Annotated in this window: 57 protein-coding genes and 3 pseudogenes (1 of these 60 cut by a window edge); 24 read left to right on the forward strand and 36 right to left on the reverse strand. The window is 65.7% G+C overall.

Features of this window, described 5'->3' with window-relative positions; translation table 11 throughout:
- Positions 1-502, reverse strand: partial view of an SWIM zinc finger family protein gene (locus tag DPQ64_RS04355; protein WP_115863138.1) — the 5' portion only. It extends 188 nt beyond the left edge of the window; 502 of the gene's 690 nt are visible here — the first part of the coding sequence; its start codon is at positions 500-502; the stop codon falls past the left edge of the window.
- Positions 503-1,122: 620 nt separating this feature from the next.
- Between DPQ64_RS04355 and DPQ64_RS04360 the strand changes: the two genes are divergently transcribed.
- The 3 genes from DPQ64_RS04360 (at position 1,123) to DPQ64_RS04370 (ending at position 2,842) form a co-directional block, all read left to right on the forward strand.
- Positions 1,123-1,326 carry a DUF7472 family protein gene (locus DPQ64_RS04360; protein ID WP_115863139.1) on the forward strand — a complete coding sequence of 68 codons (204 nt, stop codon included), beginning with the start codon at positions 1,123-1,125 and terminating at the stop codon, positions 1,324-1,326.
- A 201-nt stretch (positions 1,327-1,527) separates the two neighbouring features.
- Entirely contained in the window at positions 1,528-2,553 is a 1,026-nt protein-coding gene (locus DPQ64_RS04365; RefSeq protein ID WP_115863140.1) for a YhjD/YihY/BrkB family envelope integrity protein, read from the forward strand.
- An 82-nt stretch (positions 2,554-2,635) separates the two neighbouring features.
- The gene (locus tag DPQ64_RS04370; protein ID WP_115863141.1) at positions 2,636-2,842 is read left to right on the forward strand and encodes an HVO_0649 family zinc finger protein; all 207 of its coding nucleotides are present in this window, start codon (positions 2,636-2,638) and stop codon (positions 2,840-2,842) included.
- Between the two features lie 116 nt (positions 2,843-2,958).
- On the opposite strand, the gene alaS is transcribed toward DPQ64_RS04370, so the two are convergent.
- From alaS to DPQ64_RS04380, 3 genes are all read right to left on the reverse strand, one after another.
- A complete protein-coding gene (gene alaS / locus DPQ64_RS04375; protein ID WP_115863142.1) occupies positions 2,959-5,775 on the reverse strand; it encodes an alanine--tRNA ligase in 2,817 nt (938 codons plus the stop codon).
- Positions 5,776-5,900: 125 nt separating this feature from the next.
- Positions 5,901-6,077, reverse strand: a complete 177-nt coding sequence (locus tag DPQ64_RS19115; RefSeq protein WP_198662002.1) for a hypothetical protein — start codon at positions 6,075-6,077, stop codon at positions 5,901-5,903.
- Between the two features lie 207 nt (positions 6,078-6,284).
- The gene (locus tag DPQ64_RS04380) at positions 6,285-7,307 is read right to left on the reverse strand and encodes a replication factor C small subunit (protein ID WP_115863143.1); all 1,023 of its coding nucleotides are present in this window, start codon (positions 7,305-7,307) and stop codon (positions 6,285-6,287) included.
- Positions 7,308-7,466: 159 nt separating this feature from the next.
- Here DPQ64_RS04380 and DPQ64_RS04385 point away from each other — a divergent pair, with 159 nt between their 5' ends.
- Positions 7,467-8,534, forward strand: coding sequence for a bactofilin family protein (locus tag DPQ64_RS04385; protein ID WP_115863144.1), 1,068 nt, complete (start codon positions 7,467-7,469; stop codon positions 8,532-8,534).
- Between the two features lie 211 nt (positions 8,535-8,745).
- Here the strand turns inward: DPQ64_RS04385 and DPQ64_RS04390 are convergent, their stop codons facing one another.
- Positions 8,746-9,054 carry an ArsR/SmtB family transcription factor gene (locus tag DPQ64_RS04390; protein WP_115863145.1) on the reverse strand — a complete coding sequence of 103 codons (309 nt, stop codon included), beginning with the start codon at positions 9,052-9,054 and terminating at the stop codon, positions 8,746-8,748.
- Between the two features lie 151 nt (positions 9,055-9,205).
- Between DPQ64_RS04390 and DPQ64_RS04395 the strand changes: the two genes are divergently transcribed.
- Positions 9,206-9,508 carry an amphi-Trp domain-containing protein gene (locus DPQ64_RS04395; RefSeq protein ID WP_115863146.1) on the forward strand — a complete coding sequence of 101 codons (303 nt, stop codon included), beginning with the start codon at positions 9,206-9,208 and terminating at the stop codon, positions 9,506-9,508.
- Between the two features lie 57 nt (positions 9,509-9,565).
- On the opposite strand, the gene DPQ64_RS04400 is transcribed toward DPQ64_RS04395, so the two are convergent.
- From DPQ64_RS04400 to DPQ64_RS04415, 4 genes are all read right to left on the reverse strand, one after another.
- Positions 9,566-9,973, reverse strand: a complete 408-nt coding sequence (locus DPQ64_RS04400) for an HVO_A0114 family putative DNA-binding protein (RefSeq protein WP_115863147.1) — start codon at positions 9,971-9,973, stop codon at positions 9,566-9,568.
- A 42-nt stretch (positions 9,974-10,015) separates the two neighbouring features.
- Positions 10,016-10,306, reverse strand: coding sequence for a toxin-antitoxin system TumE family protein (locus DPQ64_RS04405; RefSeq protein WP_198662004.1), 291 nt, complete (start codon positions 10,304-10,306; stop codon positions 10,016-10,018).
- 159 nt (positions 10,307-10,465) lie between these two features.
- Positions 10,466-11,713, reverse strand: coding sequence for an ABC transporter permease (locus DPQ64_RS04410; protein WP_115863148.1), 1,248 nt, complete (start codon positions 11,711-11,713; stop codon positions 10,466-10,468).
- Positions 11,713-12,546, reverse strand: coding sequence for an ABC transporter ATP-binding protein (locus tag DPQ64_RS04415; protein WP_115863149.1), 834 nt, complete (start codon positions 12,544-12,546; stop codon positions 11,713-11,715). Before DPQ64_RS04415 ends, DPQ64_RS04410 begins: the two co-directional genes overlap by 1 nt.
- A gap of 131 nt (positions 12,547-12,677) precedes the next feature.
- Here DPQ64_RS04415 and rpiA point away from each other — a divergent pair, with 131 nt between their 5' ends.
- Positions 12,678-13,364, forward strand: coding sequence for a ribose-5-phosphate isomerase RpiA (gene rpiA, locus DPQ64_RS04420; RefSeq protein WP_115863150.1), 687 nt, complete (start codon positions 12,678-12,680; stop codon positions 13,362-13,364).
- Positions 13,365-13,695: 331 nt separating this feature from the next.
- On the opposite strand, the gene DPQ64_RS04425 is transcribed toward rpiA, so the two are convergent.
- Complete coding sequence (locus DPQ64_RS04425) at positions 13,696-13,863, reverse strand: DUF1931 family protein (protein ID WP_115863151.1); 168 nt, start codon at positions 13,861-13,863, stop codon at positions 13,696-13,698.
- A 378-nt stretch (positions 13,864-14,241) separates the two neighbouring features.
- Here DPQ64_RS04425 and DPQ64_RS20005 point away from each other — a divergent pair, with 378 nt between their 5' ends.
- Complete coding sequence (locus DPQ64_RS20005; RefSeq protein WP_449272259.1) at positions 14,242-14,397, forward strand: DUF7563 family protein; 156 nt, start codon at positions 14,242-14,244, stop codon at positions 14,395-14,397.
- A 56-nt stretch (positions 14,398-14,453) separates the two neighbouring features.
- Positions 14,454-14,708, forward strand: a complete 255-nt coding sequence (locus DPQ64_RS04430) for a GIY-YIG nuclease family protein (protein WP_115863152.1) — start codon at positions 14,454-14,456, stop codon at positions 14,706-14,708.
- Positions 14,709-14,748: 40 nt separating this feature from the next.
- On the opposite strand, the gene DPQ64_RS04435 is transcribed toward DPQ64_RS04430, so the two are convergent.
- The 5 genes from DPQ64_RS04435 to DPQ64_RS04455 all read right to left on the reverse strand — a co-directional run bounded on the left by DPQ64_RS04435 (position 14,749) and on the right by DPQ64_RS04455 (position 21,347).
- Positions 14,749-15,981: a Fic family protein gene (locus DPQ64_RS04435; RefSeq protein WP_115863153.1), complete on the reverse strand. Its 1,233-nt coding sequence runs from the start codon at positions 15,979-15,981 to the stop codon at positions 14,749-14,751.
- Positions 15,982-16,169: 188 nt separating this feature from the next.
- Positions 16,170-17,144, reverse strand: a complete 975-nt coding sequence (locus tag DPQ64_RS04440; RefSeq protein WP_115863154.1) for an SDR family NAD(P)-dependent oxidoreductase — start codon at positions 17,142-17,144, stop codon at positions 16,170-16,172.
- Between the two features lie 3 nt (positions 17,145-17,147).
- Complete coding sequence (locus DPQ64_RS04445) at positions 17,148-17,744, reverse strand: NADPH-dependent FMN reductase (protein WP_115863155.1); 597 nt, start codon at positions 17,742-17,744, stop codon at positions 17,148-17,150.
- A gap of 365 nt (positions 17,745-18,109) precedes the next feature.
- Positions 18,110-20,518 (reverse strand): heavy metal translocating P-type ATPase, encoded by a 2,409-nt coding sequence (locus DPQ64_RS04450; RefSeq protein ID WP_115863156.1) that lies wholly within the window; start codon positions 20,516-20,518, stop codon positions 18,110-18,112.
- Between the two features lies 1 nt (position 20,519).
- Entirely contained in the window at positions 20,520-21,347 is an 828-nt protein-coding gene (locus DPQ64_RS04455) for a sulfite exporter TauE/SafE family protein (RefSeq protein WP_394338828.1), read from the reverse strand.
- Between the two features lie 279 nt (positions 21,348-21,626).
- Between DPQ64_RS04455 and DPQ64_RS04460 the strand changes: the two genes are divergently transcribed.
- Positions 21,627-23,084, forward strand: coding sequence for a phosphoglucomutase/phosphomannomutase family protein (locus DPQ64_RS04460; RefSeq protein WP_115863158.1), 1,458 nt, complete (start codon positions 21,627-21,629; stop codon positions 23,082-23,084).
- 296 nt (positions 23,085-23,380) lie between these two features.
- Here the strand turns inward: DPQ64_RS04460 and DPQ64_RS04465 are convergent, their stop codons facing one another.
- The 6 genes and pseudogenes from DPQ64_RS04465 to DPQ64_RS18565 all read right to left on the reverse strand — a co-directional run bounded on the left by DPQ64_RS04465 (position 23,381) and on the right by DPQ64_RS18565 (position 25,930).
- The gene (locus tag DPQ64_RS04465; RefSeq protein WP_115863159.1) at positions 23,381-23,995 is read right to left on the reverse strand and encodes a hypothetical protein; all 615 of its coding nucleotides are present in this window, start codon (positions 23,993-23,995) and stop codon (positions 23,381-23,383) included.
- Between the two features lie 65 nt (positions 23,996-24,060).
- A complete protein-coding gene (locus tag DPQ64_RS04470; protein ID WP_115863160.1) occupies positions 24,061-24,261 on the reverse strand; it encodes a hypothetical protein in 201 nt (66 codons plus the stop codon).
- Positions 24,262-24,335: 74 nt separating this feature from the next.
- Positions 24,336-24,866 (reverse strand): GNAT family N-acetyltransferase, encoded by a 531-nt coding sequence (locus DPQ64_RS19860; protein ID WP_368275982.1) that lies wholly within the window; start codon positions 24,864-24,866, stop codon positions 24,336-24,338.
- Complete coding sequence (locus DPQ64_RS04480; RefSeq protein WP_115863196.1) at positions 24,863-25,498, reverse strand: peroxiredoxin family protein; 636 nt, start codon at positions 25,496-25,498, stop codon at positions 24,863-24,865. The genes DPQ64_RS19860 and DPQ64_RS04480 overlap by 4 nt, the downstream gene beginning before the upstream one ends.
- Before the next feature lie 21 nt (positions 25,499-25,519).
- Positions 25,520-25,714 (reverse strand): annotated as a pseudogene (gene samp2, locus DPQ64_RS04485) (ubiquitin-like small modifier protein SAMP2); the annotation flags it as partial.
- A 42-nt stretch (positions 25,715-25,756) separates the two neighbouring features.
- On the reverse strand, positions 25,757-25,930 hold the full coding sequence (locus tag DPQ64_RS18565) for a hypothetical protein (RefSeq protein WP_157971581.1): 174 nt from the start codon (positions 25,928-25,930) through the stop codon (positions 25,757-25,759).
- A gap of 170 nt (positions 25,931-26,100) precedes the next feature.
- Between DPQ64_RS18565 and DPQ64_RS04490 the strand changes: the two genes are divergently transcribed.
- A complete protein-coding gene (locus DPQ64_RS04490; RefSeq protein WP_115863161.1) occupies positions 26,101-27,072 on the forward strand; it encodes a hypothetical protein in 972 nt (323 codons plus the stop codon).
- A 41-nt stretch (positions 27,073-27,113) separates the two neighbouring features.
- Here the strand turns inward: DPQ64_RS04490 and DPQ64_RS04495 are convergent, their stop codons facing one another.
- The 5 genes from DPQ64_RS04495 to tatC form a co-directional block, all read right to left on the reverse strand.
- Entirely contained in the window at positions 27,114-28,247 is a 1,134-nt protein-coding gene (locus DPQ64_RS04495; RefSeq protein ID WP_115863162.1) for an ORC1-type DNA replication protein, read from the reverse strand.
- Positions 28,248-28,719: 472 nt separating this feature from the next.
- Entirely contained in the window at positions 28,720-30,759 is a 2,040-nt protein-coding gene (locus DPQ64_RS04500) for a P-loop NTPase family protein (RefSeq protein WP_115863163.1), read from the reverse strand.
- Between the two features lie 85 nt (positions 30,760-30,844).
- Positions 30,845-31,045 carry a hypothetical protein gene (locus tag DPQ64_RS04505; protein ID WP_157971582.1) on the reverse strand — a complete coding sequence of 67 codons (201 nt, stop codon included), beginning with the start codon at positions 31,043-31,045 and terminating at the stop codon, positions 30,845-30,847.
- A 184-nt stretch (positions 31,046-31,229) separates the two neighbouring features.
- On the reverse strand, positions 31,230-31,736 hold the full coding sequence (locus DPQ64_RS04510; RefSeq protein WP_232820483.1) for an NUDIX hydrolase: 507 nt from the start codon (positions 31,734-31,736) through the stop codon (positions 31,230-31,232).
- Between the two features lie 271 nt (positions 31,737-32,007).
- Positions 32,008-32,862, reverse strand: a complete 855-nt coding sequence (gene tatC / locus DPQ64_RS04515; protein ID WP_115863165.1) for a twin-arginine translocase subunit TatC — start codon at positions 32,860-32,862, stop codon at positions 32,008-32,010.
- 93 nt (positions 32,863-32,955) lie between these two features.
- Here tatC and DPQ64_RS04520 point away from each other — a divergent pair, with 93 nt between their 5' ends.
- From DPQ64_RS04520 to DPQ64_RS04540, 5 genes are all read left to right on the forward strand, one after another.
- The gene (locus DPQ64_RS04520) at positions 32,956-35,271 is read left to right on the forward strand and encodes a twin-arginine translocase subunit TatC (RefSeq protein WP_115863166.1); all 2,316 of its coding nucleotides are present in this window, start codon (positions 32,956-32,958) and stop codon (positions 35,269-35,271) included.
- A 320-nt stretch (positions 35,272-35,591) separates the two neighbouring features.
- Positions 35,592-35,765, forward strand: a complete 174-nt coding sequence (locus tag DPQ64_RS04525; protein WP_115863167.1) for a ribbon-helix-helix domain-containing protein — start codon at positions 35,592-35,594, stop codon at positions 35,763-35,765.
- Positions 35,758-36,498 (forward strand): queuosine precursor transporter, encoded by a 741-nt coding sequence (locus DPQ64_RS04530; protein WP_115863168.1) that lies wholly within the window; start codon positions 35,758-35,760, stop codon positions 36,496-36,498. Before DPQ64_RS04525 ends, DPQ64_RS04530 begins: the two co-directional genes overlap by 8 nt.
- Positions 36,499-36,599: 101 nt before the next feature.
- Entirely contained in the window at positions 36,600-37,355 is a 756-nt protein-coding gene (locus tag DPQ64_RS04535; protein ID WP_115863169.1) for a DUF7537 family lipoprotein, read from the forward strand.
- A gap of 149 nt (positions 37,356-37,504) precedes the next feature.
- On the forward strand, positions 37,505-37,933 hold the full coding sequence (locus tag DPQ64_RS04540) for a hypothetical protein (RefSeq protein WP_115863170.1): 429 nt from the start codon (positions 37,505-37,507) through the stop codon (positions 37,931-37,933).
- Positions 37,934-37,961: 28 nt separating this feature from the next.
- Here DPQ64_RS04540 and DPQ64_RS04545 read toward each other — a convergent pair whose 3' ends face one another.
- Complete coding sequence (locus DPQ64_RS04545; protein ID WP_115863171.1) at positions 37,962-38,720, reverse strand: 23S rRNA (uridine(2552)-2'-O)-methyltransferase; 759 nt, start codon at positions 38,718-38,720, stop codon at positions 37,962-37,964.
- A gap of 125 nt (positions 38,721-38,845) precedes the next feature.
- Between DPQ64_RS04545 and DPQ64_RS04550 the strand changes: the two genes are divergently transcribed.
- A complete protein-coding gene (locus DPQ64_RS04550; protein ID WP_115863172.1) occupies positions 38,846-39,460 on the forward strand; it encodes a hypothetical protein in 615 nt (204 codons plus the stop codon).
- Here the strand turns inward: DPQ64_RS04550 and DPQ64_RS18570 are convergent.
- Positions 39,457-39,621, reverse strand: coding sequence for a hypothetical protein (locus tag DPQ64_RS18570; protein WP_157971583.1), 165 nt, complete (start codon positions 39,619-39,621; stop codon positions 39,457-39,459). The genes DPQ64_RS04550 and DPQ64_RS18570 overlap by 4 nt on opposite strands.
- A 187-nt stretch (positions 39,622-39,808) precedes the next feature.
- On the opposite strand from DPQ64_RS18570, the gene DPQ64_RS19480 reads away from it, so the two are divergent.
- Positions 39,809-40,552, forward strand: a complete 744-nt coding sequence (locus tag DPQ64_RS19480; protein WP_115863173.1) for a DNA polymerase sliding clamp — start codon at positions 39,809-39,811, stop codon at positions 40,550-40,552.
- Between the two features lie 338 nt (positions 40,553-40,890).
- Here the strand turns inward: DPQ64_RS19480 and DPQ64_RS19485 are convergent.
- Positions 40,891-43,500: pseudogene (locus tag DPQ64_RS19485) on the reverse strand (efflux RND transporter permease subunit); the annotation flags it as partial.
- A gap of 123 nt (positions 43,501-43,623) precedes the next feature.
- Positions 43,624-44,214, reverse strand: coding sequence for a DUF7474 family protein (locus DPQ64_RS04565; RefSeq protein WP_115863174.1), 591 nt, complete (start codon positions 44,212-44,214; stop codon positions 43,624-43,626).
- A 154-nt stretch (positions 44,215-44,368) separates the two neighbouring features.
- Here DPQ64_RS04565 and DPQ64_RS04570 point away from each other — a divergent pair, with 154 nt between their 5' ends.
- On the forward strand, positions 44,369-44,842 hold the full coding sequence (locus DPQ64_RS04570) for a hypothetical protein (RefSeq protein ID WP_115863175.1): 474 nt from the start codon (positions 44,369-44,371) through the stop codon (positions 44,840-44,842).
- Positions 44,843-44,876: 34 nt separating this feature from the next.
- Here DPQ64_RS04570 and DPQ64_RS04575 read toward each other — a convergent pair whose 3' ends face one another.
- Positions 44,877-45,677 (reverse strand): aldo/keto reductase, encoded by an 801-nt coding sequence (locus DPQ64_RS04575; RefSeq protein WP_115863176.1) that lies wholly within the window; start codon positions 45,675-45,677, stop codon positions 44,877-44,879.
- Positions 45,678-45,826: 149 nt separating this feature from the next.
- Between DPQ64_RS04575 and DPQ64_RS04580 the strand changes: the two genes are divergently transcribed.
- Positions 45,827-46,084, forward strand: a complete 258-nt coding sequence (locus DPQ64_RS04580; RefSeq protein WP_198662006.1) for a hypothetical protein — start codon at positions 45,827-45,829, stop codon at positions 46,082-46,084.
- On the opposite strand, the pseudogene DPQ64_RS04585 reads toward DPQ64_RS04580, so the two are convergent.
- Positions 46,081-46,544, reverse strand: a pseudogene (locus DPQ64_RS04585) (cupin domain-containing protein). The gene DPQ64_RS04580 and the pseudogene DPQ64_RS04585 sit on opposite strands and share 4 nt — an antisense overlap.
- A 273-nt stretch (positions 46,545-46,817) precedes the next feature.
- Between DPQ64_RS04585 and DPQ64_RS04590 the strand changes: the two are divergent.
- Both DPQ64_RS04590 and DPQ64_RS04595 read left to right on the forward strand, forming a co-directional pair.
- The gene (locus DPQ64_RS04590; RefSeq protein ID WP_115863177.1) at positions 46,818-47,138 is read left to right on the forward strand and encodes a 4Fe-4S dicluster domain-containing protein; all 321 of its coding nucleotides are present in this window, start codon (positions 46,818-46,820) and stop codon (positions 47,136-47,138) included.
- A gap of 39 nt (positions 47,139-47,177) precedes the next feature.
- Positions 47,178-48,254 carry a hypothetical protein gene (locus tag DPQ64_RS04595; RefSeq protein WP_115863178.1) on the forward strand — a complete coding sequence of 359 codons (1,077 nt, stop codon included), beginning with the start codon at positions 47,178-47,180 and terminating at the stop codon, positions 48,252-48,254.
- On the opposite strand, the gene DPQ64_RS19120 is transcribed toward DPQ64_RS04595, so the two are convergent.
- Positions 48,251-48,415: a DUF6757 family protein gene (locus DPQ64_RS19120; protein WP_198662007.1), complete on the reverse strand. Its 165-nt coding sequence runs from the start codon at positions 48,413-48,415 to the stop codon at positions 48,251-48,253. The genes DPQ64_RS04595 and DPQ64_RS19120 overlap by 4 nt on opposite strands.
- 522 nt (positions 48,416-48,937) lie before the next feature.
- Entirely contained in the window at positions 48,938-49,774 is an 837-nt protein-coding gene (locus DPQ64_RS04600) for a PHP domain-containing protein (RefSeq protein WP_115863179.1), read from the reverse strand.
- Between the two features lie 120 nt (positions 49,775-49,894).
- Between DPQ64_RS04600 and DPQ64_RS04605 the strand changes: the two genes are divergently transcribed.
- Both DPQ64_RS04605 and DPQ64_RS04610 read left to right on the forward strand, forming a co-directional pair.
- Positions 49,895-50,179 (forward strand): DUF5789 family protein, encoded by a 285-nt coding sequence (locus DPQ64_RS04605; protein ID WP_115863180.1) that lies wholly within the window; start codon positions 49,895-49,897, stop codon positions 50,177-50,179.
- A 175-nt stretch (positions 50,180-50,354) separates the two neighbouring features.
- Positions 50,355-50,840, forward strand: a complete 486-nt coding sequence (locus DPQ64_RS04610) for a hypothetical protein (protein ID WP_115863181.1) — start codon at positions 50,355-50,357, stop codon at positions 50,838-50,840.
- A 24-nt stretch (positions 50,841-50,864) separates the two neighbouring features.
- Here the strand turns inward: DPQ64_RS04610 and DPQ64_RS04615 are convergent, their stop codons facing one another.
- Positions 50,865-51,899 carry a DUF5784 family protein gene (locus DPQ64_RS04615; protein WP_115863182.1) on the reverse strand — a complete coding sequence of 345 codons (1,035 nt, stop codon included), beginning with the start codon at positions 51,897-51,899 and terminating at the stop codon, positions 50,865-50,867.
- Between the two features lie 197 nt (positions 51,900-52,096).
- Here DPQ64_RS04615 and DPQ64_RS18575 point away from each other — a divergent pair, with 197 nt between their 5' ends.
- Complete coding sequence (locus DPQ64_RS18575) at positions 52,097-52,273, forward strand: DUF5786 family protein (RefSeq protein ID WP_232820485.1); 177 nt, start codon at positions 52,097-52,099, stop codon at positions 52,271-52,273.
- A gap of 113 nt (positions 52,274-52,386) precedes the next feature.
- Here DPQ64_RS18575 and DPQ64_RS04620 read toward each other — a convergent pair whose 3' ends face one another.
- Positions 52,387-53,292 (reverse strand): YkgJ family cysteine cluster protein, encoded by a 906-nt coding sequence (locus DPQ64_RS04620; protein ID WP_115863183.1) that lies wholly within the window; start codon positions 53,290-53,292, stop codon positions 52,387-52,389.
- Positions 53,293-53,507: the final 215 nt, after the last annotated feature.

Below are 53,507 nucleotides of genomic sequence, written 5' to 3' on the forward strand. Positions count from 1 at the left end.
CCTCGTTGGTCGAGTACGCCGCGACAGTGCAGTCGCGGTCGGTGATCGTCACCTCGTCCGCGCGCCGGTCGGTCGTCCGCACGACGACCAGCAGGTCGCCGGTCTCGCGGTCCACGACCGCCTCGCCGGGGTCGAGATTGCACGCCTCGCAGAGGTGCGGGCCGGTCGCTCGCTCGTCCACGAACGTCTCCTCGCCGCAGTTGGTACACGCCACGGCCCGCTGGCCGGGCGGCGGGACCAGTCCCTCGGTCACCTCGATGGCGACCCGCCGGAGGTGCTTGCACCGGACCCCGCGGAAGTTGTGGTCCGGGCAGGTACAGCGCCTGCCGGGCAGGTCCACGGAGTAGGTGTTCCCGCTCTGGCTCTCGACCTCGTAGACGCCACCGCCGAGCGGCGTGACCGCCATGCGCTCCATGCGAGCGCGCTGGGACCGGATGTCCCGCACGCTCTCGACCGGAGGGAGCGATGCTCGCGTTCGTTCGGAAGCTGTTGTGTTTGCCATAGGCTTCCCACCTGTGAGTGCGGTCGACCGACTTCCCCAGATCGTCTCTACCCCCAATCGTCGCGCTGTCGGCCGATTCCGCGTATAGTGAGGTAGGTGCTGGACCACCCTAAGTCTTGCACCTGTCAGACCTCCCGAACGCCTGGAAACGGTGGCTTGACCCGCGCTAGCGCCACGATTCGACTTCGAGAATCACGATTCGATTTCGGAAACTGTCGGCGAGCAAGGGCGCGGCGCTGAACAGCGCTGCGCCCGAGCGGACGAACGCGAAAACGACGGCGTACCGGCTATTTAGCCGATCTTCGCGTCTCGCGCCGATCCCGACGTACCACGACTGCCAAGCGAGGGGCGAACGAACCCCTGCAGGGAGCCAACGGTTCCCCCACGAGCAGCAACAGCAGCAGTCGCTCGCCAGCGTCCGCGCGAACGTAGCGAGCGCGGTTCCCCGCGAGCGAACGCACGTGAGCGAGCGGCCTTTTTTGGTCCAGACTTTTCGAGGAGTGGTGGTCACCGGCGCGCCGAAGTTTTCGGCGCGCCGGTGACCACCCGACGAAGAAAAAAGGTGGTCGTCAAAAGGTCGTGTCGTAACCCTTTTGCACGTACTCTGGGAAGCCCACAGCATGGCAATCGACCAGGATACCCTCCGCGAGATAGTCGTCGGGGTGGGTTCCGTCGGTCTGTTCGTCGGTCTCCTCTACTGGGTCGGCACGACGTACGGGAACGGCGGCCTCTCCGAGACCGGTGCGCTGGCCGTCGTCGGCATGATCGTCGCGTTCGTGCTCCTGATGACCGGCGTCGGCTTCTGGATGTCCCGGCAGTACTGATAGCTCCGTTTTCGCGTTCGTCGTGGAGTTCGCTCGTATCGGCGAGTCCGCTTACATCGTCCAGTCCGCTTACATCGTCGACTCTGTTCGCATCGTCCAGTCCAAACGAATCGCCGAGAAACGTCCGCGTGGGCTCTTTTCGGCCCGAAATCCGGCTGAACCGGGCGCAGGCGTTTAGGTTCGCGGTCCCGTGGAATCGGCATGGGGGTTTCAAGCGAAGCCAGACGAGTTCTTCGGGAGTCGTGGCAGGAGGTCCGCGACGAGAACGTCACGTTCATGGCGGGCAGCATCGCCTACTACGCGTTCGTCTCGATACTGCCGCTGCTGGTGTTCGCGCTGATCGTCCTCTCGGCGGTCGACAACGCGGCGTTCACCGCGGGGCTGTCCGACCTCACCGAGTCGTTCCTCACGCCCTACGCACGGGAACTCATCGCGGGTTCGCTCGACGCCACCGCCGCCAGAACCGGCGTGTCGGTCGTCGGCGCGATCACGCTCCTGTGGGGGATGTCGCGCATCTTCCGCGGGCTCGACGTGGCGTTCTCGGAGATCTACGACAGCAGCGCCGACAAGTCCCTGCTGGCGACGATCGAGAACGGCCTCGTGGTGTTCGTCGCGCTCGGCATCGCGGTGACGGCCTTCGTCGCGGCAGGGTCGGTCGCCGCGCTCGCGCCCGACCTGCCGTATCCCGCCGTGGTGAACCCACTCTTGCTCGTTTTCGGGCTCGCCGTCGCGTTCGTCCCGGTCTACTACGTGTTCCCCGACGTGGACCTAACCGTTCGGGAAATACTCCCCGGCGTCCTGTTCGCCGCCATCAGCTGGACCGCGCTGGGTGCGCTGTTTCAGGGCTACGTGCAGTTCGCCACGCGCTACGAGGCGATCTACGGCACCCTCGGGAGCGCGTTCCTCTTGCTCGTCTGGCTCTACTTCTCGGGACTCCTCCTGCTGGTCGGGGGCGTCCTCAACGCCGTGCTTGCCGGCCGGACCAACGACGAACACGCGCTCCACGTGACCGAGGAAGTCAGCGCCGCCTCCGGGGACGACCGCGATGGCAGGAGTGCAGACGATCGCCGGCATTCGGACGATACCCAGCGACTCCGCGACCGCGTGGCGGAGTTGGAGGCCGAGAACGACCGCCTGCGGCGCGCGAACGAGCATCTGAGCCAGCGACTCGCCCGCCGGTCGGTCTGGGCACGAGCAAAGCAGTGGATCGGCAGCGAGTGGGGCTGAAGAGCGGGAAATCGAAATTATTCGTGGCGCGGCTCCCACAAGCGAAGCAACACTTATAGCGCCCGCAGTGTTAGTTGTCAACATGTACCGCGAAAGTCGGCCAGGTGCCAGCCCCCTCGACCGCCTCGGGTCGCACTTCGACGCGGACCTCGTCTGTCCCGACTGCGGGTTCGACGACGCCGACGGCCACTGGATGAGCGACACGAGCGGCGACCGGGTGCGCTATCGCCACGTCTGCCCGAGCTGTGGCTCCATCCGCAAGCGGACGCTCGACCTCGGCCGCAGGTAGCGAGTCGACCGCCGACAGCGAATCGACCGCTGATAGCGAATTCACTGCGGATAGCGATTGACTGGTGACAGCGAATCGACCGTGGATAGAGAAGGAGCTTCGCGTCCGGCCGTCAGTCAGGCGTTCCGAACCTGGCGAAGCACCTCGGGCGCATCTTCGAGGGCGTCGTCCAGCTTCGCGCCGTCGGGGCCGCCGCCCTGCGCGAAGTCCGGCGGGCCGCCGCCGCCACCGCCGACCTTCCGGGCGAGTTCGCCGACGACCTCGCCGGCGTTGACTCCCACGCCCTCCGGCACCGCGACCACGAACTGCGCGCCGTCAGCACCACTGCCGATGACCGCGATCTTGCCCTCCTCGACCAGCGCGTTGGCGGTCGCCCGGAGTTCGTCCATGTCGGCGTCGAGTCGCTGGACGACCGCGGTGGCGTCGCCGACCTCGACCTCCTCGCCGGCGGCCCCGCCCGAGGCGCGGGCTTCGGCCAACTGCTCCTTGAGGTCCTCGATCTGCTTGCCGCGGGCCTTCCACTCCTCGAAGAACCGCTCGGCGGTCTCGGGCACCTCTGCGGGCACGACGTCGAGGATCTCGGCGGCGTCGGCGAGCGCGGCCTCGGTGCGCTGGGTGGCCTCGACCGCGGCCTCGCCAGCGGCGAAGGTGATGCGCTCGACTCCGTCCTGGACGCGCTCGGTGTTCAGAATCTTGATAGTGCCGACATCGCCCGTGCGTCGGACGTGGGTGCCCCCGCAGGCCTGCACGTCCTCGGCGACGTGGATGAGCCGGATGTTCTTCCCGGCCGGGATACCGCCCTGATACAGGTCGAAGCCGTACTCCTCCTCGGCCTCGTGGCGGTTGGGCCACTCCTGCTGGACCGACGTGTTCTCCATCACGATCTCGTTGGCGACTCGCTCGATCTCGTCTCTGGTCTCGCGGTCGATGCGCTCGTAGTGGCGAACGTCGATGCGCGAGCTGTCGATGCCCTTCTGCGCGCCCGCCTGCCGGACGTGCTCGCCCAGCACCTCGCGGGCGGCGTGGATCACGATGTGGGTCGCGGTGTGGTGACGCATCAGCCGGCGGCGGCGCTCGACGTCGATGTTCCCGCGGACGATGTCGCCCTTGCCGACCGGCTCGTCGGTCCGGTGAAGGATGACCCCGTCGCGGATCTGGACGTCCTCGACCTGCACGGTGGTGTCGTCGGTGGTCAAGGCACCCCTGTCGGCGGGCTGGCCGCCGCCCTCCGGGTAGAACATCGTCTGGTCGAGCACCACGTCGTAGACGGGTTCGCCCTCGCTCGCATCGCCATCACCGGCTCCCTCTCCCTCGCGCTCGAACACGTCGAGGACGACGGCCTCGAAGTCGGTGCCGAACTGGTCCTCGTAGTAGTGGCGGTCGGTCGCCGGGAGGTCGTCGAACCGGTCCTCGTCTTCGGTCTCCTCCTCGAACGGCTGCCCGGAGTCGTGCCGGGACGCGACGAGGCTGTAGAAGTCGTCGGGCACGTCGACACCGGTGCCGAAGTCGGCCGCGATCTCCTCGACCATGTCGGGCTGGATGCCGTGGGAGTCGTACAGTTCGACCAGTTCCTCGGTCGGGATCGGCTCGCCCTCCTCGGCGTAGCGCTTGGCGAGCCGTTCGACCCGGCGACCACCCTGTTCGAGCGTCTCGCGGTACTTCTCGATCTCGGTCCGGACGATGTCCCGGACCGTGTCGCGGTTCTCGTAGCCGAGCCGCTCGGCCTGCATGTCGACGAGTTCGTCGAGCGGGGCGTCGACGCCCACGTTGTCGCAGAGTCGCTTGGTCCGGCGCAGGACCATCCGGGCGAGGTAGCCCGTGCCGACGTTGCTCGGGACGATGCCGTCGCCGAGCATGTACGCCAGCGTCCGGCAGTGGTCCGCGATGGCGTAGATGTCCTCGAGCGGTTCGAGCAGCGCTTCGAGGTCGGCCGTCGAGACGTCGAGTTCGCGGGCGATGTTGTCGCGGGCGGCCTCCATGTCCTCGGCCTCGTCGATGTCCATGTGACCCGCGAGCTTCGAGGAGCGATGCACGAGTTGGGCCTCCTCCTCGGTGTGCTCGACGCCCGCGTTGTCCTTCAGGAAGGCTATCATTTCGGGGTAGACCGCCTCGTAGACGGTCGGGGTCCCCTGACTCACCCACGTCCAGCGTTCGAGGCCGTAGCCGGTGTCGACGACGTAGGTGTCCATCTTCGAGTAGCGGTTGCCGTCCTTCATCTCGTACTCGCCGTCGGGGTCCTGTTCCATCGACATGAAGACGAGGGTGGCGAGTTCCGCGCCGCGGTAGATGACCTCGATGGCGGGTCCGGCGTTCCCCCCGCCGACCCACGGGTCCTCGATGTAGGTGATCTCTTCCGGGTCCGCGCCCATCGACTCGAAGAACTTGTCGCAGTACTCGACGGTCTCGTCCTTCCAGTAGACTTCCCCTTGGTAGGCGTACTGGTCGGGGTCCTCCAGATCCTCGCGGGCGTTGAACGCGTGGTGGGCCATCATCTCGAACGCCATGGTGTGGCGACCCGTCTTGCCCACGTTGTCGATGTCTTGCATCCGGATGCAGGGCTGACTGATGGTCAGCGGGTTGGCCGGCGGCGGGGTCTGCCCGGAGGTCACCAGCGGCTGGAAGTCGTAGATCGACGCCTGTGTGAGCAGCACGTCGTCCCGCCAGCGGTTCGCTGCGACCGGGTACGGGTCGATGCGCTCGTGGTCCTGGTCCTCGAAAAAGGAGAGGAACGCCTCGCGCATCTCCTCCAGACTGTACTCGCCGTCGAAGCCCGCGTTGTCGATGAACTGGTAGTCCTCGCATGGCGGCTCGCCGCAAGTCCTCCGGTCCTCGTCGCGCGTCCAGAAGAAGTCACCGCACTCCGTACACTCCTTTCTCACGAAGTCTTCTTCCTCGAAATAATCGAGGCGGTACTCCTCTTCGAGTTCGCTCATATTGTGCGTAAGTGGCTAGGGAACGCGTAAAACAGTTCCGCAACGAGCGTCGGTCCGTCGCTCGAATCGGGTGTGAGCGTCGCGTTGGTGGCCACTGGCTTCCGTCCGTCGTCGGCAGGCGGAGGTTAGTCGTCGGCCGTGGGCGCGGGGTCGTCGCGCGCCGACGCGGTCGATCGCGCGCTGACCGGCTCCGACCCGCAGTCGACGCACGCGTACGCCCCGTCGACCGTCTGCACGACGGGTGCGTTGCAGTCGATGCATTTCAGACGCGCGTCCCGTACCTGTCTCGGATAGCGTCCCATGGATGTACTCCTCGCTCGCTACGCCGGTCCGGAGTAAAAGGGGGAGCGGCCGTTCGGGACCGTTTCCGCGATTATCGGCGGGTTTCGCGGGGCTGGCGGGCGTTTCCGCGCCGCGGCAGGACGCCGCGGCGCGGAAAGGCCCGCTTGCCATCGGCTAGTTCAGGGCTACTCGACAGTCGCCGACTACCCGACCCTGCCGGGCCGCCGTCACTCGTCGTTCAGCGACAGCGACGCCAGCAGGGCCTCCAGCTGGACCTGCTCGTTCGCGCCCTCGGTGATGCGGTAGTCGACCTCGCCCACGCGGTCCATCAGGCGAACGGTGGCGGCGTCGTCGAGCTCGAACTCCCACACCGACCGGTGGAGCTGGTCGATGATGTCGCCACCGGCCATCCCCTTGTTCGTGAGCAGGTCGTCGAGGATCGAACGCGCCTTGCTGAAGTCACCCTCGATAGCGTTGGTCACCATCTCCTCGATCTCCTCCGGGCGGGCAGTGCTCGTGATGGTAAACACCGCCTCCTCGTCGACCACTTCGCCCATCACCGCGGCGGCCTGCAGCGCGTTGATGGCCTTGCGCATGTCGCCGTCGGCGGCGTAGACCAGCGCGTCCACGCCCTCTTCGGTGGTCTCGATGCCCTCCACGTCGGCGATCTTCCGAACCTGCCCGGCCACCGCCTCGTCGTTCAGCGGGCCGAAGCGGAAGGTTGCGCATCGGGACTGGATGGGGTCGATGATCTTCGAGGAGTAGTTACACGAGAGGATGAATCGGGTGTTCGCGGAGAACTGCTCCATCGTTCGGCGGAGTGCAGACTGGGCGTCGGACGTGAGGGAGTCGGCCTCGTCGAGGAAGATGATGCGGTAGTTGTGACCGCCGAACGAGGACCGCGCGAAGTTCTTGATGCGGTCCCGGACCACGTCGATGCCGCGCTGGTCGGAGGCGTTGAGTTCGAGGAAGTGCTGCTGCCAGTCGTCGCCGTACAGCTGCTTGGCGATGGCGACCGCGCTGGTCGTCTTCCCGACACCCGCCGGCCCCGAGAACAGGAGGTTCGGCAGGTCGTCGCGCTCGACGTACCGCTTCAGCCGCGCGGTGATGTCCTCGTGGCCCGCCACCTCGTCGAGGGTCTGGGGTCGGTACTTCTCGATCCAGATCTCGTCCCGGCCCGCGTCCGGGACCGACTCCGGTTCGGACGCCTCGTCGGCCCCACTCTCGGCCTCGCTCTCGACCTCGCTCATGTGGGAGTCGAAGTGCTTGCCGGTCTTAAAGTCCCCGAGGTCGCACTGAGCGTTCCGAGACCTCATGGAGTAGTCCACAGTGGGTGAGTCCCACGTGAACTGTTTACGCCACTATTACCAGCGAAACTACTATTTCGGATACGGTCGAACCGCCGAGACATGAACAGGCAGTTCGCAGTCGTACTCGCGGTCGTGGTCGCGCTGGCGCTGATTCCGGCCCCGGTCGCGGCCGAGGAGACCCGGACCGGCGGCACCGTCGTCGTGGATGAGAGCGAGACGGTCGACGACGACCTCACCGCGTTCGGCGGAACGGTCGTCGTCCGCGGCACCGTGAACGGCGACCTGACCGCGTTCGCGGGCAACGTCATCGTCGAAGGCGAGGTGAACGGCGACCTCGAAGCGTTCGCGGGCAACGTCCGCATCAACGGCACCGTCACCGGCGACGCCACCGCCGCGGGCGGGAACGTCTACCTCGCGCGGGGCGGAACAGTCGGCGGCCAGCTCGAAGCCGGTGCGGGCAACGTCGTCATCGCGGGCGAAGTCGGCGAGGACGCGCAGGTCGGTGCCGACACCATCACGGTCGAGTCGAGCGCGAGCGTCGGCGGCGATCTCGCGTACGACGGCGACCTCGACCTCGCCGACGGTGCCAGCGTGGCCGGCGAGGTCCGACAGGAGGACGACATCGGACCCAACGTCGGACCGGTCGGCCCGCAACTGCCCAACTGGGTCGGCTGGGCGTACGGCTTCCTCGCGAACCTCGCGCTCGGCGCGGTCGCCCTGCTGGCGTTCCCGCGGTTCTCGGCCGGCGTGGCCGACCGCGTGGACGGCGACCCCCTGCGCTCGGCGGGCGTCGGCCTGCTGCTGTTCGTCGGGATTCCGATCCTACTCGTGGTGCTGTTCATCTCGCTGGTCGGCATCCCGCTCGGGCTCGTCGGCATGCTCGTCTACGGCCTGCTGCTGTGGCTCGGCTACGTGTACGGCGCGTTCGCGCTCGGTTCGATCCTCCTCGAAATCGCCGACGCCGGCGGTCGCTGGCTGGCGCTGCTCGTCGGCCTCCTCGTCGTCTCGATGGTCGGCCTCGTGCCGATTCTGGGCGGGCTGGTCCAGTTCGTCGTCCTGCTGGTCGGGCTGGGCGCACTCGCGCTCGGCGGCCGGCGTCGCTACGGCGGACGCAAGAGAAGCCAGGCCGCCGACTCGGACGTCAGCGGCTCTGACACTGGCCTGTAACCTGAGAGTGAGAACGGTCGCGGTCGGCGGTTGCGGTGCTGGGCGGTCGGGGTCCGGTTTGCGGTGCTGAGCGGTCGCGGAGCGGTTGCGGGCGGTCGCGGAGCGGTTGCGGGCGGTCGCGATGCGGTTGTAGAGCGGTCGCGGCCTCCGATGCTCAAGCAGCAGCGAGCTTCTCGGAGGATTCTCCGTTGGGTAGAACGGAGCCGAAATTCTAATCGTCGGTCGCGGACTCGGCCGCGGTCGGGTCGTCGCGGCGCTCGCCGGTCTGGAGAACGAACGTGCGCTCGGGCGGCGGGGCGGCCCGGAGTTCGACGGTCTTGGCGAGGTAGTAGTACTTCCGGTTGCCCCGTCGGTAGTGGGCGACCAGGCCGGCCTCCTCCAGCTTCGAGAGGTGGTGGACCGCGGTCTTGCCGTCCATGCCGACCGTCTCGGCGAGCTCGGAGACGTACCGCGGCTCGCGCGAGAGTTCCCGAATGATCTCGATCCGCGCTTTGCTCCCCAGCAGGTCGATGAGCGACACGGTGACAGAGGTACGACGCCGGGCGCAAAAAGCGAACCGGCGATTCGGCAAATCGGCGGGCCGGCAGCTAATCGGTTCGGTCGCCCGGACAGTCACTGCTCCGGTCCCGACCACCGGACGATTCTTGGCGCGTCGCAGCGTACGGGGCGACATGGGGGATCGGGTGAACTTGCCGGACGACAGGGAGCGCAACAGGACGACGGTGACCGACGGCTTCTTCGAGCGTGAGATCCACCTCTCGCGGTCGGCGACGGCGTCGTTCCTCCGAGATCTGGCCGATCAGGTCGAGAACGACACGAGCCTCACGCTCTCCTCCCAGGAGTGGGAGATCCCGTTCGAGTACCGGGAACCGGTCGAGGTCGAGGTGGAGTTCGCGGGCGGGCGCGAGGCCGAACTCGAAGTGGAGTTCGAGTTCACGGAGCCGCGCGGGGGCGACGAACTGAGCGTGGAGTGAGCCAAATCGATCCTACGCGGCGGCGACGAACTGAGCGTGGAGTGAGCCAAATCGATCCTACGCGGCGGCGTCGGCCGGTTCGGGGTCCGTAAGGGACACGTCGATTTCGAGTTCGTCGAACCGGACGATAGGGCGCTTGGACCGACCGGTGGTCTCGAACTCGACCACGCCGAGCGTCTCCAGTTCGCTCAAATTTCGGTGGACCTCCTTGTAGTCGCGGTCCACCAACTCGGCCGTTTCACTGATGCTGGCTGGGTCGTGCTGGGCGAGCGTTCGGAGTAATTCGAGGTTCTTCTCGCGCGTCAACCGTGCGAGTTCTGCGTAGTTCGGGAGGTTCAACACGAGCATGTCGTCGACCGACTTTCCTCGTTCGAGTGACGATATCTTCTCGCGGGCCTCCTGACGAGTGCGATCCGTCTCGCCGACGCGCACCTGCAAGGTCCGGGAATTCGTACTTTGGGTCATGGCGTGAGTGTTTCTGTTTCGATGGCAAACCGCAAGCGGTGTTCAACGTCGGTGTCGGTCGATTTCCGTCAGGAACCGGTCGTACAGTTCCATCATACCCGGAAAGTCGATGGTCGTTACCTGTTCTCCGGCGTGACGTTCATGGCCTTTCGTCGCTTCGTGAGCGTTGTCGTAGCGGACGATGGTTTCGCCCTCCTTCGTCCCGTAGTGGAGGCTATAGCGCCATCCACTCGGATAGTCGGCTTCGTCGTCGGTGTGTCGGATGAACACCCGTTCTATCGTTCCGTCCGCGTGTTCGTCGGTGTACTGCACCAACGTATCCTCGTCTGCCATCCCATACTATGGTATTCTCCCCATAGGATAAAAAATCTAGGGTGGTGTGAATTCGGGATAGCGTTCGCTTCCCTCCAGAAGGCCTTGCGCGGGTGGACGGCGCCGTTTGCGGCCGCGTCCACTCGCGTGAGGTGAAGTGGCGAGTGTCCGACTCAAGCCTCACTCGTACCGGAGCGCGTCGATGGGATCGGTCTTCGATGCGCTCCACGCAGGATACAGCCCGGCGACCACGCCGACGAGGACGCCCACCGCGACCGCGATGGCGAACCACTCGTAGGGAAGCACGAGGTCGAGCCCGATGTACTCGCCCGCGAGGTACGCCCCGGCGACCCCGACCGGGATGCCGAGGATCGCGCCGACAGCACCGAGCAGGACCGCCTCGATCAGGAACAGCTGGAGCACGTCGCGGTTCTGCGCGCCGACCGCCTTCATGATGCCGATCTCGCGGGTGCGCTCGGTCACGGAGACGAGCATGACGTTCGCGATGCCGATGGAGCCGACCACGAGCGAGATGACCGCGATGCCGGTCACGAAGTTGGTCAGGGTGGTCAACAGCTCCTGCAACTGGTCGACGAGGTCCTCGTCGCTTCGGACCGCGAAGGCGTAGTCGTCGGGCACGAGCCGCGCGGCGTCCGAGCGGTTCGTCAGGTACGCCTGCACGCCGACCTTGGCATCGGGGACCGCCGCGAAGTCCTCGGCGACGACCGTGACGGTCGGGTAGACGCGCTGGCGCTCGCCGGTCGCCGGGCTCTCGACGGTCGTCCGGTAGAACGGGTCGGTCGGCACGAACACCAGCGGTTGGGACCCGCCGTCCAGCCCCTCGAAGGCCCCGCCAGCGGCCGAGGAGTTCTGGACCCCGACGACCTCGGCCTCGACGGAATCGCCCGACGCCAACTGGAGCGAGACGGTTGCACCGACGGAGAGCGATGGATCGAACAGCCCGGCCGCGCGCTCGTTCACCACGACTTCGCGGCTGCCCTGTCGGAACGCCCGGCCGTCGGCGACGCTGCCCGAGTCGAAGTACGCGGGCGAGGTGGCGATCGCCTGCCGCTGGGCGACCGTGTCGTTGCCGGCGGAGATGGCCGCGGTGGGGACTATCCCGCGCGGGACGACCGACGCCACGCCCTCGATATTCGCCAGCTGGTCGAGGTCGCGAGTCGTGAACACCGGTTGCGCGCCCGCACCCGGCCCGCCGTTCTGACCCTCGGGACCGGCCCAGACGTAGAGGTTCGGCGAGCGCTCGCCGCCGACCTGTCCGAGCACGTCGGCCCGGAGGCTGGTGCCGAGCGTGACGAAGGTGATGACCGCCGCGACGCCGATGACGACCCCGAGGACGGTCAGCGCCGACCGGAGTCGGTGGCTCCGGACGGCGCGGACGCTGAGTCGCAGGCTCTCTGCGAACTCCATCAGGGACCGTCGGACTCGACCCGCCGAGGGGACTCGATCTCCTCGACGCGCTCGATGGTGCCGTCGAGCACGTGGACCACGCGCTGGGCGTACTCGGCGATGGGGCGCTCGTGGGTCACCATCAGGATGGTGTTACCCTCGTCGTGGAGGCGCTGGAACAGCCCCATGATCTGGGTGCCGGTCTCCTGATCGAGGTTGCCCGTGGGCTCGTCGGCGAGGATGATAGCCGGGTCGTTCGCCAGCGCTCGCGCGATAGCGACCCGCTGGCGCTGGCCGCCCGACAGTTCGTTCGGCCGGTGGCCGGCCCGGTCGGCCAGCCCCACCTCGTCGAGCAGTTCGGTCGCGCGGTCGATGCGCTCGCGCTTGTCGATCCCCTCGAAGACGAGCGGGAGCGCGACGTTCTCTGCCGCGGTTAGTTTCGGCATGAGGTTGAACGTCTGGAAGACGAATCCGACCTCCTGACCCCGGACCCGGGTGCGCTCGCGCTGGGAGAGCGCCGACACCTCGCGGTCGTTGACCCACACCTCGCCCTCGGTGGGCGTGTCGAGACAGCCGATGAGGTTGAGCAGGGTACTCTTGCCCGACCCGCTCGGTCCCATCACCGCGGTGTACGAGCCTCGCGGGATGACGAGGTCCACGCCGTCGAGCGCGTGGACCGGCTCGCCGAGGTAGTACGTCTTGCGCACCGCACGGAGCGCGACCGCGTTGCCGTCGTCCGGCCGAGACCCGGATTCCGGCTGTCGATGTTCGCTTCCCGCACCCTCCGCGTCGGGTCCCGGATCGCCCCCCGCCTCCGAGTCGGTCCCCCCGGCGTCCGAGTCGCTGGTTGCCATGTTCTCCCGTAGTATGGCGGGGAGCGCCAAAACCTTGGCGTCCGTTCTGGAATCCCAGCGAGGTCGACCTCGACCCCACCCCTTTCGACGACCCGCCCAACCTTTTGGCCCCGGGGCACGCAGGGCACGCCATGAAGACGTCCGGCGGAAGCGACGCGGCGAAGCGAGCGGCGGGCGAGAGCGCAGCCGAGGCGGTCGAGGACGGCGCGGTCGTCGGCCTCGGCACGGGGTCGACCGCGGCCCACGCCATCCGAGCCATCGGTCGGCAGGTCGACGCAGGCCTCGACGTGCACGGGGTCCCGACCTCCTACGAGTCGCGCGAACTCGCCACGGAGGTCGGCGTCCCGCTCACCACCCTCGACGAGGTCGAGACGGTCGATCTCGCGATCGACGGGGCCGACCAGTTCTCGGGCCCGCATCTCGTGAAGGGCGGCGGGGCGGCCCACGCGCGCGAGAAGATAGTCGACGCCGCCGCGAACCGACTGCTCGTGGTCGCGGACCCGAGCAAGGCCGCCGACCAACTCGACCACCCGATTCCGGTCGAGGTGCTGCCCGACGCCCGGACCACGGCCGCCGACGCCGTGCGGGCCCTCGGCGGGTCGCCGACACTCCGGGCCGCCGAGCGAAAGGACGGCCCCGTGGTCACGGACAACGGGAACCTCGTGCTCGACTGCGAGTTCGGCACGATTCCGGCCCCTGCGGAACTTGCGGCCGACCTCGCGGGGACGCCGGGCGTCGTCGCGCACGGCCTGTTCGTCGGAATGGCCGACGAGATCCACGTCGGGGGTGACGACGGCGTGGACGTGCTGACGTTCTGACGGCGCGATTCTGACGCAATTTTCTCCGTTTCGGGGGCGCGCGCGAGTAACGCGTGCGAGGGCGGCGGGGGAGGTGTGAGACCCGCGGTGCTGTGCGGTCGCGGTGCAGTCGCAGTTGCGGTACTGTGCGCTCACGGCGAGGCAAGCAGTAGCTAGCGTTCACCGAACTCCGTTCTCTCCCCGTTTATCCGCCTCAACAAGGTCATTTGCCTCGACAAGGCCATCCGCCTCGACAAGATCGTCCGCCTCGTCACCGATCACGTTCCGAGAGAGGACGAGCCCGCGGCTACGTCGTGTTGCGCCATAAAAGGAAAGGTGTGGTCTCCCGAATTCAGAGGTCGCGCGGCTGGACGGTCTTCCGGTCGTTGGCCTCGGCACGTCGGCCAGCCTCGTCGAGGAGTTCTTCGACGCGGTCGTCGAGGGCGTCGTAGAAGTCCGACGCGACGTTCTTGTCGTCCAGTGCGTCCTTCACAGCGGCTTTGACGATGAGGTCTGCCATACGATTCCCTCTTTCCTGCCACCCCTAATAAAGTTTCTCAAATCGCCGGACGAGCGGCCCCATGTCGGTCGGTTACCCGTCATCTCCGCCGGTGGCCGAAACTTATAAATACGAGTGAGTAGTGGTGAACGCGATTCGGCGAATGCCGGTAGGGCCACGAGCACGTGCGGGCTTCGCGTTGGACACCGGAGTTACCGACGAATGGGATCCTCGGTGCAGGAATAGACGACGAAGGAATGGCGATGGAAATCGCGGCACCGGCGATTTCCGAAAACTGGCTTTGCGAATGTGGAACTGAAGCTCCGTTCTGAGAAGGATTTTTGGTGTTGCAGAACAAAGATTTTGGCACTGGCGGGACGCCCCGCCAGATGACAGCCAATGCCAAAGTGTGACCACTGCAGCGCGCACGTCTCGGAGCGATTCGCACGGGTGTTCGCCGACGAGAACGGCCGCCTGCGAGCGTGTCCGTCGTGCTCGGCGAACGCCGGAATCGCGGAAGTCGCGCGCGAACGCGCCAGAGAGGCTGGAGTATAGCCCGCGACGACGCGGGAGCAAAACGTACAAGAACCACCACGCGAAGCCTGTAAGGCGTGACGGTCCACTGGGCGTACGTCATCGAGTGCGCCGACGACAGTTTTTACACCGGCTACACGACCGACGTCGAGCGGCGCGTCCGCGAACACGACCGGGGCGAGGGCGCAAAGTACACCCGCGGTCGGACGCCGGTCGAACTCGTGCATCGCGAGCGGTTCGACTCGAAGTCGGCCGCGATGTCCCGCGAGTACGAGATCAAACAGTTGTCGCGTGCAGAGAAGGAGCGGCTGGTCGAGAGCGACGAGAATTGAATACATCAGGCGAGAAAGACGAGTTCGGCTTCAATCGCGCTCAGTCTCCCATAGTTTCTCCTGTTGCTGTGTTGGAGATGAGATCCCCGGGGTCAGGAATCTGTTCAGCCGGTCGATTGAGAACGTCGAGTACCTCGTCTGCTTGGAACTCTCGATACTGGTCGTAGCCGGTCGTCTCTCGTAGCACGTCGTCTGTCACCAGTCGGTCGATAGCATTGTTGGTGGCAGGATACGACATATCGATATGTTCGGCTGCTTTGCTGACGGTGAAAAGGGGTTCGGTGAAAATCGCCTCGACGAGTTTCCGAACAGAGGGTGGTGCGTCCCGGTACTCCTCCTGATACTGCTCTCGGAGTTGGAGCAGGAGTTTCGCACGGCTAAAGGCTTCATCTGCTTGTTCTTTGATACCTTTTAAGAAGAACTCCAACCACGCATTCCACGCTCCGTCCTCGCTGACCGCGAGTAATAGATTCGTGTACTCGTCACGGTTGCGACGGATGTACGAACTGAGATAAAAGAGTGGATGAACGAGAATGTCACACGATATCAACGAAAGGACGACTAATAATCGACCAACTCGACCGTTCCCATCTACGAACGGATGGACCGTCTCAACCTGATAATGAAGGATTCCAATATCGACAAGATCCGGATATTTGCCTTCGGACTGCATATACTGTTCGAGGTTGTCCATTCTTCGAATTGCTATCTCTGGCTTCGGTGGAACGAATCGAACTTGTTGCCCGACACGTTCCGCGTCCTCTTCGATCCAAACGTACTGTTGCCTGAACTCGCCGGGGCGTGGATCTTCGTCGTCGGTTCGACCCGACTCCATCAGCGATTCGTGTAGTGATTTGAGAAGGTCGAGAGAGAGATTTTCGCGCGAACGGCCACTCTGGACTAACCGCGTCGTTGCTTCACGAAGTGCCGATGCGTAGTTCCGCGCCTCACGAACGTCTTTCGAATCAGTTCCCTCACGGTACATGTCCGAAACAGTCACTTGCGTTCCTTCCACCTGTGACGACTGTTCGGCTTCTTTATAGACGAACAAGCCGAATGCAGTGTCCGGATCGTCGATTTCACTCCAGAATCCATCGAGACGGCCGAGAGAATGCATCGCTCGACCGTGAGCTTCGATTACATCCTTCGATAGTTCGATATCGGGGGGTAGCCCATCTGGAAGATAGAACTTCGCTGCAGGAAGATCGGCCCCAGAATCTGCCGAGAGGTATTTGCCCGGCGTCGATTCATCGATCAGGTATCCATCTTTCATCAGTGGCAATGGGGAGGCTACGAGTAAAAGTATTCGGGGTATCGTTTACTCAGCGCAATCCGAGACGGAGCCAGTAAAGACAGATCAGATCCCGTTTAATCGAGATATACGATTAAACGCTGTGAGAGTATCGTTTACTCGTATGAAGTAAGGTTGAACTCGATCAACGGACTCCGGTTTCCATTTACTCAAGATAGCGGGTCCGTCTCGGGGACCGACGCCGGAAGTCCGACGAGTTCCGCGCTCCGATTCCAGAGTCGGGTCCGCAGTTGCTCGTCGGCCGCCTCCGGAGCGGGGGTCGCTCGCTCGCGACGGTCGAAGTACGCGCCCGAGACGTCGGCTACCTCGGGGTCCCTCGCCAGGTAGACGAGCGCGTCGGCGGCTCCCTCGACCGATTCGAAGGGGCCGACGGGTGCGACGCTGGCGACGAGCGCCGCCGCGCCGGTGAACAGCCGCGAGAACCCCGTCGCGTTCCGGACGAGCCCGGTCTGTGGAATCCAGCCCGGATGGACGCAGTTCGCGGTGACGCCCGACCCCGCGAGCCGGTCGGCGAGTTCGACCGTGAACAGGACGTTCGCCAGCTTCGAGTCGGCGTACGCGTCCAGTCCGTCGAAGGTCGCGTCCCCGCCAGCCCCCGTTCCACGAACGACCGCGTCGAGGTCCGACAGCGAGCCGCGCTCGTGGAGGCCGCTCGTCGTGGTGACGACCCGGGCAGGTGCGCTCTCCGGTCGGTTGTTCGCAGTCTCGCGGAGGAGCGGGACGAGCAGGTTCGTGAGGAGGAACGGCGCGAGGTGGTTGACCGCGAAGGTGAGTTCGACCTCCGCTTCGGTCGTTCGGTCGGCGCTCGTCTCGGTCGTCGCTCGCTCGCTCCGGGAGGTGCCGGCGTTGTTCACGAGCGCGTCGAGGCGGTCGTGGTCCGCGCGAACCGTGCGAGCCAGTTCTCGGACCGCGTCGAGGTCCGCGAAGTCGACGCGGTAGAAGACGCCCGCCGATTCGGGATGGGCACTCCGAACCGCCGACAGCACCGCCTCGGCGGCCTCGCGGTCCCGGCCGGTGAATAGGACCGTCGCGCCACGCTCGGCGAGTCGCACGGCGGCTTCGCGTCCGATCCCGCTGGTCGCGCCGGTGACGAGAACGGTCGAGTCTTCGGACGAGTAACTCACGGGTCAGTCGTCCGCGTCGGCCTCGCTTTCCTGTCGGTCCACGCCGGCGTCGGGCGCGCTCACCTCGGGGTCGATGAAGGCGTACTTCACGGCCTGCTCGCCCAGTTTCCGGACGCGCTCGCCGATGTCGTCGTCGACGATCTCGCCGTTCTCGATCTTGTCCCGGGCGTTCCGGATGCCGACCTGATGGGGCAACACCCACGCGTGGACTCCGCGGGCGGTGATGCGCATGTGGTCGAGCGTGCTCGCGAAGCTCCCGCCGCCCGCGCTCGCCAGCAGGCCGACCGTGGTGTCCTCGTACTCGTCGAAGCCGGCGTAGTCGTGGACGTTCCGGAACGCCGCCGAGTACGAGCCGTGGTAGACCGGACTCCCCCAGAGGACCACGTCGGCTTCGCGGATCTTGCGCTTGAGTTCGGTCGCGGCCGGCGGTTCGTCCTCGTCTGGGTCGAAGACCGGCAAGTCGTATTCGCGCACGTCGAGCAGTTCGGTCTCGGCGCCGCGCGCGGCCGCGGCGTCGAGTGCGTGCCCGAGCGCGATCCGGGTGTAGCTCGCGTCTCGCATGCTCCCCGAGAGCGCGACGACGATTGGCGTGTCGTTCATTGGTTCGACGTAGTGTACTGAAAGGCATAACAGTTTCCGGAATTCGGCTTCTGTAAAAATTCTGAATTGAGCGGTCAGGGGCCTCAGCGCGGGGATAAAATCGACCACCAGCAAATCGCGACTTCAGCCGAAAACGATGTGAGGAGATTACAGCAGAGTTTACCAGTCCCAACAGTACACTGCGAAATCGGAAGAAGAACTGAGATGGTAGATAGTTCCCGTCGGACGGCACTGTCTAGGTTACCGCCTCGGGGTCAAGCCCCCGAGGCTTCCCGTGGATTAGTAGACTGTAGTAGAAACGTAGCAGGAGTGGTACGACGATGCGTGTATTCGAGCGTACAGTCCGAGTGTGCTGGAGAGACGAGCTACTCAGTGCGTTCGCTAGAGTCGGACGCAACTGAATGGCTTCCGTTCGTCGGCAGGAGTCGACGCTTCGAGTTAAATACGACGATGAGACTACTGATCGCCATCATAACGGCGGCGATCAGCGGCGTGATCACGCCGGCCATTGCCAATGGAAGCGCGATTGCGTTGTAGCCCGCCGCCCAGACGAGATTCTGTTTGATTCGGCCTCGAGTTTCACTCGCCAACTCGAAGATCTCTGGAACGGCGTCCAGACGGTCGTCCAGCACGACCGCGTCGGCCGCCTCAATCGCGAGATCGGTGCCGCTTGAAACCGCGATCCCGAGGTCCGCGCTCGCAAGTGCGGGTGCGTCGTTCGTGCCATCGCCAATCATTGTCGTCGTCCCGCGCTCGCGGAGTCCCTGGATAATCATTTCCTTCGACTCGGGGCGCACGCCTGCGAATACGTGATCGATCGCTGGATGGTTCGCAAACGTCTCGGTCATCCGCTCGTCGTCGCCAGTCAGCACGACGATGTCCCGGTTCGCGTCCGCGAGCTCGGAAACTACGTGTTCCCAGTTCTTCCGCGGCGTATCTCGGACCGTGATGATCCCTTGGACGGCGCCTTCCCAGGCAACCGCCGTAGGATGAGTGCCCGACTCGTAGGCGTCCGTGACGGCTGCCTCGATCTCGGCCGGAACCGTCCACTCGTCAGCATCGAAGGAGTCCGGATGGCCGATAACCACACGGGTATCGTCGACGAGCGCCGACACGGTACGGTCGGCACGCTCGAAGCTCGACACCGAGCGTGTGGTCGGCGGGGCGGCATCGTCGATCGCAGCGGCGATGGGGTGGCTTGACCGGCGTTCGACGGCGGCCGCCATCGCAAGCACTTCGTCGGCATCGTCGCCAACGACGTCCACAAGCTCCATCGCCCCTGTGGTGAGCGTCCCAGTCTTGTCGAACACGACGACCGAGGAATCGTCGATCCGTTCGAGCACGGTCTCGTTGAGAACGAGCATCCGATTGTCGGTGGCATCGCGGGTGGCCGCCGCGAGGGCAAGCGGAGTAGCGATTCCGAGCGAGCACGGACACGAGACCACTAACACGGAGACACCGGCCATTATAGCTGTTCTCGGGTCGTTTCCAAGGACGAACCAGCCAGTGGCAGTCAGCGCGGCGAGTCCAAGCACGAGCGGGACGAACAGCACCGCAAACTGGTTGACGAGTTGCTGGACGCCCGTCGCAGAACTCTTGACGTTCCAGAGGAGTTCGACGAGGCGATCCATCGTGCTGGTCGTATCCGGCCCAACCTCGACGACGACCGCATTGTCAGTGAGGATCGACCCGCCGAGTACGTCGTCCCCAATGGATTTTCGCTGCGGGAGAGATTCACCCGTGATGAGTGCCTCGTCGATCGCGGCCGTCCCGTCGACGATCTGGCCGTCGACCGGGATCCGTTCGCCAGGTTTGACCAACAGCCGGTCGCCGGGCTCACACTCTGCAATCTCGATGGTTTCGGTGGCCTCGCTGTCAGCGTCGAGTCGGCGAGCCTCATCGACGCGTGAATCAGTGAGGTCAGCGCGATTGCCGAGCGCAGCTTGTTTGACCCGTGACTCGAGATGGTTGCCGATAGTGACGATCGCGAGCACCATCACTGCGACGTCGAAGTACGGGTCGCGTCCGCCCGTGAGATAGGTCGCCAGCGAGTAAAGATACGCTGCGAGCACCGCAATGGCGATCAACACGTCCATGTTCGGGCGCCCGACTTTCAGGCTCACGTAGGCCCCGCGGAAGATCGGGTAGCCAAGCCCGATAAGGATGAGCGTACTCCAGACCGCTAACGGCCCGAATACCATCGCTTCGACAGTACTCCCGTAGAGAAAGCTCTCGGGATAGATGCCGAGATACACCGGATAGATGAACAGCACGTAGAGAATCAATACGGGCATCATCAGTACCGCCGCGAGTACCGCACGGTATTTGCCGAACTCGACACGCGAGCGCAACGAGTCGTTTTCTTCGTCGGGACCGTGGGCTTGATAGCCCAGTCGACTTAGTGCCCCAGCGATCTCGTTGCGATCGATGTGGTCAGGATCGTACACCACCTGCGCCATTTCAGTCGCGTAGCTCGCACGCGCCTCGTGAACGCCCTCCTCTTCCTCGGCAAGGAGTTCGATGAATCCTTCGCAAGTCTGGCAGTGCATTCCGTCGATCGAGAGGTAGGCCGTTTCGGCATCCTCGGGAACATCGGGTTGGGAATCCTCGGCCGCGACGCGGTCGCGGACGGCCGCAATCGAGAGGTCGGTATCCTCACCGTCGTCGACTAGGCGTGCGACCTCTAGACAGCCCCGACAGCAGAACTCGCCGTCGATGGCCTCGCCAATAATCGGATCTTCGACGGGGAGGTCACAGAGTGTGCAGGTGGACATACTACGCAATCGCCTCCGATTCGGCGATTGGCTGATAGTAGGGGATGTCAGGCAACGGGAGCATGACGCCAAACCGCATGAGTCCCATCGCTAACAGGACGTATCCGAGTCCAATGAACAACACGCCGAGTCCATAGTGGACCACCTGTCGCTGGCGGGCACTCACTGACTGGATCACGGTTCCGTAGAGAAACACGCTGGGGATCGTCCCCAACCCGAGCGCGCCGAGCGAGAGGAGGCCATAGACGGGTGATCCCTGAGCGAACGCGTATAGGAATGCGGGATAGAGAAGCATACACGGCAACAACCCATGAAGCGCGCCGAGGCCGACGATGCCGATGCCGTTGACCCAGCGGTCGATCCGCGTCGAGATGACTGTATAGGTTCGCGCGAATATGGATCCAATGCCACTACCAGCTATAATACCTTCAACAGCGCCTTGTTGGTAGCCGGCTACCCGGGTGAACCCCATGATAAGAATTGCCGCACCGACACATATGCCGACGGCACCCTGCACTGGCTTGAGTAGCCCGGCGAGCCCGATCGTCCCGTAGAGCAGCGCGCCGGCAGTCCCGAAGACGCATCCGATGAGGGCGTAACTCATCGTCCGGCCGAGGTTGAACAGCGCGTGCTGACGGACTTCGTAGAAGGTGAGTGCGCCCGACCATCGGTCTCTGGTTTCCATGCGCTCGGCGTAGGTTGCAACGAGCGGGCCGCACATTCCAATACAGTGTGCACCTCCGAAGAGGCCAATCAGAAAAAACACCACCAGTCCGTAGCCGCTTGTGACGCTAACCTCACCCAGTTGTACTAGAACTGCCGAAATCATACTCGGGGACGGCGGAGCTAGCATAGATTAGAGTGTACCAATCGTTGTGTGTAGTGGGTTTCGGTTCAGGCCGTGACTTCGAGTATCACTAATTCGAATCAATACAACGGTAGGCACTGTCTAGGTTTCCTCCTCGGCTGACGTGCGTTCGTCGAGTGCGTGGTGTAGTCGCTGGAAACTATCGTACTGGACGAACGACGTAAGCCACTGGCGGCCGCTCCGCCGACTGCCACCGTACCACACGGTGGTTTTTTCGGGACAGCGACAGAGAGTCACCCCATGGAAACGCCGATCTCGTTCGGAACCGACGGCTGGCGAGCGACGCTGGACGAGTTCACCGCACCCCGCGTCCGGATGGTCGGACAGGCGGTCGCCGACTACCTCCGGGAGGTCGAGGACCGCGACGGGGGCGAGCGAACTGATAGTTCGCGAGCGTCGCCGGACAGCGGATCCGGCGGAAGGACGGTCGCGGTGGGCTACGACGCCCGCGAGACCTCGCGCGGGTTCGCCGAGGAACTCTGCCGCGTGCTGGCCGCCAACGGCTTCGACGCGCTGATTCCGCCCCGCGACTGCCCCACGCCGCTGGCGGTCTGGACGGTCGCCGACCGCGACTTGGCCGGGGCACTCGTCGTGTCGGCCAGCCACAACCCGCCGAACTACAACGGCGTGAAGTTCTTCCCCCACGACGCCGCGCCCGCCCTGCCGGAGGTCACCGACGAGATCATGGCCCGCATCGCGGAGCCGCGCGCGCTCCCGGAAGACGAGCAGGGGAGCATCCGCGAGGAGGACCTGCTCGAACCGTACGCCGAACACCTGTTCGACCTCCTCGACCTCGACGCCGAGGACTCCGACGGCTCGGACCTCGACGGCCTCCGCGTCGTCTGCGACGCGATGCACGGCTCGGGACGGGGGTTCACCGACGAGCTCCTCGAACGCGCCGGAGCCGAAGTCGAGCGCCTGCGGTGCGAGCAGGACGCCGAGTTCGGCGGCACCAACCCCGAGCCGAGCGCGGAGAACCTGCAAGGACTGGTCGAGGCGGTCCGTGAGGGCGACGCCGACCTCGGGATCGCCAACGACGGCGACGCCGACCGCATCGCGCTGGTCACGCCAGAGCGCGGGTTCCTGGACGAGAACCTCTTCTTCGCGGCGACGTACGACTACCTGCTCGAAGACGACGCCGGGCCCGCGGTCCGGACCGTCTCGACCACGTTCCTCGTCGACCGCGTCGCGGAGGCCCACGGCGAGGAGGTCGTCGAGACCGCGGTCGGCTACAAGTGGGTCGCCGAGGCGATGGGCGAACACGACGCCCTCATCGGTGGCGAGGAGTCCGGCGGCTTCTCGATACGGGGCCACAACCGCGAGAAGGACGGCGTGCTGATGGCGCTGCTCGCCGGTGCAGTCGAGAGCGAGCGCTCGTTCGACGACCGGGTCGACGCCCTGCTCGACGAGTTCGGCGAGATCCATCAGGACAAGGTGAGCGTCGACTGTCCGGACGACGAGAAAGAGCGCGTGCTGGCCGACCTCGAAGCCGAGCTTCCCGAGCAGGTGGCGGGCGAGCGCGTGGACCGTGTCAACGACACCGACGGGTTCAAGATCCTGCTCGAAGACGGCTCGTGGCTCCTCGTGCGCCCGAGCGGCACCGAGCCGAAGATGCGGGTGTACGCCGAGGCCGCGAGCGAAGAGCGCGTCGCGGCGCTGCTCGATGCGGGGCGAGACTTGGTGGAGCCGCTGGTCTGAGTTTCACCGCCCAAAACCAGTGGTCGAGCCACGCTTCGTTGCTGATGCTACGCAACCTTAGAAAATACAGGTGAGCTACGGTACCGACCGGAAACAGAAGAAAGGACTACAGATTATCGGTTGAACACGCGTGATAGCAGGGCCGACCAGTCCGGACGGTTGGTTCGGACGCGGCCTTCGGAATCTTTGATATCTTCCCGATGACGTTCGGCCTCGGTCATACGTCTAGGTAAGGGAGTATCTCATTTATATGTTCGGATGACGCCGACGAGAGATTAAGCGGTCTGTCTGCATGCTCACGACTTGAGGACAATGACCGCGAGACAAGCGAGAACGCCGACCGTACAACCAGCAATAAACGAGGCTACGATCATCGCATGGAAATCGAAGGAACGGTTGTTAATATATGCCAAACCACTAGCAATGACAGAAACGACAGATGCAGCTAACAACGCCTGAGAAATAGACAGGAACGCCTTATCTTTATTCAATCTTCTGTCATTACGGGCGATGTACTGAGGGTACGTTTGAACGAAAGCCGCTAGCATGTCTTTTCGTCCGAACGTTGCCTGTTTGGTGATATCGTCGACGGCAATCTCGGTTTCGAGTTTCGTATGATAGATTGTCGCAAAAGCTGCTAAAATGCTCAGAACACCGAACAGGAGCCCAGCATAGGTAAGCGGATTATCGACTGTCCCGAGAGCCACGTCGTTATTTTCCCGAGAGATGTAGTAGGCGATTGCAGCAGCAACTCCAGAAAACGTAAAAGACGCACGGAGGAGCGACATCGCTTTCTTGTCGATGTGTTCTGCTTCCTCCATCTGTCCCGTGAGGGTTTCGTTCAGTTTTTCGTGAGTCAGACGGAGGGAATATAAAGAGGAATCCGCCGTCAATTGTTCGTCATCGCTCACAATTTATCCGAACGGAAGGGGAGAGAACATAAAGGACTTCATATTTCATATTCCAGAGTAAACGTCTATTCTGAACGGCCGAAATCGAGCATCCCGTTCGGCTTCGCGTAGTAGACGTACGCCAGCCCCAGTCCGAGCGCGACCGTCAGCAGTCCCAGCACGTCGCCCACGTCGGCCGTAATCCCGTCGGCGACCGTGACGTACGCCATCACGCCCGCGAACGCAACCCAGACCGCCGCGAGGCGTCGCCGGTGCGTCTCGTTCATGCTCGCGCGTTCGTACGCGAGGGGATTACGCTTTGGCTTCGGCGTTCACACTTCGGCTTCGCCGCTCGGCCCAGCTACGCCGAATGAGACCGGTAGCAGCCTCGAAGTCGGTCGTTCCGTCCCTCGACCGCTTCGATCTCGAACCCCAGCGACTCGTAGAACGGTCGCACGCCGGGGTCGAACTCGGCGGTCAGCCGGTCGTGGCGCTCGGCGGCGGTTCGGACCAGCGCAGAGCCGATGCCCCGTCCGCGTCGGGCGTGACGGACCGCGATGGCGTCGACGTGCGCGTCGGCGCGCACGTCGACGCCATCGCGGTCGTGGTCGCGGTTGCGGTCCCCGTCGGTGCTGTTGCGGTCCCCGTCATTGCTATTGCGGTCCCGGTCGTCGTCGCTATCACAGTCCCGGTCGCGGGGGACGAGCACGAGCGCGCCGAGAACACTGCCTGTTTCCCCGTTGGCGGTCAGCACGTCCCCGGCCGCGAGTCGCTCCCGGAGGTCCTCGCGTACGTCGAGCATCGCGGCGTCGAGCACGCGGCGCACGTCGAGACGGTCGTCGGGCGTCGCTTCGCAGACGGTGACGCCCGCCGCTTCGCGGTCCCGGGTCATCCCTCGTCGGCGAGCAGTCGGTCGACCATCGCGAGCACGTTCTCGACCGACGGCCAGTCGTCGGCACCGTCGCCGCGGTGGACCGCGAACAGTCGGCTGTCGCCGCCGCGGGCGTCCAGAATCGCCGTCTGAGGCAGCCGACCGAGCAGGTCGCTGACCCGGCCGAGTTTGCCCCAGCGCGTGGGTTGGCCGTACGCCGCGGCGACCGTCTTCTCCTCGTCGGCGACCAGCGGGAACGGCAGGTGGAACTTCTTCTGCCACGTCTCTGCCATCGCTTTCGACTCGGGGAGGACGGAGACGACCACCGCGTCGCGAGCGCGGAACTCGCTGTAGCGGTCGGCGACCGTCTGGACCTGCTCCCGGCAGCCCCGACAGCGGTGGTCGCGCTGGAACAGCAGAACGACGACGTCGGTGTCGGCGTCGTCGGCGAGCGCCGACAGCGAGAGCGGGTCCGGGCCGGTACCGGCGTTGGGGAGTTCGAAGTCGAGCTGGGACACGCCGAGCCCTCGGCGGCGGCGGTCGGCCCCGCGCTGGCGGTCGGCTCCGCGCTCGCTGTCAAGCTCAGTCGGTTGGTCAGTTTCGGAGGGGTCCGCAGGTATCGGGCCGGCCCCGACCTCGTCGGGGTCCGCCATGTCCGTCCGCCGCCCGTCCCTTCCGCCTTTGATGAGCCGTAGGACTTTGACGTGGTCGGCCTCGACCGGCTGGTCCTCCGGCACGGGGCGACCGTCCACCATCACCGAGACCTCGTGCGGGCTGAGGTCCACCTCGGCGAGCAGGTCGGCGTAGGTCGCGTCCTCGACTTCGAGGTCGTGGCTCCCCTCGCCGACGACCTCGACGGTCACGTTCATCACGTCGAGTAGTTCCGGGCCGCGAGTGGTAAGCGTGTCGGGCTACGAGGCGGTTCGAGTGTTCGTCGCCTTCTCCTCCGTCTCCTCCACCTCCTCCGTCTTCTCCACCTCCTCCGTCTTCTCCACCTCCTCCGTCTCCTTCTCGCGAAGGATCGAACCGCGTACGGAACGCCTAACGCCGACGCCGCGACCGTAACGCAGAATTATCGCCCGCACGCGGGGTCGAGTCGGTCCGTTTCCGGTCGAAATGCAGCCCAGTCTGTCGAGGAACCCCGCGACGAGTCGAGTCGCTTTTCGTCCGGAAAACGCGGCTTATACCGGCTGAACGGTTCGAACGGTATCTCCGATTTAACGCGGGTGCCGGAGTAATCTCCGGCGTGAGAAACATGAAACGCCGGCAGTTCACTGCGATGGTCGCGACCGCAACGTTCTCGCTGGGGAGTATCGGGAGTGCAGCGGCCGGGACGGCAGCACAGGATACCGACCCGCTACGGTTGGAAGACGCGTCCGTGAGCATCGGCGGGGTGACCAACACCATCGGCGAGGCCGCGCTGACCTACGAGGAGAGCACGATGCAGTTCGAGGTCAGCGACTGGACGATGGAGAGCGAGACGGGGGCGCTGTCGATAGCGAGCGCGAGCATGGCCGCGGGGGACGTCTCCGCGGACACCTACGCCACCGTTCGCTCGGCGATGGTGGAGGCATACGAGACGCAGTCGCCGTCACCGCTCCTGACCGCGCTCGCCGAGGCCGACGTCGACTCGGACGCCCCGGTCCAGGTCGTCGTAGAGTCGGTCGAGACCGACGGTGGGCTCGTCGCCGACCGGATCGAAGCGACCGGAACCGCGGGCTCGGTCGTCCCCGACGGCACCCGCGAACTGGCCAGCGAAGGGGCGACGATTGAGGGCGTCGCCGCGCTCGGCCCCTCGGAGTGGAGCCAGTTGAGCATCCAGCGCGGTGAGGCCGAGTTCGTCGCCGAGGACGTGACGATGGAACGCGAGGGTGCGGCGCTCGCGGTGAGTTCGCCCGGCGGTGAGATTACCGTCTCCGAGCGAGTCCTCGAGTTCAGCGAGATGGCGATGACCGTCTCCCCGCCGGAGACAATTCCCGACGCTCACCTCGAGTTCGCGTCGGAGGTGCGTCAACTGGCGGGCGACGACGACCTCTCGGTCTCGGCCGTCGAGTCGGCCGCCGAGGAGTCGGGCGTGACCACGTCGAACACCGCCGAGGCGGTCCGGAACGCCCGGTTCGAACTCTCGTTCGCCGAGATCTCGGAGGGCGGCGAGACGCTGGTCTCGGACTTCGCGACCAGCGGCACGCTCGCGGAGCTGGTCGAGGTCCTGCGTCAGCGCGCCTGAAGGAGGTCTGAGAACAGCAGACGGGCGAAGTCGAGAGCGGTTTACTCGTCTTCCAGCCGGTTCAGCACCGCGTCGGGTTCGTAGCGCAGCGAGAGCTGTCGAGAGCGCCCGCGACCCTCGACGTTGGTGTACGTCGCGTCGATGATGTCGAGCTGGTCGAGCTTGTTGATGATCTCCGAGTAGCGGGTGTAGCCCAGTCCGGTCCGGTCGTGGAACGCATCGTACACGTCGCCGGCGCGCTCGCCGTCGTGCTCGGCGATGACCTCCAGCAGCTCGATCTCGCTGTCCGAGAGCGCCTGCAGGCTGTGGCTGAGGTGGACGTACTTGGACTTCTCGTAGGCCTCTTCGACGTCCTCGACGCTGACGGTCCGGCTGGCGCGCATCTCGGCGTTGAGTCCGGCGCGCCGGAGCAGGTCGATGCCGACCCGGAGGTCGCCGCTCTCGGCGGTGAGTTCGGCCACCTCGTCGAGCACGTCGGTGGAGATGACCCCCTCGTGGAACCCGCGGTCGATGCGCTCCTGCAGGATGTCGACGATCTCCTCGTTGTCGTAGACCGGGAAGTACACCTCCTCCGGGCGGAAGACGCTCTGGACCCGGCCGTCGAGGTCCTCGATGACGTCGAGGTTCAGGTCCGAGGAGACGACGACGACGCCGATCTTCGCGCCGCTGTGGGCCTCGTGAGCGCGCAACAGTGAGTAGAGCGTGTCCGAAGCCTCGCCCTCGTAGAACAGGTAGTTCACGTCGTCGAGCGCGACCACGAGCACCTCCTCCTCGTCGACCAGCTTCTCGGTGATCTGACGGAACAGCTTCTTGAACGAGATGCCCGACGACGGGGGCTCGTACTCGAAGATGCCCTCGAACACCCGCGAGAACACCGAGTAGCGGGTCGAATCGACCTGACAGTTGACCCGGACGGTGCGCACGTCGGTCTGTGCGCCGAGTTCGCCGAACACCTTCTGGACCGCGGTGGTCTTTCCGGTGCCGGGCGGGCCGCGAGCGATGACGTTGAGAGGCCGCGAACCGCGGGCCGCGGGCCGGAGCGCGTACTTCAGGCTCCGCAGTTGGCTCTCTCGATGGGCGAACGTCTCGGGAACGTAGTCGATCTCGAAGACGTGCTCGTCCCGGAACACGGACTCGTCCCACGAGAGCATCCCCTCTTCGGGGTCGTCTGCCATCACTTTCACCTCGCTGTCCCAGCTACTTAACCTTTCGGCGGACGAAATTATTAGAGCGCAGAGAGTTCCAGCGCGGACGTTCAGGCGTCGTTGACGTTCAGTACAGGGATTCGAGTTAATCAGTATCAGGCGACGGACTTCTTCGGGACGATGGCATGTTTGCGGTCAGTCGGACCCGGCGTGCGCAACTGAACTACGGTGCTGTCGCGGTTCGGTGGCGGTGCGGTCACGCCGAGGCGCAAGCAACAGCCAGCTCCGAAGAACTCACAATAAAAATCGAAAACGGGCCGACGCTAGCTACTGCCTCGACCGAGGAGTCACCGCAACCTCATCCTCCCCAGCCTCCTCGTTCACTCGCTGCGCTCGTTCACTCGTCCCTCGCACGCGTTGCTCGCGCGCGCCGGGATGTTGGAAGTATATCGTGTGCAGTTACGACCTCACGAGACGAAATCACGAGACAGAACGACGGTTCTCAGAACTTCTCCAGCAATCGGTCGTAGAATTCGCCCCGATGCTCAGCCTCCGAGTCCCCGGCCAGCTTCTCCACGATGAGCTCCGGCGTCGAGCGCGCGAGGTGGTCCTTCACCGGCGAGCGGTTCACGACCAACTTCCCGCCCTCCAGTCCCGTCGCCTCGATGCCGTCGACCGGCACGTCGTAGTCGGCCATCTCCCGAATCTCGGCCGCGAGGTGGGAGACGAACACGCCCGTCACGTCGCCGTCGCGAAGCTCTTCGAGGATGCCCGCGATGATCTTGGCGCTCGCGCCGGGCTCGGTGATGCTCTCCAGTTCGTCGACGAGGACGAGCCGGCCCGCGCCCGACCCGCCGTCGGCTCGCCCGGCTTTTGCCGACCCATTCGCGCCGCTCGATTCGCCCCCGGTCGCCAGCCCCGCGAACTCCCGGAGCGTGGCCTCGAACGCGCCGGCGTCGAGGGTGCCCTGCGTCTTGGCCTGATAGTGGAGCTCCGAGAATCGCTCCAGTCGGACCGACTCGCCGGGCACCGGCAGGCCCATGTGGGCCAGAATCGTCACGAGCGCGACCAGATCGAGGGTCGAGGTCTTCCCGCCGCTGTTGACCCCCGAAAGGAGCGCGACGCCCGACACCGAGTAGTCGACCGGCTCGACCGCTCCGAAGTCCACGTCGAGCAGTGGCGAGCGCCCGCCCTCGATGGAGAAACCCTCTTCTTCGAACTCGGGCAGTACGCAGTCGAAGTCGTCGGCGAATCGCGCGATAGCAAGCTCGACGTCGAGTTCCAGCGCGGTCCGGACCAGTCGCTCGGCCTCGTCGCGGCTCTCCGCGAGGTCCGCGGCGAGTTCGCGCTTCCGGCTGGCGGCCCGGCGGTCCTTCGCCGCGACGAGGTCCTCCCGGAGCCGCGAGACCACGTCCTCGTCGCGTTCGACCGGGAACGTCGGTTCCTCGGGAAACGCCCGGCGAGAGACCTCGGCTTCACCCGGATCGAGATCGAGCGAGTCGATCAGTTCCTCGCGCGCCAGCGCGATGGCCGCGGCGTGCTCGTCGCTCAGCTCCCGCGACAGGAGTGAGTCGACGCCCGCGCCCTGCTCGACCAGCGTCAGCAGGTCCGACCCCTCGATGGTCACGTCGCGCTCCTCGATGGCCTCGCGGAGCCGGTCGTTGGCCACGCTCTCGGCGGTCGACACCGCGGCGTCCAGGTCGTCGATGGCCCGCGAGAGCCGGTCGAGTTCGTCGTCGCCCACGACCGTCCCGTCCGAGTCCACCCGCTCCAGCGCCGCGTCGAGGTCGGCGAGGTCGAGCGGCGGGTCGATGCCCGCGGCGCGGTGGACCTCGGCGGCGGCCCGCAGGCAGTCGCGGTTCGCGGCGTAGAACGCCAGCACGCGCTCGGGGACGATCTCGGCCGGCCGCTCCAGCGCGTCCGGTTCGACCTGCACGTCGCCCTCGACGGCCACGCCCGCGAACTCCTCGTCGAGCGCGACGACGGTGGAGTAGCCGCGCGCGAGGTCCGCGAGGTCTCGGGCGTCCTCGACCACCTCGACGCTCAACTCCGGGATGGCCTGCTGGGCCTCGCTGTACCGCTCGGCGTCCGCGGTCGCCAGACACCGGTCCCGGACCGTGACGTTCCGCGGCTCGGCCAGCGGTTCCACGTCGGCGAGCGCGTCGAGCACCGCCGGGTCAGGGTCGCGCTCCATCGCGCTCGCGGCGAACTCGCGGACCTCCTCGATGCGCGATCGGGCCCCACTGGGATAGAGGGTCTCGAGTCGCTTCGCGCCGTAGCCGGTGACCGTCCGCGCCTTCAGCAGGTCGAGCGCGTCGTCGTATATCTCCTCGGCGCGGTCGGTCGCGAGGAAGCCGCCGGAGTCGTCGTGGCGCTCCCGGACGGCACCCCGCGCGATGGCGGCGGCCCGGCCCTCGGTGATGCCCGGCGCGCTGGCGATCTCGGCCACGTCGCCCTCGGTCAGCGCGGCTTCGGGGTCGTCGAGTTCCGAGAGTGCGGCCGCCGTCTTCGAGCCGACGCCGGGTATCGCCTCCAACTCCATTCGGGGTGGAGTACCGACCGCGCGCTTAAAAACGTTCGTGGGGCGTCCGCGTCGCGGTGGGTGTCGAGTGTGTCATGTCAGAGGGTCAGTCTCGAAGCCCCCACGGCAGGTTGCCACCGTACTCCTCGATGTATCTCTTTGCATCTTCGACACTGGTGAGTCGCACGTTGTCCCGGCTCCCGCCGTACCCTTCGAGCGGTGCATCGGGATCGCGTATCATCTCGCGCACGAGGTCTTCGACCCGTCCTTGGTCGCTCGTGGCGAACCAGTTTTTCACGGTGTTCACCACAGAAAGTAAGACGCGCGTTCGCACCTCGGGTGGCAGTTTGCTGGCACGCGAACTGCGGTACGTAGCTGCTGGCACGCGAGCTATGTGGCAGGCGCGAACGCTACCAGTACGTTGAGAGTAGTCCACCTTAGTTATACGCCGATTACGGGCGCGGAAACGGGGCGTTGTACCTCGGTCCGAATCAAAGGTACGGCCGCAACAGGTCGCCGTCGTGGAGCGCCGCCGGAAGCGTCTCGAACCACCGGGCCGCCTCGATCTCGTCCTCGGAGGTGCCCAACTGCGACGCGTCGGGAATCTCGCCCTCGGCTCGCGCCGCGTACACCACGTAGCGCGCGGTGAAGTGCTGCTTCCCGTCACCCTCGGCGACGTACGACTGGTCGAGGACGACCACCGGCTCGCCGACGGTCGCGTCGAGGCCCGTCTCCTCGCGGACCTCCCGTCTGGCGGCTTCCGTCGGGGATTCGCCCGGTTCGACCGCGCCGCCGGGGAGGATCCAGCCGTCGGACCACCGATTTTTGACGAGCGCGGTTCGTCCGTCGGGGTCGCGAACCCGAGCCGCGGCCGTGAGCGCGGTGCCCTCGACGGCCCACTCGCGGAGCGAGTCGAGTTTCGGCTCCGGAAGTCGGAGCGTCTGGCGCTCGCGCGGGGCGTCGGGAGCTAAATCGTGGGACGCGGGGACGTCGGTCACATCGGCCGCTCCGCAGTCTGCGAGAATAAATGTTGGCGTCGTAGCAGTTCGCAGCGTTCCGGTGAACGGAGTACGGGCGTCGGGCCCTCGAAAGCCCTCGGCGCGGTCGCGGTCGTTCAGCGACATCTCCTCGTTCGCTACGCTCACTCAGAGAGGGGTCGCTGAGACGACTGCAGTGAACGCGACCGCGCCTCGCCCTTCCATCCGCCAGGAAGTGGGTTGCTTCACCCGTCGAAACCGGACGGGTCAGTTTCGCTGACCGCCATGAGGCTCAGTTCCCGGTCCACTTCAGGAGGAACAGGGTCCCCTCGAACAGCGTGATCATGGTCACCGTGACGAGAATGGGGGCCATCCCGGTCGGGTCCGGCGTGAACAGGAACGAGATGCCGAGGAACGCGCCCCAGAACAGCAGCCGCCGGTCTGCAAGCCACTGGCGGGTCGTCAGCCCCATCATGATGGCGAGCATGATGAACAGCGGGATCTGGAACACGACCGCGAGATACCCCATCAGCATCAGGATGAGGTTGAACGTCTTCGTGAGGCCAAAGGCGAGGATTGCCACGTCGTCGGTGTAGTAGATGAAGTACGTGAAGATCGCGGGGAGCACGAGGTAGAACGCGAAGCTCACGCCGACGAACGCCAGCACGAGGCTCGTGGGAACCGCCGCGAGGTAGTACCGGCGCTCGTGGGGGTAGAGGCCGGGCTTCATGAACAGGTACGTTTCGTAGACGAACACCGGGAGCGCGACGATGACGCCCGCGAGACTGGCGACCTTGAGTTCGGTCAGCACCAGCGCGAGCGGGTGGTAGATGCGGGGCCGGGCCTCGTCGCCGAGCTGGTCGAGCGGGATGATGTTGTACCAGAGGAAGTTGATGACCCGCTCGGCGACCGGGAGCCCGAAGGCGGTGACGACTCCCGCGACGACGATGACGACCGCCAGCCGCTTTATCATCTCCTCGATGTGGTCGGCCAGCGGCATCTCCTCGTCCTCCAGCGGCTCGTCCGGCCGACCGTGTCCCGGAGGGTCGTCGATCCCCTGGGGAGCCGGGTTGTCGATGTCGCGGTGGGCCCCGGACTCCTCGGCCGGTGAGAGGTTGCTGGCGGTCGCCTCCGATTCGTCAGCCATCCAGTGGGTCTAAGCTCTCCGGTTCTTATAGGTCTTCTGTGACCGACGCTACGAGAAGATTGATAACTACGACACGGCTACCACCTCCAAAGAATGTCCGGAACCGGAGGTAGCATCGTCGACGAGGACACCGCGCGCGCCGTCAACAGCGGCCGCGAGACCATCGGAGCGATGCTCTCGACGGCGCAGGACCACCTTCGGAAGGTGTTCATCGTCTTCCTGCTCGGGTTCCTCGGCTGTTTCTACGCGCTTCGTGGCGTCGGCTGGCCGTTCCTCAAGGAGATCACCACCGCCCAGATGTCCGACGAGGTCGCCGAGAGCATCAACATCGTGGCGGTGACGCCGTTCGACGTCATCCTGTTGCAGGCGAAGATCGGCCTCGTTGCCGGGATCCTCGTCGCGCTCCCGGTGTTGCTGTACTACTCCCGAGACTCGTTCCGCGAGCGGTCGTGGTACCCGGAAGCTCCCATGGCCCGGTGGAAGATGGCAGTGCTGGCCCTGCTCGTCTTCGCGCTGTTCTTCGGCGGCATCCTCTACGGCTACTTCGTCTTCTTCCCGCTGATGTTCCAGTTCCTCGCGGACAACGCGATCACCGCGGGGTTCCAGACCAACTACTCCATCGTGAAGTGGACGGAGTTCATCCTGTTCCTCTCGCTGTCGTTCGGGCTGGCCGCGGAACTCCCGCTGGCGATGAGCGCGCTGGGGTACACCGGTATCGTGCCCTACGAGACGTTCCGGGACAAGTGGCGCTACGCCATCCTGGGCATCTTCCTGTTCGGCGCGCTCGCGTCGCCCCCGGACCCGTTCACCCAGATCATGTGGGCGACGCCGCTCATCCTGCTGTACGCGTTCAGCCTCTACCTGACGAAGGTGGTCGTGACGCTCAAGCGCGGGAGCCAGGGGCTCGCACTGCGCGACGTGGTGCTGGACAACTGGATCCGGATGCTCGGCGTCCCCGCGCTGGCGTTCCTCGCGGTCCGGCTGTTCTTCACGGAGGCCGGCTTCGCGGCCGTCAACGAGAGCGTCCTCGACTCGCTCGGGTACGCGATTCCGCCGATCGAGGAACTGCTCGGCCTGCCCCGTGGCGAGGCCATTCTCGTGGCTGCCGGGGCTGCCGCGTTCGTCGCGTTCGTCGCGGCGTTCCTCTACTACCTCTCGTACGCGCTGACCGAGCTGGCGGCCGAACACGCGCCGAGCGCGGGCGCGCCGGCCGACATCGACATCGAGAACCTCGACGCCGGCGCGGTACGGGCCGCACCGCCGGAGGTCTTCGCCGAGATGGAGGAAGCCGAGGCGGTCGACCGCGCCCGGCAGGCGATGGACGAAGACGAGGCCGAGAAGGCTCAGGCCATCCTCGACCGCTGGGACGAACTCCACCCCGACGAGGAGGAAGGCGAGGAAGGTAGTGAGACAAATGCGGAGGGCGAAGCCGGCGACGCCGCCGACGCAGCGGCGGGAGCGTCGGCGGGCGACGCAATCGAGTCCGCGCCCGGCGAGGGCGAGGCACCGCTGGCCGAGGACGCGGCGAAGCAGCCGACTGCCGAGAGCGCGCAGGAAGCCGAGGACGACTCCGGGCTCTTCGAGAGCACCGCCGCAGGCATGGCGGACGCGTTCACCGAAGAGGAGACCACCGAGGAGGACATCGGCGGCTGGTACTACGACATCCGGTTCATCCTCGAGAGCCTCACCTCGAAGATGTTCTGGCTCGTCGGCATCTTCATGACCGTCCTCGCGGCGGTGTTCATGTTCCTCTACAGCGGGGGCATCGGCTACATCCGCAAGGACTTCCTCGAGCGGATCCCCGCAGAGGTCCGTCCCGAGCCGGGGTCGAGCGAGGAGATCCTGAACATCGTCGTGCTCCACCCCGTCGAGGCGCTGGTGTTCGAGGTCAAGATCTCGACCCTGCTCGCGCTGGTCGCCATCCTCCCGGTCCTGCTGTACTGGGCGTGGCCCGCGATGAAGGAGCGCGGCCTCGCCTCGGGCGACCGGGGCGTGTTCGGCCTCTGGGCCGGCACCATCGCGGTCGGTCTCGTCGCCGGGAGCGCGCTGGGCTACTCGCTGGTCGCCCCGCGCATCATCTCGTGGCTGGTCGCCGACGCCGTGCGCGCCGAGATGATCATCTCCTACCGGGTCAGCAACTTCTTCTGGCTGGTGTTCTTCACCACGGCCGGAATCGGGCTGCTGGCCGACGTCCCGCTCACGATGTGGCTGTTCCGCGCCGGCGGCATCATCTCGTTCGAGACCATGCGGGGCCGCTGGCGAGAGGTCACCATCGCCATCTTCGCGGCCGCGGGCCTGCTCACGCCCGACAGCCTCTACACGATGTTCCTCATCGCTATCCCGCTGTCGCTGGCGTACGGCTTCGGGCTCGGCGTACTATGGCTGGTGTCGCTGGGTGGACGGCGATAAGCGAACGCAATCTGCCCTCAGTTTTTCTGTCGAGTGAAAAGCGTGGAAGCGTCGATGAAGCTAGCTACTGCCGATGCATCGGAGAGACCGCACCGCGACCGCGAGCCTCACACCTCCCCAGCCTCCTGCGGTCCTCACTGCGTTGCGGTCCTCGTCCCTCGCGCGCTTTGCGCGGCGCATAAACGCGCCGCGCAGCGCGCGCCGGGCTGGAAAGACGAGTCAGCGTTCGCAAGTGGGTAGAGGGGCAACCTCTACGAGCGAGAACTGGCCGCGCATCGAAATCCCGAACGCTTTAAACTGCCACTGGATAATACCCGAGTATGAGCAAGATAAGCGTTGAAGTGCCCGACGAACTCCTCTCGGACCTCGACGAGCACGTCGGCGAGGAGGGGAAGTTCGTCAACCGGAGCGAGGCCGTCCGGGCGTCCGTCCGGAAGATGCTGGACGTGCTCGACGAGATCGACGAGCGCCACGGGAGGCTGGACGATGAGTGAGAGCACCGCAGGAGAATATCAGGACACCGCGCCGCTCGGGCTCGGCCGCATCGCGCTCATCGCGCTGTTCGTCACCGCGCTGGTGACCGCACAGCTCACCGCGTCGAAGCTGCTGGGCTTCTCCATCCCGTTCGAGTTGCCGTTCACCGGCGCGCTGCTCGCGATGCCCGGCGCGGCGCTGGCGTACGCGCTGACGTTCTTCGCGTCGGACTGCTACTCCGAACTATACGGCCCGCGCGAGGCTCACAAGATGGTCAACGTCGGCTTCGCGATGAACTTCGTCTTACTCGCGCTGGTGTACTCGACCATCGCCGCGCCTGCCGCGCCGTTCACCGAGGTCGACCCCGCGACGTTCGAGACGGTGCTCGGCGCGAGCCTCAACATCGTGGTCGCGAGCCTGCTGGCCTACGTCGTGAGCCAGAACTGGGACGTGTACGTCTTCCACCGCATCCGCGAGCGGACCGACGGCGAGCACCTCTGGCTCCGGAACGTCGGCTCGACCGCGAGCAGCCAGTTGATCGACTCGTTCATCTTCGTGTTCGTCGGCTTCGCCGTCGTGCCCGCGCTCCGCGGCGCCGACGCGATGGGCCTGAACGCCCTGCTCGGACTGGTCGTCGGCCAGTACGTCCTGAAGCTGCTCATCGCCGTGGTCGACACGCCGTTCGTCTACGCCGTGGTCGGCTTCCTCCGGTCGCGCGAGTCGGTCGAGGCGAGCCCGCAGACCGCGGACTGAATCCCCGCCGCTGGAGACGACGGGCGACTGCGATTTCGCCGGCAGCCGTCGGCGACCGAGACCGACACCCATTTCCTCGTGCTGTCGAACCGTAGAGTCGCATGCGACACAGAGCCCTCCAGTTACTCGCGATCTGCTGTCTCGTCGCCCTCGCCGGCTGCACCGGCGGGCTTCCGGGCGGCGACGAACCGACGCTCGACGACGTCTCGTACCCCGACGGCGTGTCCGAGAACGGAACCAACGTCTCGGCGCTCTCGACCGCCCACAGCGAAGCGCTCGAAAACGAGAGCTTCGGCCTCACCGTCGACGCCAGCGTGAACGCCTCGTCGATCAACCAGTCCATCCGGATCGATGCCGCGGTCGGCGCGGACCGCGACAATATCCGGGCCGACACCAACGCGAGCGGCCAGCAGACCTCGATGTACCTGACGCCCGAGACGCGGTACACGAGAGTCGCCACAGACGACGGCGTGACCTACGACGCCCAGGAGCGGACGCCCACGGCGATGCAGCTCGTCCCGGCGTCGTACTCCGGTGCGAGCTACCTCGACCAATTCGCCGGGATGGCGAACGCCACGCCCACCGACGTCCGGGAGGTGAACGGCACGACGCTCGTCGTGCTCGAAGCCGACGGGAGCACGGCGACCGACAACGAGTCGGCGAATCTGGTCGACTACAACGCGACCCTCCTCGTGGACGAGCAGGGGGTCGTCCACTCGATGACGGTCGAGCTGGCGGCCACCAGTCAGGGCCAGCGGTCCACCACCCGACTGTCGATGGACATCTACGACGTGGGCGAGACGACCGTCGAGGACCCCTCGTGGCTCGACGAGGCCCGGAATCGAACCGGCGAGTAAGTCAGGTGCTCGCGGCGAGTGAGTCACGCGCTCGGCCGATGCCGAGCGCGTGACTCACTCGGCCAGCTGCACTGCTGAATCTCGCGGTTAGGGTGAACGGAAGAAAGTCGAACCGTCCGAGTTTAGACCCACCGCTTCGAAAGAAAACCGTGAGTCCGATAGTCCTCTCTGCCGGTCCACTACTCCTCTCTGCCGGTCCGCTACTCCTCTCTGCCGGAGTCGTCGTCGGACTGGTCACCTCGGTAGTCGTGTACGCGGACGCGGCCCGGCGCGGCCGCTCGCAGTCCGACGACCGCGCGCGGTCGTCGGACTGCGAGCGGTCGGCGCGTCTCCTGTGGCCCGTCAGCGTGGGCCTCACTAGCCTCGCCGGGTTCGTGGTTCCGTACTGGTACGACGAGGCGCTCCGCCGCGCGTACTTCGCGTGGGTCAAATCGAGCGCCGTCGTCACCTCGCCGTACGAGATGCTAGCTCTGCACTTCGCCGTCGGTGTCGGGATTAGCATCGCCGCCGTCCTCGTCTACGGCTTCGGCAGTCAGTACGACTCGCTCACGAGAAGTAGAACGGAAAACAGAGGATGACCGACGTCAGTAGCGTCAGGGCAGCGCGTCAGACGACCTCGGCGAACCCGAACCGCGGCTTGATCTCGGTGATCTCGACTTCGACAGTCTCGCCCTCGGATGCGCCGGGGACGAACAGCGTGTAGTTGTCGACCTTCGCGACGCCGTCGCCCTCCGAGCCCTCGTCGACGATGTCGACCTCCAGCGTCTCACCCTCGCTAACTGGCGCGGTCGTCCGCCCCTTGGCGACGAGGTAGAGCTCCGAGGACGAATCGCGGGAGGCGTCGGGCCGAAGCGTCCGGACGTACTGAAACTCCTCGTCGATGTCCTCGCGGAGGTCGTCGAGGTCCCGACCCTCGAACACCTTCACCGCGAAGTCCCCGCCGGTGTCGAGCACGTCGAGCGCGGTCTCGAACGCCTGCCGGGCGAGGTGGACCGACCGGGCGTGGTCGACGCTGTACTCGCCGGTCATGTTCGGGGCCATGTCCGACAGCACCACGTCGACCGTCTCGCCGGCGACCTCGCGGACCTCGTCTTTGGTGGGCTCCTCGGTCATGTCACCCCGGACCGTGTCCACGCCGTCGATGGCGTCGATGCGCTGGAGGTCCACGCCGATGACGGTGCCCTGCTCGCCGACTTCCTCGGCGGCGACCTGTAGCCAGCCGCCGGGGGCAGCGCCGAGGTCGACGACCGTCTTGCCCTCGTGGAGGAGGTCCTCCTCGCGGTCGATCTGCTTGAGCTTGTAGGCGGCCCGCGAGCGGTAGTCTTCCTGTTTGGCCTTGTTGTAGTAGTGGTCCTTGTGACTCATTCAATTGAACGTAGATAGTTCGGCGAGGGGTTTACGCGCTTCGTTTGTTCTGACCCCGTCCGAGCCGCTCCTACCCGAATCAGAGGCGATGAATTTATTTACCGTTATCGACTATTTCGACGCGAGTGTCGGGAGAAGATATCGCGCTCGCCGCGCGTCGACTCGTCGAGTTCGAGAGCCTCCAGTCGAAGCTCCACGAGGCTCGTCGGGACGCGATTACTGACTTCGACACCTGCATCCGGAGCTACCGGCAGACGTACGCGGGCCAACACGAACTTCGCCGGGAACTAAACGAGTGCGAGTGGGCGACGTATCGGTACGCGAGCCTCCTGCACATGCTCGGCGAACTCGTCCAGCGGACCAGCGACGAGTTCGATATTCGAATCCGGGATTGCGACCCGGTTCGACACGAAGTTCCGAAGCTAATCGGGGTGCGCCACTGCATCCATCACCGGGGTCTGATCGGAGTGAACGTCGTTTCACCGAGAAACAAAGCGAATCCCGCAGTGGGTATGCCCCTCAGCAGTCTTCGACGTCACGGGAAATGGGGTGGAAACAATCCTAAGTTCCAAACGTTCTTCTACGACGTTTCCGGTGACGCGCTCGTCCTTCGACCAATAGTCGAGAGTAGCGGTCAGAAGTGCAATGCTATCATCGAGGAGATGATCGGACTGCTCGAAACGACCTACGGAAAGAACCAGTTATTGAAGACTGTAACGTCTGCACGGCCGTACTCCTAATCGGAGTTTTCCGGGGCAGGCATCACGAACGCGTCGTCGTCGCTAACGCGCTCATCGTAGAACGCGAGTCGAATCGGCCCGTGTTCGTCCGCGTCGAGAACCTCCGGCAGTTCGGAGTTGGACTCGACGTTCAGGCAGTCGCGTTCCGAATCTGAAGTCATTTTCGACTATTAGTAGAGTCACCCGACGCAAAAAGCTACCGGACGTAGCGACGACCGAAGCTCGTCGAATCGGGACTGTGATCGCCACGGCTCGCCGAACTGGAGTCGCGCGTTTTTCGTCGATTCCCCACGCGCACGCGCCCGAACGAGTGACTTTTTATGCCGGGGGTTCGTACCACTTGCCAAGATGTTTAAGGCTATCGTGAGCGCCGACACGCTCAAGGACACCATCGACTCCGTGGGCGTGCTGGTGGACGAGTGCAAGATCCACCTGAACGAGGACGGCCTCGAAATCCGTGCAGTCGACCCCGCGAACGTGGGGATGGTCGATCTCGCGCTCTCCGAAGCGGCGTTCGAGTCCTACGAGGCTGACGGCGGTATCATCGGCGTGAACCTCGACCGACTCGAGGACATCGCGGGCATGGCGAGCGGCGACCAGCCGGTCCACCTCGAACTCGACGAGGAGACCCGCAAGCTCCACATCCAGATCGACGGGCTGGAGTACACCCTCGCGCTCATCGACCCCGACTCCATCCGACAGGAGCCCGACATCCCGGACCTCGACCTCCCGGCCGAGATCGTCGTCGAGGGTGCGGACATCGACCGCTCGGTCACGGCCGCCGACATGGTGAGCGACCACATCGCGCTCGCCGTCGACGCCGACGCCGAGACGTTCGTGGTGGAGGCCGAGGGCGACACCGACGACGTGCGCCTCGAACTCGACCGCGACGACCTCATCGACCTCACCGCGGGCGACGCCCGGTCGCTGTTCAGCCTCGACTACCTCAAGGACATGAACAAGGCCATCCCGAAAGACGCCGAGGTCACGGTCGAGCTCGGCGAGGAGTTCCCCGTCAAGCTCCACTTCGACATCGCGGAGGGCCAGGGCAACGTTACGTTCATGCTCGCCCCGCGCATCCAGAGCGACTGAAACCACGTTCCGCCAGAGCGACTACCTGCAGTTATCTCCGTCCTCGCAGTGGAGTTTCGTTCTCGTAGCGTCTGCGTCGGCAATCGAACGGTGAGAACAGTCGAAGGAGGGCCGAAGCGACAGGGGAACCGAAAGCGATGGGAGGGCCGAAGCGACAGGGGAACCGAAAGCGGTGGGAGGGCCGAAGCGACAGGGGAACCGAAAGCGATGGGAGGGCCGAAACAGGTGATCGACCAGCGAGGATCGAGAGCGAGCCGACCAGTCAGTCGCCCGCCGTGGCGGGGGGGGGGGGGGGGGGCGGGGGGGCCCCCCCCCCCCGCCACGTCGACGCGGCGACTCCATAGCAGGAGCATGCTCGGGAAGGCGTACACGCTCACGACGAACGACAGCGACAGCCCGAGCACCACCAGCATGCCGAACCCGCGGATCTGCGGGCTGACGTGCAGGAGCAGCGTGGCGAAGGCACCGCCCGAGGTGAGAGTGCTCCCGAGCAGGGCGCCGCCGGTTCCCGTGACCGCCGTGCGCAGCGCGGTCACCGGGTCGTGGCCCCGGTCGAGTTCCTGGGCGAACCGGTCGCTGATGTGGATGTTGTAGTCGACGCCCAGTCCGATGATGAGACTCATCAGCAGCGCGGTGACCAGCGTGATTGGCGTCCCGGTGAGGTACATCCCGCCGAGGACCAGCCCGACGACGAGCGCGATGGGAACGACCGTGAGCGCGCCGAGGGTCGCGCTCCCCTCGGTGAGCCGGTAGACGGCTGCGAGGACGACCGCGATGACCCCGAGCGCGATCAGCATCGTCCGGAAGATACCGTCCGCGAGCTGGCCGAGTTCGGCGTTCTCGAAGGTGGCCTGCCCGACTGCGGTGGCGGTCACCGTCTCGTCGTCCGCGACGGTTCCGGCGATGCCGTGCATCGCCTCCGCGCGCACGTCGACTTCGAGCCCCTGCTCGACCGGGACGAGCATGCGGAGCGACCGGTACTCCCCGTCGGTTCGTTCGAGGACCTGCCCGGCCTGCTCGGGAGCCGTGGCGTGGAGGTCGTCGTACACCGCCTCGACGTTCCGGTCGGGGACGCCGTCGCCGTCGGTGTCGGCCTCGCTCAGCGTCGCGGCGAACTGCTCGTCGGTCGCGGCGGTCGACTCCATGACCGACAGGACCGAGACGACCCGGACGCGCCCGTCGCGCTCGAACGCGGCGTCGCGGGTCTGGGCGTCCTCGACCCCGGCCGCGACCCGGTCGAGCGCGGCCGGGTCGGTCACGTCACCCTCGACGAGTATCGAGGTCGTGCGCCGATTCTCGTTCGTCGACTGGTACGCCTCGGTGACGTACTGCTGGTTCGCGTGGTACGGGTCGTCGGTCGCCTCCCACGCCAGCGGTTCGGGGAGTTCGGTCTTCCACTCGGCGACGTCCGAAGAGGTCTGGTAGGCCTGCCGGTCGATGTCGGTCCACGCCATCGCGCCGCCGGCACCGGCGACGAGCGCGACGACGATCACCAGCGGCGCGGCCTTCTGCGCGGCGGTGACGCCAGCGCCGAGCATCGGCCGGAGATATCGACCGTGTCCGAGCGCGGTCTTCTGTCGGTCGAATCCGACCCGTTCGAGCAGGCCGTCGACGCTCACCTTCAGCGCCGGGACGAGCGTGGTGAACACGACCAGCGCCGAGACCACGCCGAGCGTGATGCCCACGCCGAGGTCTCGGATCATCCCGAAGGGGTTCGTGAGGTTCGCGAGGAAGCCGACCGCCGCGGTGATGGTGACGAGCACGAACGCGACGCCGACCGACGACAGCGCCCGGCCCATCGGCTCGCGGACGCCCTCGTCGGGGCCGCGCTGCTCGCGGTACCGCATGAACACGTGGAGGCCGTAGTCGATGCTGAGCCCGGTGACGAGCACGGGGCCGATGATGAGGGTCATCCCCGCGGGGACCGACAGCCAGCCGAGGATGCCGAACATCCACAGCACCGAGACGACGACGCCGACGAAGCCGACGAGCACGTCCGCAAGATCGCGGTACGCAAACCCGAGAACGCCGAGGATGAACAGCAGCGCCGCGGGCAGAATGAGCTCTATCGTGTCGGTGTTGATCTGCTCGTAGTACGACTGGGAGGCGAACTGCCCCATGGTGAAGTACTCGACGCCCGCGGCGGCTGTGGCCGTCTCGGACTCGTCAGCTGCCTCGGACTCGTCGGCAGCCGTCCCGGACTCACCGGCCGCTCCGTACTCGTTCGCACCCTCGTACAGCGCCCGCTGTGCGTCAGCGGGGGGCTGCGGCAGCCCGTTCGTGGCGGTGCCGGCCTCGAACGTGAAGATCATCCGGCGGCCCTCGGCAGTGGTGCTCCCGGGCTCGTAGTCGTTCGGCATGAGCTGGAGGGACTGCGAGCCCTCGGTGAGCGTCGCCGCGACGAGGTCGGCCACCTCGTCGTCGCTCAGCGCTTCGAGCGCCTCGATCTGGGCGTCGAGGTCGGCGTTCCGGTCACCAGCGGCCCGCGCTCCGACCACGTTCGAGACGCCGAGGGCTGCGTTCTCGCCGGCAAGCGCCGCGGCGACAGATTCGTTGTCCCGGACGTCGCGTTGATAGCGCAGGGATTCGAGCAGCGACTGCTTCGAGAGGACGTTGGCGCCCTCGCTTCTGACGTACACCGTCGACCGCGTCGTGTTGATCGAGGACCCCTCCCCGTCTTCCTCTTGGCCGTAGTGTTCCTGGATGTAGTCGCTCTTCTGTGCGATCTCCGTGTCGCCGACCGCGTCGCTGTTGACCTGCCCGGAGTTCTGCATCTCGAGCTTGGTGATCCCGCCCGCGACGCCGGCAGTCAATAGCAACATCAGGACGACGACGATTCTGTTGTGGTTCGTGACGAACTCGACGGCTCGCCGTGGTGTGTCTCGTAGCATCGTGGATATCGTGTTCCGCCGTAGATTCGCAGGCTGTACGGCTGACGACTGGAACATCTACACCGGGTACAAAAAGGGGGCATCCACAGTTGCAGACTCAGAAAACGTGCGAAAGTCTCGGCGAGCTAACTGGGAATCGTCTCCGCGAGCGGTCCCCAACTCATAGGCTCCGGTCGGCCCTCACAGGCTCCGGTCGACGACCGCCTTCGCCGCCTCGGCCTTCTCCTTCCAGCCGTAGCCCGACTCGTAGACGTGGCGCTTCTTGTCGACCAGTTCCTCGGGCGTCGACTCCTCGAAGCCGCCGCGGGTCCACGTGCCGGTCTCGTGGAGCCAGTCGACCACGCGCTCGCGGGTCTCGTCCCACGAGAGGCCGACCATCTCGTACCACGCGATCATGGCGAACACGGCGTTGTCGTGCGCGCCGGGCACCGACCCCTTCTCTGCGACCGTCTTGATGGGCTCTATCGTGGGGTCGGTGACGTGTTCCTTGTAGTCGGCGGCGGTCAGCAGTTCGAGTTGGCCCCCGTCGGTCTCCATCACGCGCTGCTCGTGCTGGAGGCGGTCGAGCGCGCCCCGATGGAGTTCGCTCCACCGGCCGTGAACCGCCTCGGGGAGCGCGTCCGCCGGCAGCGGGTCGCCCGACAGGACTGCCACGATGTCGGTGTAGGCCTTCTCGATATCGGACCACGACGCGCCTTCGAACTCGCAGTCGGGCCCGTGGAGGCTGGTGGTGGTCCGGCAGTCGGGACAGGGGTAGTCGAACCGCGGCACGACTCGGTGTGTGTCGTTCCGAGTACAAAACTGGTCTGATTCGGGACGGCTCCGCTGGTTCGGGACGGCTCCGCGTCGGTTCCGAGCGCGCTACTCCCGAAACTGCGACCTGCTGCCGAAAGCTTATCCCGTCGTTCGCACAACAGGAGGCGTGATGCCCTCCAGAACGATATCTGCGCTTCTGGCCGCCGTCCGCGTCGTCTTCGTGGTGGCCGGCCTCGGAATCGCGGTCGCGACGGTGCTCCAACTGGCGTCGATGCCGCCGCCACCGCCCGAAAGCGACGGGTTCGCCCACGGCATGGCAGGGCTTATCGGCGGCGTGATAATCGTCCTGACGCTCGGGCTGGCCGCGGTCGGCGTCAGTCTCCCCTCGTTGCTGGGACGCGAGGACCGGCTCGGCTTCAACCCGTGGCAACGCTTCGCGCTGAAGGGAGCGGGCGTCCTGATCGGCGGCGGCCTCGTCGCGGGGCTGGCAGTGGGGCTCCTCACTGAACTTCAGTTCGGCGTCATCTTCTGGCTGGGACTGGTGTTTCTGGCGACCGGGGTCGTCTGCGCCACGCTGGTCTGGCGACTCTCGGAGGCGCTCGTTCGGTTGCTGGCTCGGGTCGCCGGCGAGACGAATCCGTAATCCGTGGCACGCACCGGGCTCTCTTTCGACGATATCAGCCGTCTCGGTTCCACGCCGCGCCGTCGGGGTCGACGAGTCGCTCGCGCTCCTCGATGGCGTCGATACGTTCGACCTCCGACGCCGAGAGTTCCGGCGCGTCGAAGTTGGCCCGGAGGTGGGCCTCGCCAGTGGCCTTCGGAATCGGGACCACGCCGTCGCGCTGTTCGAGCCACGCGAGGCTGACGGCCTCCGGCGTGGTGTCGTGGGATTCGCCGATGTCGGCCAGCGCGTCCACCTCGCCCGCCTCGCCCTGCATCAGCGGTGCGTACGCGACCACGGTGATCTCGCGCTCCCGACAGTAGTCGAGCAGGTCGCTCTGGGGGAGCAGCGGGTGCATCTCCACCTGATTCGCGACGATAGGGCTGTCCAGGATCTCGTCGGCCTCGTCGAGCAGGTCCGTCGTGAAGTTGCTCACGCCGACGTGGCGGGTCGTCCCCGCCTCGCGCAGTTCGTCGAAGACGGGGAGCGTCTCCTCGGCGTCGTAGGCCCCCGTTGGCCAGTGGACGTACAGCAGGTCGACGGAGTCGACGCCGAGCCTGTCGAGGCTCTCGGCGGTCGTCTCGCGAACGTCCCCGGGCGCGAGGTTCGACGGGTGGATCTTCGTCGCGAGGAACGCGTCGTCGCGGGGGACCTCGCTCGCGGCGATACCCTCACCCACGGCGGCCTCGTTGTCGTACATCTGGGCGGTGTCGAGGTGGCGATAGCCGATTTCGAGCGCAGTCCTGACGGTTTCGGCGCACTGGTCGGCGTCGTCGTTCCCGGACGTGCCGAGACCGGGACTCGGGATTGTCGGCATGTCCGATTCGTGTCGTCCGACGGGCAAAAAGCTACCCGCGTCGGCAACCTCGCGTACACAATTCCCTCGGCGCGAGTGCTGTCCCTCGCAACGATTGCTGTAACGTTGCGGACGAAAGAGCGAAAGGGCCGGCGGGAGAACTGTCTGGCATGACCGACCGCAACGTGCCGTGGCGACTCCTCGGACTCGGCGGGGTGGCGAGCCTCTGCTGCATCGGTACGACTGCGGTGGGCGGCGCGGCGGTCGGCGGCGCGGCGCTGGCGAGCGGCGCGGTTGCAGGCGGCCTGGGCGCAGGAGTCGTGCAGGTAGTGGTGACCGTGGTGACGGTCGCGGCGGTCGGCGTCGCCTGGAACCGCTTCGGGCCGAGTCCGCAAGGCAGGAGCTGTCCGGACTCCGAGCGCGACTAGTCGAACCGCCCCGTCTCCGCGCCGCAGTCCTCGCAGACCGTCACGAGTGCCTCGCCGTCCGGCGCACGCTCGATGCTGTTGGGCGTTCGCTCGCCGCAGTTCTCGCAGTCGCGCTGGAGGTCGAGCGCTCCGCTCTCCCTGGGCGCGCCGAGCGCGAGCGCGACAACGCGCTCGTCGCCGCGGTTGACGCCACGCTGGTACTCGCCGGGCGCGAAGCGGACGAGTTCGCCCGACTCGACCGCCACCGCACCGTCCTCGGTCTCGTGACGCTGCCGGACTCGACGTAGAACACCTCCTCCTGATCGGCGTGAGCGTGGTAGCCGAACGCGAAGCTGTCGCCGGGCGCAAGCTCGTAGTAGTTCAGTGCGAGGTCGCTGGCGTCGAGCGCCGCGGTCAGGGGCCGCTTCACCGCCGCGGGACCGGTTCGAGAGTCGACCTCGTCGATGCGGACTCGTTCCATGCCGAAGCCCACGCTGGGCACGAACAAAACCGCACTGGAGCCGGAAACCGTGCAGTTTCGGGACGGACGCCCCGCGAACGGGCTCGGGAATCCGACGAACGAGCGCAGATGACACCACTTAAAACCTCGCGAACGTGTTCGGAGCCGAAGTCGGCAAATCCGCCCCGTCACGCGTTTTTAGCCCGACCTAAACCGGTCGGGGTGACCAGTACGCTTAAGAAGAGGACCGTGTTTTAAGTACCAGGTCCCCGAAGGACGGATAGGTGAACTACAATGGCAATCGACCCACAGTTTCAGGATAATCGCGAGAAGGTAGACACCCACGAGGGCCACGACGTGTGGGGCCCCGTCGAGGAACCGGAGAAGCTGGGCATCCACGGCACACACGTCGCCGTGGACTTCGACCTCTGCATCGCCGACGGGGCGTGTCTGGAGGACTGCCCGGTCGACGTGTTCGAGTGGGTGGACTCCCCGGACCATCCCGAGAGCGAGAAGAAGGCCGACCCTGCGAACGAGGCCCAGTGTATCGACTGCATGCTCTGCGTCGACGTCTGCCCGGTAGACGCCATCGACGTAGACGCGGGTCGGGCCTGACCGGGAATTTCTTCTATTTCGGCGGACATCTTGGTCGTAATGGTAGCGACAGCCCTCCGCGTCGTTGCGGTTGCAGTCCTCGTCTTCACCGTGACGGCAACGGTCGCGGGCGGCGTCAGCGACGCGAATCACGCCGACGCCCAAGACTGTCCGGACGAAGGAAACCTCTGCGCGGCGTTCCCCGACGACGCCGTCGGAGTGTCGGACTGGCCGTACCGGACGAACCTCACCGTCGCTGGCGACGTCTCGGTGGTCGAGATCACCGAAGACGAACTAAACGCGAACCAACTGGTAGACATCTTCGGCGGACACCAGACCGACGGCGCGGTTCGGGTTACCGTCGGCGAGGACGGCGCGATCCCCGCGGAGTTCGACTACTCGGACGGGGGCAACCACACGTTCCACGTTCGCGCAGTGAAGGCGAAACGCACAGTGAGAGCGAATCGAACCGCGGATGCCGACCTCCTGCTCGTCGGTGAGCCTCCGACGGTCTACCTCTCCACAGACTTCCCGGTCGTCGAGCGTGGCGGTACCGTGCGAATCGGCCTCGAATTCGACGACGCCGCGGTCGGCAACGTCACCGTCGCGGGCGAGGGCGTCCGACTGAAGGCGACGCTACGGGACGACGACCGCGACGGAAGCGCGGGACTTCTGATCGACTCGGACGCGCTCGAAGATAGAGCGGGTGCCGTCAGAGTCGTCGGAGCCGACCGGCTGCTGACGGTAAACGTGAGCGCCGCGAACGCGACGCTGTCGACGGGGACGTACGACCTGTCCGCCGGAATCGACGGCAGGGAAACCGCCATCGGGCTTCTGAAGGTCGTTCGTCGGACGGAGACGACGAGTTCGACGCGAACGACGAGTTCTGCGGCCGCGGCGCAGTCGACCAGCGTCGGGACGAGGGAACCGACGAGTCCGGGGTCGACCGAGGTCGAGTCGACGGGCGAACCGACAGCGGACGCCGATGTACCTGCACAGGAGAGCGATACGTCGGAGAGGATCGGCTCGCCACGGGGAACGGAACCGCGGGGAGAATCGACGCGCAGCGTTCCGGGATTCGGTGTCGGGAGCGCGCTCGTCGCGCTCGCGCTCTGTCTCGCCCGCCTCTGGCGCTAGTCTGATCTCTCCACGTCGAGTTCCTGTCGGAGGTACGCCAGCGCGTCGGTCTCCGCGAGGTACTCGAACTGATCGCGGAAGTGCACGTCACAGAGCCCCACTCGGACGCCGTTCAACTCTGGCGCGAACGACGCGTCCCGGTCGCAGTAGTGACACCGCATACCAGTCGGTAGGTGGTTCGGCAATTTAGGTTCTGCGTTCGGGTCGTCGATTCGGGACTGATGAGTTTCGCGCGTTCTCGACAGCCACGAGTTCGCGACCTGCCGCCGACCACCGTTTCGTGGCCTGCCACTAACCATCGCTTCTCGAATTGCCACCAACCACGGGACGCGCACCGTGAGCGCCCGCTGGCGCGAACGGTGCGGGGAGGCACGGGGCGCGGTCGCTGTGCGGTTGCGGTGCTGTGCGGTTGCGGATTCTCCTATGCATCGGCAGTAGCTAGCTTCACGGTGACTTCCGTCATTTCGAGTGGCGGGTTGCGGGTGCGCTAGCTATCGCTTGCGCCTCGGCGTGACCGCACCGCGACCACACCGCAACCGCGACCGCAACCGCACAGCACCGCATCAGCCTCTCAGACCTCCCCAGCCTCGGGGCGCATGAACGCGCCCCTCCCTCGCGCGCGTTGCTCGCGCGCGCCGAGGTTTCAAATCGAACAGTCGAGAGTAGGCAGTCGAAATTCGGTGTTACAGACTCACCGACGAGCGGAAGTGGCGATACTCCGGGCGTGAGAGCCCGGCGAGGCCGAGCACCTCGTCGTGGGCGTCGGTCCCGCCCGTGGGCACGAGGTCGTATTCCGCGATAGCGCGCTCGACCGGCCGGGGGTCGACCTCCCGGTCGTAGGGGTAATACCGCTCCACAGCGTCGAGGTGGCGAGTCAGTTCGAGGGCGGCCTCCGGGTCGTCGTACCGATACGGATGAGCCAGTCCGACGAGGCCGCAGGCGTCCGAGAGGAGGTCGACGCCGCGCTCGAACGAGGTCACCTCACGCGCCACGAAGCAGGGGCCACCGTCGGCGATGAGGTCGTCGAACACGTCGCCGATCTCGTCGTATGCTGTCTCGGCGTGGTCGACCACCGCGCGGGCGACGTGGGGCCTGCCGAGGCCCTCCCGCGCTTCGAGGTCGAGGTCCACGCCGAGGTGGTCTTCGACGCTCTCGATGATGGCTCGCCCGCGCTCCTTGCGGTCCCGCTGGATGCGGTCGAGTTCGTCGACGAGTTCGGGCGTCGGTGTCGCACCGTAGCCCAGCAGGTCGACGCGCTCGCCGGGACCGTCGCTTCCCCCGCTGGACTGGTCGCTCTCGTAGTCTTCGCTCCGGGGTTCGACCCGCAACTCGATGCCGTGGACCACCGTCACGCCCTCGAACGCAGTGACGGGCGTGGGGAGTTCGGGGTGGAGGCGGTCGTGGTCGGTGATCGCCACGACTGAGACGCCCGCGTCGCGGGCGGCTTCGGGTACCTCCGACAGCGCCATCTCGCCGTCGGAGTTGGTCGTGTGGACGTGAAGGTCCGCGAAGACGCTCATACCCCCAGAACGCGGGGGCCCGCCGAAAGCGCTTCGTTCTGGGGAGACCTTAGATTCCTTAAGGACCTCCGTAGCATCCCCCGGAAAGGTTTATCATTAACTTTGGTGTAGGTGCTGTCGATGTCCCTGCGACAGGCGACGGAGTTACTCCGTCAACACGACTACCCGGCGACGACGAATCAACTCGCTGACTCACACGGCGACTACGAACTCGACCTGCCGAATGGCTCGGAGACGCTCGGGGAGATACTCCGACGCGGCGACGACGAGACCCTCCACGCACCCGGCGAGGCCGAGGCCACCCTCTACTGTACGGTGGGCGAGGGAGCCATCGGCCGGAAGGGGTACAGCGACCGCGACCCGACGACGCTCGGGACCTTCGGTCCGGAACAGGTCAGTTTCTGAGACGCGACGTTTCCAGCGGTCGGTTGCTGGGGCGATTCCAGCCGAACCGAGGTATTTTCTGCACGTCGACGCTCGGCGAACAGCCTGCGAGTACCTACACCGCGACTGCGTCTCGTCAGCCGTTGGGTCAAGAGTGAAAATTTATTAATTTATTCCGAGTGTAGAGTGTCGTTGTATGGAGATGCCCGATAGGCGACGCGTCCTCCAATCTACCGGAGCCGGTGCACTCGCACTCATCAGTGGCTGTAGCGCGTTCGCCAACAGTTCTCCGCCGGAAGCCATCATCAGCGGTGTTTACGTCACTAATCACCACGAGGAACCGCACACAGTTCATCTCTTGATTTTCGATCAGGAGTCGGAAGAGCCGATGGAACCCGTCTACTTTCGGTCGAAGACCTTCGGAGCGAACGACCCCGACGCGAAGTTCCAAGTCGGTGGCGGGTTGTTCGAGGGGCTTCCGACGGAACCCAGTAACTACCACGTCGAGATTCGCTTGGACGGGCGCGAGTGGGATACAGTGGACGTAAGTTATTACGACAACTTACCAGATCGAATCAATATAGGAATCACTATCGGATACACGTTTAAAGAGACCGGTCCGCCAGCGTGGAAAGTAACTGTGTCCGAACCGAAAGACGAGACGACGGATACCGACACGTGACCGACTGGTGATTTTCGCCAGTTCCTACACCCACTCCACAGCACCGCCCAGATCCAGCGGCACCGAGCCCTTGCTGTAGGCCTCGACGTGGCCCAACGGGCGCGCCCGGAAGACCACCGCAGGCCGGTGTCGAACCTCCGGCTGTTCGCCCTTCACTGCGGCCCACTCGTCGTCTCGGAAGCCCGAGCAGTCCACGAACAGCACCGCGCCGCCGCCGTGTTTGTCGAGTTGTCCGGAGGTCTTGGTCTCGGCCGTCTCGCGCACCGCGGCGACCGGCGTGTCGGCGTTGCGTCGCGTCGGCGGTCGGGGTCGGGTGACCTCGACCAGCACGCCGCCACCGCCGTCCGAACTCGCGGCCTCCGCGGGGAGGTCGGCCCGGAAGTCCAGCGAGTGGCCCGTCGTCACCTCGATTTCGGGCGTGACCTCGTAGCCGGCGTCCACGAGCAGTTTGGCCGCGGTGAACTCGCTCATCGCCGACGCCATCCGCACGGGGTCGACCTGCGGGCTGGTGCCGAGCTTCGACGCCATCTCGTACCGGTAGTCGTCGAGCGCGCCCGTCGAGAGGAACCCCTCGTAGAACCGCAGGGCGTCGTCGCGGGTCGCGTCCGGAAACCCCATCGCGTGCTCGCGGAAGAACTTCCGCGAGGAGTGTCTGCCGTCCTTCGAGAACAGCACGGGAAGGAAGAACCACGCGAGATGCTCGTACTCGGCCAGCCACGGGGCCTCGACCGCGAGGTCCGCGAGCAGTTCGCGCTGGGCCCACCGCGCGACAGAGTACGGAATCTCGTCGAAGGTGTACTTCTCGGTCCGCCAGAGCGCGGAGGGCGTCTCGGTGTTGCCGAGCCAGTAGGCCTCGCCACCGTCGGGGTTCCAGATGAACAGCGCGAAGTCCCCATTGTCGATCTCGAATCGATGGGCGTCGTACCCGGAGGGAACCACGAAGTGGGGCGTCAGAAGGCGCGCGCCGAACTTCTCGTCCAGCGAGCTCAGCAGGTCGCGTTCGATCTTGTCGTCGGTCCACCGCTCCGTAGAGCGGCGAAAGCGGAGCGGACTCGCCACGGGAGATAGTTGTCACGCGACGGGTTTACCTCTTGCGTCGAGATGTCTCTCTTGAGTCGAGGGGTTACCACGTGAGACACCGACGTGTCACGGATGCAGACGCCCCGGGAATTTTGACCTGTTTTCAGGGAGCGAAAAGAATGCGATTATCCGTTACATTCATTACCGCCGGATTCTTACCCATGAGTGTGGTTGTCATGTCAATGGGTGCCTATGACGAAGACGAACACGAGCGCCGTGAACGCAAGAACAACTCGGTCGAAGTCAGCGAGGACGACGACCGGACGACGTATCACGGCTCCGTAGAGTACGACTCCGGCGACTCCGCGGAAGCGCTCCTCGACAAGTTCGAGGAGATCAAGACCGGGAAGTGAGCGGGCACAGGTTCCGTTAACGGGGAGATCCTGTTCTGCCGACGATCGACGCGATAACTCAGACGGCCAGTGAATTCGCCCCTCCGCGGACTCGCGAAAGGCAGTTCCGACGCTCAGTGCTCCGAATTCGAGTCCGAATCGTCCGCGTTCCAACCCGGAGTCGCGGGCGCGCCCCGGTCGTCCTCGACGCGCTCGGCGAGCGACGGATCGGGCGCGGACGCACCGACTGCGTCGCCTTCGGTTCCGTCGGCCCGCGCCCGCCAGTCGGCGATGGCCCGCCCGACCCACGAGTCGGCGTCGCGGGCTTCGGCGAGCGCCGCTTCGAATCGGTCGCGGTCAACGTTCGTCGTCCCGGGCGCGGCCGAGATCGCAGCTGCGGTGAACAGCGCGCGGTCCTCGGCGGTGAGGTCGCCGTCCGCCGCGCGGGCAACGACGCCGTCCAGCCGGTCGGGCTCGGGGAAGACGAACACCTTCTGGCCGAGCGCCTGCGGGCCGAGCAGGAACACCGACAGGCTCTCGGGCGCGTCGTCGTCCAGCAGGCGCTCGCCGCCGAACGCGGCCTCTACGCGCTCGCACTCGGTCTCCGCGTCGAGTTCGAGGTTGTGACCCGGGTAGTCGGCACACTCCTCGGGGTAGGTCTCCGCACCGTGGATGCGACACTGGAGCGTCGCCGGGTCGAGGAACGCGCAGGTCGGGAGCCACGTCGGGTCGGTCCCGAACGGGGCGACGGGCTTGAGTGCGCGACGGAGGCCGAGGAAGAACGCCGGCTTGCCGTCGACGGCAGAGACAGGGATACCGTCGACTTCGACGCCGTCTTCGTCACGCCAGAGTCGCGGGGTCAGCGCGTCGGCCAGTCCCGCGTCGAGGAACGCCCGGGCGTCGTCGCGCGTCAGCGGCACGAGGTTGTACGCGTCGTCGAGCGGTTGGCGCGGTCCCCTGCGCTCGTGGTCGCTGGGCTCCGGGGAGATGGCTCGCCAGTCGATGCAGCAGCCGGCACATCCCTCACAGTTCACCTCCATGGCTGTGTCTCGTTCGCGGTGGTCTGACATAAACGGTCGGGTGGCGGAAGCACCGGTCGGGACTGGGGAAGGGCGAGGGGAACTGCGGAAGGGTGAGGGGACTGGGGAAGGGCGAGGGGAACTGCGGAAGGACAGGCGGAACTGCGGCAACTGCGGTCGCGGGCCCCCCCCCCCCGCCCGGCCCCCCGCCGCCCCCCAAGGGTTGTTACCCCAAA

It is taken from the genome of Halorussus litoreus (genome assembly GCF_003382685.1).
Lineage (GTDB): Archaea > Halobacteriota > Halobacteria > Halobacteriales > Haladaptataceae > Halorussus > Halorussus litoreus.

What these genes read in the sequence shown, in the direction of transcription:
- DPQ64_RS04360 (WP_115863139.1), top strand. Translation starts at nt 1,123, where the DNA reads ATGGCAATCGACCAGGATACCCTCCGCGAGATAGTCGTCGGGGTGGGT.
- DPQ64_RS04365 (WP_115863140.1), top strand. Translation starts at nt 1,528, where the DNA reads ATGGGGGTTTCAAGCGAAGCCAGACGAGTTCTTCGGGAGTCGTGGCAG.
- DPQ64_RS04370 (WP_115863141.1), top strand. Translation starts at nt 2,636, where the DNA reads ATGTACCGCGAAAGTCGGCCAGGTGCCAGCCCCCTCGACCGCCTCGGG.
- alaS (WP_115863142.1), bottom strand. Translation starts at nt 5,775, where the DNA reads ATGAGCGAACTCGAAGAGGAGTACCGCCTCGATTATTTCGAGGAAGAA.
- DPQ64_RS19115 (WP_198662002.1), bottom strand. Translation starts at nt 6,077, where the DNA reads ATGGGACGCTATCCGAGACAGGTACGGGACGCGCGTCTGAAATGCATC.
- DPQ64_RS04380 (WP_115863143.1), bottom strand. Translation starts at nt 7,307, where the DNA reads ATGAGCGAGGTCGAGAGCGAGGCCGAGAGTGGGGCCGACGAGGCGTCC.
- DPQ64_RS04385 (WP_115863144.1), top strand. Translation starts at nt 7,467, where the DNA reads ATGAACAGGCAGTTCGCAGTCGTACTCGCGGTCGTGGTCGCGCTGGCG.
- DPQ64_RS04395 (WP_115863146.1), top strand. Translation starts at nt 9,206, where the DNA reads ATGGGGGATCGGGTGAACTTGCCGGACGACAGGGAGCGCAACAGGACG.
- DPQ64_RS04400 (WP_115863147.1), bottom strand. Translation starts at nt 9,973, where the DNA reads ATGACCCAAAGTACGAATTCCCGGACCTTGCAGGTGCGCGTCGGCGAG.
- DPQ64_RS04405 (WP_198662004.1), bottom strand. Translation starts at nt 10,306, where the DNA reads ATGGCAGACGAGGATACGTTGGTGCAGTACACCGACGAACACGCGGAC.
- DPQ64_RS04410 (WP_115863148.1), bottom strand. Translation starts at nt 11,713, where the DNA reads ATGGAGTTCGCAGAGAGCCTGCGACTCAGCGTCCGCGCCGTCCGGAGC.
- DPQ64_RS04415 (WP_115863149.1), bottom strand. Translation starts at nt 12,546, where the DNA reads ATGGCAACCAGCGACTCGGACGCCGGGGGGACCGACTCGGAGGCGGGG.
- rpiA (WP_115863150.1), top strand. Translation starts at nt 12,678, where the DNA reads ATGAAGACGTCCGGCGGAAGCGACGCGGCGAAGCGAGCGGCGGGCGAG.
- DPQ64_RS04425 (WP_115863151.1), bottom strand. Translation starts at nt 13,863, where the DNA reads ATGGCAGACCTCATCGTCAAAGCCGCTGTGAAGGACGCACTGGACGAC.
- DPQ64_RS20005 (WP_449272259.1), top strand. Translation starts at nt 14,242, where the DNA reads ATGCCAAAGTGTGACCACTGCAGCGCGCACGTCTCGGAGCGATTCGCA.
- DPQ64_RS04435 (WP_115863153.1), bottom strand. Translation starts at nt 15,981, where the DNA reads ATGAAAGATGGATACCTGATCGATGAATCGACGCCGGGCAAATACCTC.
- DPQ64_RS04445 (WP_115863155.1), bottom strand. Translation starts at nt 17,744, where the DNA reads ATGAACGACACGCCAATCGTCGTCGCGCTCTCGGGGAGCATGCGAGAC.
- DPQ64_RS04450 (WP_115863156.1), bottom strand. Translation starts at nt 20,518, where the DNA reads ATGTCCACCTGCACACTCTGTGACCTCCCCGTCGAAGATCCGATTATT.
- DPQ64_RS04455 (WP_394338828.1), bottom strand. Translation starts at nt 21,347, where the DNA reads ATGATTTCGGCAGTTCTAGTACAACTGGGTGAGGTTAGCGTCACAAGC.
- DPQ64_RS04460 (WP_115863158.1), top strand. Translation starts at nt 21,627, where the DNA reads ATGGAAACGCCGATCTCGTTCGGAACCGACGGCTGGCGAGCGACGCTG.
- DPQ64_RS04470 (WP_115863160.1), bottom strand. Translation starts at nt 24,261, where the DNA reads ATGAACGAGACGCACCGGCGACGCCTCGCGGCGGTCTGGGTTGCGTTC.
- DPQ64_RS19860 (WP_368275982.1), bottom strand. Translation starts at nt 24,866, where the DNA reads ATGACCCGGGACCGCGAAGCGGCGGGCGTCACCGTCTGCGAAGCGACG.
- DPQ64_RS04480 (WP_115863196.1), bottom strand. Translation starts at nt 25,498, where the DNA reads ATGGCGGACCCCGACGAGGTCGGGGCCGGCCCGATACCTGCGGACCCC.
- DPQ64_RS04490 (WP_115863161.1), top strand. Translation starts at nt 26,101, where the DNA reads ATGAAACGCCGGCAGTTCACTGCGATGGTCGCGACCGCAACGTTCTCG.
- DPQ64_RS04495 (WP_115863162.1), bottom strand. Translation starts at nt 28,247, where the DNA reads ATGGCAGACGACCCCGAAGAGGGGATGCTCTCGTGGGACGAGTCCGTG.
- DPQ64_RS04500 (WP_115863163.1), bottom strand. Translation starts at nt 30,759, where the DNA reads ATGGAGTTGGAGGCGATACCCGGCGTCGGCTCGAAGACGGCGGCCGCA.
- tatC (WP_115863165.1), bottom strand. Translation starts at nt 32,862, where the DNA reads ATGGCTGACGAATCGGAGGCGACCGCCAGCAACCTCTCACCGGCCGAG.
- DPQ64_RS04520 (WP_115863166.1), top strand. Translation starts at nt 32,956, where the DNA reads ATGTCCGGAACCGGAGGTAGCATCGTCGACGAGGACACCGCGCGCGCC.
- DPQ64_RS04525 (WP_115863167.1), top strand. Translation starts at nt 35,592, where the DNA reads ATGAGCAAGATAAGCGTTGAAGTGCCCGACGAACTCCTCTCGGACCTC.
- DPQ64_RS04530 (WP_115863168.1), top strand. Translation starts at nt 35,758, where the DNA reads ATGAGTGAGAGCACCGCAGGAGAATATCAGGACACCGCGCCGCTCGGG.
- DPQ64_RS04535 (WP_115863169.1), top strand. Translation starts at nt 36,600, where the DNA reads ATGCGACACAGAGCCCTCCAGTTACTCGCGATCTGCTGTCTCGTCGCC.
- DPQ64_RS04545 (WP_115863171.1), bottom strand. Translation starts at nt 38,720, where the DNA reads ATGAGTCACAAGGACCACTACTACAACAAGGCCAAACAGGAAGACTAC.
- DPQ64_RS18570 (WP_157971583.1), bottom strand. Translation starts at nt 39,621, where the DNA reads ATGACTTCAGATTCGGAACGCGACTGCCTGAACGTCGAGTCCAACTCC.
- DPQ64_RS19480 (WP_115863173.1), top strand. Translation starts at nt 39,809, where the DNA reads ATGTTTAAGGCTATCGTGAGCGCCGACACGCTCAAGGACACCATCGAC.
- DPQ64_RS04570 (WP_115863175.1), top strand. Translation starts at nt 44,369, where the DNA reads ATGCCCTCCAGAACGATATCTGCGCTTCTGGCCGCCGTCCGCGTCGTC.
- DPQ64_RS04575 (WP_115863176.1), bottom strand. Translation starts at nt 45,677, where the DNA reads ATGCCGACAATCCCGAGTCCCGGTCTCGGCACGTCCGGGAACGACGAC.
- DPQ64_RS04580 (WP_198662006.1), top strand. Translation starts at nt 45,827, where the DNA reads ATGACCGACCGCAACGTGCCGTGGCGACTCCTCGGACTCGGCGGGGTG.
- DPQ64_RS04590 (WP_115863177.1), top strand. Translation starts at nt 46,818, where the DNA reads ATGGCAATCGACCCACAGTTTCAGGATAATCGCGAGAAGGTAGACACC.
- DPQ64_RS04595 (WP_115863178.1), top strand. Translation starts at nt 47,178, where the DNA reads ATGGTAGCGACAGCCCTCCGCGTCGTTGCGGTTGCAGTCCTCGTCTTC.
- DPQ64_RS19120 (WP_198662007.1), bottom strand. Translation starts at nt 48,415, where the DNA reads ATGCGGTGTCACTACTGCGACCGGGACGCGTCGTTCGCGCCAGAGTTG.
- DPQ64_RS04600 (WP_115863179.1), bottom strand. Translation starts at nt 49,774, where the DNA reads ATGAGCGTCTTCGCGGACCTTCACGTCCACACGACCAACTCCGACGGC.
- DPQ64_RS04605 (WP_115863180.1), top strand. Translation starts at nt 49,895, where the DNA reads ATGTCCCTGCGACAGGCGACGGAGTTACTCCGTCAACACGACTACCCG.
- DPQ64_RS04610 (WP_115863181.1), top strand. Translation starts at nt 50,355, where the DNA reads ATGGAGATGCCCGATAGGCGACGCGTCCTCCAATCTACCGGAGCCGGT.
- DPQ64_RS18575 (WP_232820485.1), top strand. Translation starts at nt 52,097, where the DNA reads ATGTCAATGGGTGCCTATGACGAAGACGAACACGAGCGCCGTGAACGC.
- DPQ64_RS04620 (WP_115863183.1), bottom strand. Translation starts at nt 53,292, where the DNA reads ATGGAGGTGAACTGTGAGGGATGTGCCGGCTGCTGCATCGACTGGCGA.